At 68.5% G+C, this 56006-nt stretch carries 57 protein-coding genes (1 of these 57 cut by a window edge); 38 read left to right on the top strand and 19 right to left on the bottom strand.

The genetic code is table 11. The annotated features are described in order from the left end of the window. On the top strand, positions 1 to 528 hold the 3' portion of the coding sequence (gene ccsB, locus AC069I_RS03445) for a c-type cytochrome biogenesis protein CcsB (protein WP_478229508.1). The gene continues 444 nt to the left of window position 1, outside the view; 528 of the gene's 972 nt are visible here — the last part of the coding sequence; the start codon falls outside the window, past its left edge; its stop codon occupies positions 526 to 528. Positions 529 to 607: 79 nt separating this feature from the next. Next, entirely contained in the window at positions 608 to 1930 is a 1323-nt protein-coding gene (locus tag AC069I_RS03440) for a MinD/ParA family ATP-binding protein (RefSeq protein ID WP_478229509.1), read from the top strand. A 51-nt stretch (positions 1931 to 1981) separates the two neighbouring features. On the opposite strand, the gene AC069I_RS03435 is transcribed toward AC069I_RS03440, so the two are convergent. Beyond that, complete coding sequence (locus AC069I_RS03435; protein ID WP_016330943.1) at positions 1982 to 2164, bottom strand: hypothetical protein; 183 nt, start codon at positions 2162 to 2164, stop codon at positions 1982 to 1984. Between the two features lie 149 nt (positions 2165 to 2313). Next, positions 2314 to 2526, bottom strand: coding sequence for a BldC family transcriptional regulator (locus tag AC069I_RS03430; protein ID WP_005151795.1), 213 nt, complete (start codon positions 2524 to 2526; stop codon positions 2314 to 2316). Between the two features lie 247 nt (positions 2527 to 2773). Here AC069I_RS03430 and AC069I_RS03425 point away from each other — a divergent pair, with 247 nt between their 5' ends. From AC069I_RS03425 to cds1, 3 genes are read left to right on the top strand one after another with little or no spacing between them, the layout of a single operon-like run. Continuing rightward, positions 2774 to 3247, top strand: coding sequence for an Lrp/AsnC family transcriptional regulator (locus AC069I_RS03425; protein WP_199745570.1), 474 nt, complete (start codon positions 2774 to 2776; stop codon positions 3245 to 3247). 11 nt (positions 3248 to 3258) lie between these two features. Further along, entirely contained in the window at positions 3259 to 3537 is a 279-nt protein-coding gene (locus AC069I_RS03420) for a DUF4229 domain-containing protein (RefSeq protein ID WP_007030895.1), read from the top strand. Continuing rightward, complete coding sequence (cds1, locus tag AC069I_RS03415) at positions 3534 to 4616, top strand: L-cysteine desulfhydrase Cds1 (protein ID WP_478264773.1); 1083 nt, start codon at positions 3534 to 3536, stop codon at positions 4614 to 4616. The genes AC069I_RS03420 and cds1 overlap by 4 nt, the downstream gene beginning before the upstream one ends. Positions 4617 to 4906: 290 nt before the next feature. Here the strand turns inward: cds1 and AC069I_RS03410 are convergent, their stop codons facing one another. The 4 genes from AC069I_RS03410 to AC069I_RS03395 all read right to left on the bottom strand — a co-directional run bounded on the left by AC069I_RS03410 (position 4907) and on the right by AC069I_RS03395 (position 8217). Beyond that, entirely contained in the window at positions 4907 to 5776 is an 870-nt protein-coding gene (locus AC069I_RS03410) for a 1,4-dihydroxy-2-naphthoate polyprenyltransferase (RefSeq protein WP_478229512.1), read from the bottom strand. Between the two features lie 85 nt (positions 5777 to 5861). Further along, complete coding sequence (locus AC069I_RS03405; RefSeq protein WP_340684878.1) at positions 5862 to 6020, bottom strand: hypothetical protein; 159 nt, start codon at positions 6018 to 6020, stop codon at positions 5862 to 5864. Between the two features lie 62 nt (positions 6021 to 6082). Continuing rightward, positions 6083 to 7207, bottom strand: a complete 1125-nt coding sequence (menE, locus tag AC069I_RS03400) for an o-succinylbenzoate--CoA ligase (protein ID WP_478264772.1) — start codon at positions 7205 to 7207, stop codon at positions 6083 to 6085. An 86-nt stretch (positions 7208 to 7293) separates the two neighbouring features. Beyond that, entirely contained in the window at positions 7294 to 8217 is a 924-nt protein-coding gene (locus tag AC069I_RS03395; protein ID WP_038520089.1) for a 1,4-dihydroxy-2-naphthoyl-CoA synthase, read from the bottom strand. Between the two features lie 57 nt (positions 8218 to 8274). Here AC069I_RS03395 and menD point away from each other — a divergent pair, with 57 nt between their 5' ends. The 3 genes from menD (at position 8275) to AC069I_RS03380 (ending at position 12049) form a co-directional block, all read left to right on the top strand. Next, positions 8275 to 9951, top strand: coding sequence for a 2-succinyl-5-enolpyruvyl-6-hydroxy-3-cyclohexene-1-carboxylic-acid synthase (gene menD, locus AC069I_RS03390; RefSeq protein ID WP_478264771.1), 1677 nt, complete (start codon positions 8275 to 8277; stop codon positions 9949 to 9951). A 108-nt stretch (positions 9952 to 10059) separates the two neighbouring features. After that, positions 10060 to 11574, top strand: coding sequence for a M1 family metallopeptidase (locus tag AC069I_RS03385; RefSeq protein ID WP_478264770.1), 1515 nt, complete (start codon positions 10060 to 10062; stop codon positions 11572 to 11574). 22 nt (positions 11575 to 11596) lie between these two features. Further along, a complete protein-coding gene (locus tag AC069I_RS03380; protein ID WP_478231367.1) occupies positions 11597 to 12049 on the top strand; it encodes a DUF3592 domain-containing protein in 453 nt (150 codons plus the stop codon). A gap of 179 nt (positions 12050 to 12228) precedes the next feature. On the opposite strand, the gene AC069I_RS03375 is transcribed toward AC069I_RS03380, so the two are convergent. After that, a complete protein-coding gene (locus AC069I_RS03375; RefSeq protein WP_457958541.1) occupies positions 12229 to 13059 on the bottom strand; it encodes an inositol monophosphatase family protein in 831 nt (276 codons plus the stop codon). A gap of 111 nt (positions 13060 to 13170) precedes the next feature. Between AC069I_RS03375 and AC069I_RS03370 the strand changes: the two genes are divergently transcribed. The 21 genes from AC069I_RS03370 (at position 13171) to AC069I_RS03270 (ending at position 36568) form a co-directional block, all read left to right on the top strand. Then, positions 13171 to 14289, top strand: coding sequence for a glycosyltransferase family 4 protein (locus AC069I_RS03370; RefSeq protein WP_478264769.1), 1119 nt, complete (start codon positions 13171 to 13173; stop codon positions 14287 to 14289). Between the two features lie 85 nt (positions 14290 to 14374). Then, positions 14375 to 15478 carry a glycosyltransferase gene (locus AC069I_RS03365; protein WP_478264768.1) on the top strand — a complete coding sequence of 368 codons (1104 nt, stop codon included), beginning with the start codon at positions 14375 to 14377 and terminating at the stop codon, positions 15476 to 15478. Positions 15479 to 15602: 124 nt separating this feature from the next. Further along, positions 15603 to 16373, top strand: a complete 771-nt coding sequence (locus AC069I_RS03360; protein WP_340684870.1) for an AfsR/SARP family transcriptional regulator — start codon at positions 15603 to 15605, stop codon at positions 16371 to 16373. A 68-nt stretch (positions 16374 to 16441) separates the two neighbouring features. Next, positions 16442 to 17146: a demethylmenaquinone methyltransferase gene (locus AC069I_RS03355; protein WP_478229518.1), complete on the top strand. Its 705-nt coding sequence runs from the start codon at positions 16442 to 16444 to the stop codon at positions 17144 to 17146. Beyond that, positions 17143 to 18429, top strand: a complete 1287-nt coding sequence (locus tag AC069I_RS03350; RefSeq protein ID WP_340684868.1) for a geranylgeranyl reductase family protein — start codon at positions 17143 to 17145, stop codon at positions 18427 to 18429. Before AC069I_RS03355 ends, AC069I_RS03350 begins: the two co-directional genes overlap by 4 nt. Before the next feature lie 583 nt (positions 18430 to 19012). Further along, positions 19013 to 19420: an NADH-quinone oxidoreductase subunit A gene (locus AC069I_RS03345; protein WP_340688815.1), complete on the top strand. Its 408-nt coding sequence runs from the start codon at positions 19013 to 19015 to the stop codon at positions 19418 to 19420. A 6-nt stretch (positions 19421 to 19426) separates the two neighbouring features. Then, a complete protein-coding gene (locus tag AC069I_RS03340; protein WP_005151847.1) occupies positions 19427 to 19975 on the top strand; it encodes a NuoB/complex I 20 kDa subunit family protein in 549 nt (182 codons plus the stop codon). Between the two features lie 5 nt (positions 19976 to 19980). After that, positions 19981 to 20745 carry an NADH-quinone oxidoreductase subunit C gene (locus tag AC069I_RS03335; RefSeq protein ID WP_478229519.1) on the top strand — a complete coding sequence of 255 codons (765 nt, stop codon included), beginning with the start codon at positions 19981 to 19983 and terminating at the stop codon, positions 20743 to 20745. Next, complete coding sequence (locus AC069I_RS03330) at positions 20742 to 22073, top strand: NADH-quinone oxidoreductase subunit D (protein WP_378434359.1); 1332 nt, start codon at positions 20742 to 20744, stop codon at positions 22071 to 22073. The genes AC069I_RS03335 and AC069I_RS03330 overlap by 4 nt, the downstream gene beginning before the upstream one ends. Then, entirely contained in the window at positions 22070 to 22942 is an 873-nt protein-coding gene (gene nuoE / locus AC069I_RS03325; RefSeq protein WP_478229520.1) for an NADH-quinone oxidoreductase subunit NuoE, read from the top strand. The genes AC069I_RS03330 and nuoE overlap by 4 nt, the downstream gene beginning before the upstream one ends. Then, positions 22942 to 24222, top strand: a complete 1281-nt coding sequence (gene nuoF, locus AC069I_RS03320) for an NADH-quinone oxidoreductase subunit NuoF (protein ID WP_478264767.1) — start codon at positions 22942 to 22944, stop codon at positions 24220 to 24222. The genes nuoE and nuoF overlap by 1 nt, the downstream gene beginning before the upstream one ends. Then, on the top strand, positions 24219 to 26705 hold the full coding sequence (locus tag AC069I_RS03315) for an NADH-quinone oxidoreductase subunit G (protein ID WP_478264766.1): 2487 nt from the start codon (positions 24219 to 24221) through the stop codon (positions 26703 to 26705). The genes nuoF and AC069I_RS03315 overlap by 4 nt, the downstream gene beginning before the upstream one ends. Then, positions 26702 to 28039 (top strand): NADH-quinone oxidoreductase subunit NuoH, encoded by a 1338-nt coding sequence (gene nuoH, locus AC069I_RS03310; RefSeq protein WP_478229522.1) that lies wholly within the window; start codon positions 26702 to 26704, stop codon positions 28037 to 28039. The genes AC069I_RS03315 and nuoH overlap by 4 nt, the downstream gene beginning before the upstream one ends. Beyond that, positions 28026 to 28565, top strand: a complete 540-nt coding sequence (nuoI, locus tag AC069I_RS03305; protein WP_125678873.1) for an NADH-quinone oxidoreductase subunit NuoI — start codon at positions 28026 to 28028, stop codon at positions 28563 to 28565. Before nuoH ends, nuoI begins: the two co-directional genes overlap by 14 nt. Then, positions 28562 to 29407: an NADH-quinone oxidoreductase subunit J gene (locus tag AC069I_RS03300; RefSeq protein WP_478229523.1), complete on the top strand. Its 846-nt coding sequence runs from the start codon at positions 28562 to 28564 to the stop codon at positions 29405 to 29407. The genes nuoI and AC069I_RS03300 overlap by 4 nt, the downstream gene beginning before the upstream one ends. After that, the gene (nuoK, locus tag AC069I_RS03295; RefSeq protein ID WP_005151882.1) at positions 29404 to 29703 is read left to right on the top strand and encodes an NADH-quinone oxidoreductase subunit NuoK; all 300 of its coding nucleotides are present in this window, start codon (positions 29404 to 29406) and stop codon (positions 29701 to 29703) included. The genes AC069I_RS03300 and nuoK overlap by 4 nt, the downstream gene beginning before the upstream one ends. Positions 29704 to 29715: 12 nt before the next feature. Then, positions 29716 to 31614, top strand: coding sequence for an NADH-quinone oxidoreductase subunit L (nuoL, locus tag AC069I_RS03290; RefSeq protein WP_478264765.1), 1899 nt, complete (start codon positions 29716 to 29718; stop codon positions 31612 to 31614). Next, positions 31614 to 33185 carry an NADH-quinone oxidoreductase subunit M gene (locus tag AC069I_RS03285; RefSeq protein ID WP_478229525.1) on the top strand — a complete coding sequence of 524 codons (1572 nt, stop codon included), beginning with the start codon at positions 31614 to 31616 and terminating at the stop codon, positions 33183 to 33185. The genes nuoL and AC069I_RS03285 overlap by 1 nt, the downstream gene beginning before the upstream one ends. 119 nt (positions 33186 to 33304) lie before the next feature. Then, a complete protein-coding gene (gene nuoN, locus AC069I_RS03280) occupies positions 33305 to 34870 on the top strand; it encodes an NADH-quinone oxidoreductase subunit NuoN (protein WP_478229526.1) in 1566 nt (521 codons plus the stop codon). A 97-nt stretch (positions 34871 to 34967) separates the two neighbouring features. Then, positions 34968 to 35753 carry an alpha/beta fold hydrolase gene (locus AC069I_RS03275; protein WP_478229527.1) on the top strand — a complete coding sequence of 262 codons (786 nt, stop codon included), beginning with the start codon at positions 34968 to 34970 and terminating at the stop codon, positions 35751 to 35753. Positions 35754 to 35785: 32 nt separating this feature from the next. Then, complete coding sequence (locus AC069I_RS03270) at positions 35786 to 36568, top strand: helix-turn-helix domain-containing protein (protein ID WP_478264764.1); 783 nt, start codon at positions 35786 to 35788, stop codon at positions 36566 to 36568. Here the strand turns inward: AC069I_RS03270 and AC069I_RS03265 are convergent. From AC069I_RS03265 to AC069I_RS03250, 4 genes are read right to left on the bottom strand one after another with little or no spacing between them, the layout of a single operon-like run. Beyond that, positions 36521 to 37273 (bottom strand): ESX secretion-associated protein EspG, encoded by a 753-nt coding sequence (locus AC069I_RS03265; RefSeq protein ID WP_478264763.1) that lies wholly within the window; start codon positions 37271 to 37273, stop codon positions 36521 to 36523. The genes AC069I_RS03270 and AC069I_RS03265 overlap by 48 nt on opposite strands. Before the next feature lie 27 nt (positions 37274 to 37300). Continuing rightward, positions 37301 to 38578, bottom strand: coding sequence for a PPE domain-containing protein (locus AC069I_RS03260; protein WP_478264762.1), 1278 nt, complete (start codon positions 38576 to 38578; stop codon positions 37301 to 37303). Continuing rightward, on the bottom strand, positions 38578 to 39192 hold the full coding sequence (locus AC069I_RS03255; RefSeq protein WP_478264761.1) for a DUF3558 domain-containing protein: 615 nt from the start codon (positions 39190 to 39192) through the stop codon (positions 38578 to 38580). Before AC069I_RS03255 ends, AC069I_RS03260 begins: the two co-directional genes overlap by 1 nt. Beyond that, positions 39192 to 39608, bottom strand: coding sequence for a hypothetical protein (locus AC069I_RS03250; RefSeq protein WP_478264760.1), 417 nt, complete (start codon positions 39606 to 39608; stop codon positions 39192 to 39194). Before AC069I_RS03250 ends, AC069I_RS03255 begins: the two co-directional genes overlap by 1 nt. A gap of 305 nt (positions 39609 to 39913) precedes the next feature. On the opposite strand from AC069I_RS03250, the gene AC069I_RS03245 reads away from it, so the two are divergent. The 3 genes from AC069I_RS03245 to AC069I_RS03235 all read left to right on the top strand — a co-directional run bounded on the left by AC069I_RS03245 (position 39914) and on the right by AC069I_RS03235 (position 43134). After that, positions 39914 to 41059, top strand: coding sequence for a hypothetical protein (locus AC069I_RS03245; protein ID WP_478229533.1), 1146 nt, complete (start codon positions 39914 to 39916; stop codon positions 41057 to 41059). 150 nt (positions 41060 to 41209) lie between these two features. After that, complete coding sequence (locus AC069I_RS03240; RefSeq protein WP_034310707.1) at positions 41210 to 42397, top strand: AAA family ATPase; 1188 nt, start codon at positions 41210 to 41212, stop codon at positions 42395 to 42397. After that, positions 42394 to 43134, top strand: coding sequence for an HNH endonuclease (locus AC069I_RS03235; protein ID WP_478229534.1), 741 nt, complete (start codon positions 42394 to 42396; stop codon positions 43132 to 43134). The genes AC069I_RS03240 and AC069I_RS03235 overlap by 4 nt, the downstream gene beginning before the upstream one ends. On the opposite strand, the gene AC069I_RS03230 is transcribed toward AC069I_RS03235, so the two are convergent. Both AC069I_RS03230 and AC069I_RS03225 read right to left on the bottom strand, forming a co-directional pair. Beyond that, positions 43110 to 43745, bottom strand: coding sequence for an SRPBCC family protein (locus AC069I_RS03230; RefSeq protein ID WP_478229535.1), 636 nt, complete (start codon positions 43743 to 43745; stop codon positions 43110 to 43112). The genes AC069I_RS03235 and AC069I_RS03230 overlap by 25 nt on opposite strands. A 112-nt stretch (positions 43746 to 43857) precedes the next feature. Then, positions 43858 to 44517 (bottom strand): hypothetical protein, encoded by a 660-nt coding sequence (locus AC069I_RS03225; RefSeq protein ID WP_478264759.1) that lies wholly within the window; start codon positions 44515 to 44517, stop codon positions 43858 to 43860. A gap of 179 nt (positions 44518 to 44696) precedes the next feature. On the opposite strand from AC069I_RS03225, the gene AC069I_RS03220 reads away from it, so the two are divergent. After that, positions 44697 to 45002 carry a DUF6204 family protein gene (locus tag AC069I_RS03220; protein WP_478264758.1) on the top strand — a complete coding sequence of 102 codons (306 nt, stop codon included), beginning with the start codon at positions 44697 to 44699 and terminating at the stop codon, positions 45000 to 45002. A 1-nt stretch (position 45003) separates the two neighbouring features. On the opposite strand, the gene AC069I_RS03215 is transcribed toward AC069I_RS03220, so the two are convergent. Continuing rightward, positions 45004 to 45252: a hypothetical protein gene (locus AC069I_RS03215; protein WP_478229537.1), complete on the bottom strand. Its 249-nt coding sequence runs from the start codon at positions 45250 to 45252 to the stop codon at positions 45004 to 45006. Between the two features lie 78 nt (positions 45253 to 45330). On the opposite strand from AC069I_RS03215, the gene AC069I_RS03210 reads away from it, so the two are divergent. Together AC069I_RS03210 and AC069I_RS03205 are read left to right on the top strand one after the other, a co-directional pair. Then, complete coding sequence (locus AC069I_RS03210; RefSeq protein ID WP_478229546.1) at positions 45331 to 46356, top strand: polyprenyl synthetase family protein; 1026 nt, start codon at positions 45331 to 45333, stop codon at positions 46354 to 46356. A gap of 15 nt (positions 46357 to 46371) precedes the next feature. Next, a complete protein-coding gene (locus tag AC069I_RS03205; protein WP_478264757.1) occupies positions 46372 to 47685 on the top strand; it encodes a sunset domain-containing protein in 1314 nt (437 codons plus the stop codon). A 64-nt stretch (positions 47686 to 47749) separates the two neighbouring features. Here AC069I_RS03205 and AC069I_RS03200 read toward each other — a convergent pair whose 3' ends face one another. The 4 genes from AC069I_RS03200 to AC069I_RS03185 form a co-directional block, all read right to left on the bottom strand. Beyond that, a complete protein-coding gene (locus AC069I_RS03200; RefSeq protein ID WP_340684843.1) occupies positions 47750 to 48817 on the bottom strand; it encodes a 2-oxoacid:ferredoxin oxidoreductase subunit beta in 1068 nt (355 codons plus the stop codon). Continuing rightward, positions 48814 to 50721, bottom strand: a complete 1908-nt coding sequence (locus AC069I_RS03195) for a 2-oxoacid:acceptor oxidoreductase subunit alpha (RefSeq protein ID WP_478264756.1) — start codon at positions 50719 to 50721, stop codon at positions 48814 to 48816. The genes AC069I_RS03200 and AC069I_RS03195 overlap by 4 nt, the downstream gene beginning before the upstream one ends. A 287-nt stretch (positions 50722 to 51008) precedes the next feature. Continuing rightward, positions 51009 to 51761: an enoyl-CoA hydratase gene (locus AC069I_RS03190; RefSeq protein WP_478229540.1), complete on the bottom strand. Its 753-nt coding sequence runs from the start codon at positions 51759 to 51761 to the stop codon at positions 51009 to 51011. A gap of 57 nt (positions 51762 to 51818) precedes the next feature. Continuing rightward, positions 51819 to 52265, bottom strand: a complete 447-nt coding sequence (locus AC069I_RS03185; protein WP_005151923.1) for an Lrp/AsnC family transcriptional regulator — start codon at positions 52263 to 52265, stop codon at positions 51819 to 51821. A gap of 73 nt (positions 52266 to 52338) precedes the next feature. Between AC069I_RS03185 and ddaH the strand changes: the two genes are divergently transcribed. The 3 genes from ddaH (at position 52339) to AC069I_RS03170 (ending at position 54697) form a co-directional block, all read left to right on the top strand. After that, positions 52339 to 53184, top strand: a complete 846-nt coding sequence (gene ddaH, locus AC069I_RS03180; RefSeq protein ID WP_478229541.1) for a dimethylargininase — start codon at positions 52339 to 52341, stop codon at positions 53182 to 53184. Positions 53185 to 53275: 91 nt separating this feature from the next. Then, complete coding sequence (locus tag AC069I_RS03175) at positions 53276 to 53932, top strand: polysaccharide deacetylase family protein (protein WP_478231386.1); 657 nt, start codon at positions 53276 to 53278, stop codon at positions 53930 to 53932. Positions 53933 to 54037: 105 nt separating this feature from the next. Next, the gene (locus tag AC069I_RS03170) at positions 54038 to 54697 is read left to right on the top strand and encodes a glycoside hydrolase family 75 protein (protein ID WP_478229543.1); all 660 of its coding nucleotides are present in this window, start codon (positions 54038 to 54040) and stop codon (positions 54695 to 54697) included. Between the two features lie 115 nt (positions 54698 to 54812). On the opposite strand, the gene AC069I_RS03165 is transcribed toward AC069I_RS03170, so the two are convergent. After that, on the bottom strand, positions 54813 to 55811 hold the full coding sequence (locus AC069I_RS03165; RefSeq protein WP_478264755.1) for a hypothetical protein: 999 nt from the start codon (positions 55809 to 55811) through the stop codon (positions 54813 to 54815). Positions 55812 to 56006: the final 195 nt, after the last annotated feature.

The raw sequence follows: 56006 nt of genomic DNA, 5'->3' as shown, positions 1-56006 counted from the left end.
GTGATCCTGATGTTCGTCAACGGCACCATGCTGTACACGACGGCCGCCCCGGTGCAGCCCGCGCTCCAGTCGTACTGGCTGATCATCCACGTTTCCGCGGCGATCATCGGCTCGGGTGTCTTCCTGGTGCCGGGTGTCGCGAGCGTCCTTTACCTTTTCCGCGCCGCACACGACGACAACCCGGCGAAGTTCGCCAAGTTCGGCCCGAAGCTGCCCGCCGCGGACGTGCTCGACCGCATCGCCTACCGCACCACCATCTTCGCCTTCCCGATCTTCACCTTCGGCGTGCTCTGCGGCGCGGTGTGGGCCGAGGCGGCGTGGGGCCGGTTCTGGGGCTGGGACCCCAAGGAGACCGTCGCCTTCGTGGCGTGGGTCGTCTACGCGGCGTACCTCCACTCCCGTGCCACCGCGGGCTGGCGCGGGAAGAGGGCCGCGATCATCAACATCGTCGGGTTCTCCGCGACGATCTTCAACATGTTCTTCGTGAACCTGGTGACGTCGGGCCTGCACTCCTACGCCGGGGGCTGACCGCCGCCCCTGCGCGCGTGCCGACTACCGTCAATACTGAGGTAATCGGGGAAGACGTGCGCGGAGGAGGAATTCAGCGGTGACCGGACCCAGCGAAGAATCGGCTCCTGGCCACCCCGAACCCACCGAGAGCGTCCAGCCCTCGGAGTTGTTCTCCGAGGACCGGACGGATTCGGCGCCGCACCCGACGGCGAGCGGCTTCGAGGCCGAGCCGACCCAGGTCGTCCAGCCGCAGTACCCGCCGCAGCAGGCCCAGTACCCGCAGCAGCAGCCGCCGCTGCCGCAGCCGTCGCAAGGGCAGTATCAGCAGCCCTACGACCAGAACCTGCCCCCGCTGCACCCTCAGCAGCCCCAGCAGGCCCCGCCGCAGCCTGCCGCCCAGTACCCGCCGCAGCAGCAGTACGCGCAGCCGCCGCAGCAACAGGCGGTGCCGGGGCTTCCGCAGCCGCAGGGCAGGCACGCGCTCCCGGACGAGCTCGCCACCGCGAGCCTGGTGAAGCCGCAGAAGCGCAAGCCGCAGTCGGGCTGGCGCAAGGCCCTCTACGTGGGCACCGGCAAGCTCGTCAACCCGGGCGAGAGCCCCAAGGACACGCGCAAGCGCGAGCTGATCGCGCAGATCAACCAGCCGCTGCGCGGGTGTTACAAGATCGCGATGCTGAGCCTCAAGGGCGGCGTCGGCAAGACCACCACGACGACCACGCTGGGCTCGACGTTCGCTTCGCTGCGCGGTGACCGGGTCGTCGCCGTCGACGCGAACCCGGACCGCGGGACGCTGTCGCAGAAGATCCCGATCGAGACCACCGCGACCGTGCGGCACCTGCTGCGGGACGCGGACAAGATCACCAGGTACAGCGACGTCCGTTCGTACACCTCGCAGGGTGGGAGCAGGCTGGAGATCCTCGCCAGCGAGCAGGACCCGGCGGTTTCGGAGGCTTTCTCCGAGGACGACTACCGGCGCACGGTCAACCTGCTGGAGCACTTCTACAACATCGTGCTCACCGACTGCGGGACCGGTTTGATGCACTCGGCGATGAAGGGCGTTTTGGACGTCGCGGACGCGCTGGTGGTGGTCTCTTCAGGCTCCGTCGACGGGGCGCGCAGTGCGTCGGCCACGCTCGACTGGCTGGAAGCGCACGGCTACGGTGACCTGGTCAAACGCTCTGTCGCGGTGATCAACTCGGTGCGGCCGAAGGGTGGCTCCGTCGATCTCGACAAGCTCGCCGCGCACTTCGGCGCGCGCGTCCGTTCGGTGTGCCGGATCCCGTTCGACCCGCATCTGGAAGAGGGCGCCGAGATCGAGCTGGACCGGCTCGACGCGGACACCCGGCTGGCGTTGCTGGAACTGGCCGCCACCGTCGCCGACGGTTTCGGCGGCCAGCAGTACCAGCCGATCCAGCCTTAGTCCATCCCATGCCCCGCCGCCACCCTCAACGGAGGAGCGGGGCTCCCAGGCCTAGTCTTTGTCCTCGTCTTTACCTTTGCGCTGCTGCTCACCTAGCTTGCGCAGGAAGTCGGGGTCGTCGTCCGGGGCCAGCGTCGGTCGCGACGAGGGCACCCCGACGCGCTCGATCCCGAACGCGCGCCACAACACCACGGCGACGGTGAGCGCTCCGATGGCCGCGAGCAGATAGATCATGCTCGGTCCCTTTCCGCGTGGAGGACGTTGCTCAGTCCCACGAGGCTAGCCCCTTTGCCGCGCGCGGGGGGACTCATGGATACCCCAATGTGACGAAGGGCGGTTACGAGCCCTTCGTCACTGGAGTCCTTCTTGCGGGAAATGCCTGCTCAGACCTTGCGAGCGGGCTCGCTGGCGTCGGTGGTGAGCTCGGCGAGGAGTTCGTTCACCTCGGCCTCGCGGAACCGGCGGTGCCCGCCGGGGGTGCGGATCGAGCCGATGCGGCCCGCGGTCGCCCAGCGGGTCACGGTCTTGGGGTCGACCCGGAACAGAGCCGCCACTTCGCCGGGGGTGAGCAACCTGCCGCCCATGGTCGCGGTCATTTTCCGCCTCCTTCACGGTTCCAGTGCTAAACCGGAGGCGGGCCCTGTGCCCGTCGTGCCGGGTAGCCAACACGGCAATCGTTGCATCTCACCCGTCAGGTACTCGAACGGTTGTCCAACAGTAAAGAGCCCTTAAAGGTCAAAACCGACAACCGCGACATGCGCCTTCCGACCCGCGGTCTTGTCACGGATGTACGAAAACGCGCCCTGATCACGCGAATCGGGCCGTGGCACCTAAGGTGTAGCGGTGGACCAGGTGGATCGGAAGATCATCGCGGCATTACGGGAGAACGGGCGGGCTACCTACGCCGACCTCGGCCGGTCTGTCGGGCTCTCGGCTTCATCAGTGCACGAACGGGTCGGCAAACTCGAGGCCGCCGGCGTGATCACCGGTTACCACGCCATGGTCGACCCGAACACGGTCGGACTCGGGGTGACGGCGCTGGTCGGCATCCACCCCACCGACACCGCGACCGAGGACGACGTCGCGGAGGCGCTCGGGGCACTGGACGAGGTCGAAAGCTGCTACGCCGTCGCGGGCGACGAAGCCTTCGTCGTCAAAGTGCGGGTGGCGACCGTCGACGATCTGGAGCGGACCCTCGGCAGGCTGCGGCGGATCCCCGGTGTCGGCCGCACGAACACCACCGTCGTGCTCTCCACCCGCTTCGAAGGACGGCCCAACAACGCGGGCCTGGACGACGGCCGCAACGGCAACGCGTAGCCTGCGTTGGTGTGAGCGATAATCACCTGCCCCGTGACCTGACGCTGTACGTGCTGGCCAGGTTCCTCCTGGTCGGGGTCATCGCAGGCGGCTTGCTGCTGGTCAACGTCCCGCTGCTCGTCGCGTTGCTGATCGGCCTGGTCGTGGGGCTGCCGCTGGGCCTGCTGCTGTTCCGCCCGCTGAACGCGCGCGTGACCGCCGGGCTCGCCCGCCGCAACGAAAAGCGCGCTCGCGCCCGTGCCGAACTGCGCTCGCAGCTCCGCGGCGACCGGGTGGACGGCGCAGCGTGAGCCTCCTGCACAGCCGCAGCTGGGTCCGCGAAGCCGTCCGCATCATCGAGGCCGACGCGAACCGCAGTGCCGACACGCACCTCCACGTCTTCCCGCTGCCCCCGGAGTGGGGCGTGGACCTGTACCTGAAGGACGAGTCCGTCCACCCGACCGGCTCGCTCAAACACCGGCTCGCGCGTTCGCTGTTCCTGTACGGCCTGGTGAACGGTCAGATCGGGCCGGACACCGTGCTCGTCGAGGCGTCCAGCGGCTCGACGGCGGTTTCGGAGGCGTATTTCGCGCGGATGCTCGGGCTGCGGTTCATCACCGTGGTGCCGCGCAGCACCTCGCCGGAGAAGATCGCGCTCATCGAGTTCTACGGCGGCGAATGCCACTACGTCGACCGCGCGCCGGACATGTACCCGGAGGCCGAACGGCTCGCTTCGGAGTGCAACGGCCACTACCTCGACCAGTTCACCTACGCGGAGCGCGCGACGGACTGGCGCGGGAACAACAACATCGCCGAGTCGGTGTACGCGCAGATGCAGTCCGAGCGGCACCCTGTGCCGACGTGGATCGTCGTCGGCGCCGGGACCGGTGGCACGAGCGCGACCTTTGGCCGCTACGTGCGCTATAAGCGGCACACCACGAAGATCGCCGTCGTCGACCCGGAGAACTCGTCGTTCTTCGGCGCCTGGCAGACCGGGGCGCTCGACTACAGCACCGGCATGCCTTCGCGGATCGAGGGAATCGGGCGGCCGCGCGTCGAGCCGTCGTTCGTGCCCGGCGTGATCGACGAGATGTTCCAGGTGCCGGACGCCGCTTCGCTGGCGGCCATCCGCGTGCTGCGCGAGCGGACCGGGCACTGGGCGGGCGGCTCGACCGGGACGAACCTCTTCGGCGCCTTCACGCTGATCTCGCGGATGGTCTCGGAAGGCCAGGCGGGCAGTATCGTCACGCTGCTGTGCGACGGCGGGGAGCGGTACGCCAACACGTACTACGACGACGTGTGGCTAGCGCAGAAGAACATCGACATCGCGCCTTACCTGGAGAAGTACCGGGAGTTCCTGGGGAGCGGGAAGCTCGCCCCAGAGGACTGAGGCACTGGGGTCTTTCGCAACGTCGGCTGGGCGGCCTACCTCAGGGGCGCCGGATCACCAAAAGAGCAAGGGACCTTTGCTATCGCGTGGGCCGCATTTAGTGGTCGCCCAGGCGTCGGAGCACTACAGGTAGTGGCCCTAAGGCAAAAGCTCAAGGGATGAACGGTGCGTTCATCCCGCAGGGGCCGACGTGAGCCCGACTGGTCGTGACCGGCCCTCTCGCGCCGCACTGTGTGGATTCCGGGTCACCCAACGCCCCGAAATCCACACAGTCCCGCATCAAGGGGGACTCACAAGGCGAGAGCGACGGCCGTCAGCACCGCCCACCCCAGCATCGCGAACCCGGTGTCCCGCAGCGCCGGGATCAGCGCCCGTCCCCGCGCCCCGCCGCCGACGGCCTTGACCGACTTCAGCAGCAGCGGCGCGGTCAACAGGCCCAGCAGCGCCCACGGCGTCACGAAGGCGAGCAGCACACTCACGACGTACGGGATGGCGACCAGCGTCAGATAAAGGCGCCGGGTGCCGTCGTCGCCGAGCCGGGTGGCGAGCGTGCGCTTGCCGGACTCGATGTCGGTCGGGATGTCGCGGAGGTTGTTGGCGGTCAGCACGCCGGTCGAGAACGAGCCGACGGCGACCGCGCAGCCGAGGGCGGTCCAGCTGAGCTGTCCGGCTTGGACGTACACGGTGCCCAGAACCCCGGCCAGCCCGAAGAAGACGAAGACCGCGATCTCGCCGAAACCGTAGTAGCCGTAAGGCTTCTTACCGCCGGTGTAGAACCAGGCGCCGAGGATGCAGACCGCGCCCATCGCCAGCAGCCACCACAGCCCGCTGATCGCGACCAGCACGAGTCCGAGGACTCCGGCGAGCCCGAGGGCCACGAGAGCGGCCGCCAGGACGGCCTTCGGCTTCGCGACTCCGGAGCCGACCAGCCGCAGCGGGCCGACGCGGTTCTCGTCGGTGCCGCGGATGCCGTCGGAGTAGTCGTTGGCGTAGTTGACGCCGACGATCAGCGCCAGCGAGACGAGCAGCGCGAGAATCGAGCGGACCCAGGAGAAGCCGTCGAGGGCGATCGCCGCGCCGACTCCGGCGACCACCGGCGCCACCGCGTTGGGCAGCGTCCGCGGGCGCGCCCCTTCGATCCATTCACCAGCAGTCGCCATGCCGCCATTCTGGCCCTGGCCACTACCGGCCGGTATGCGGGGCTCGTCACCTGCTCGACGCATCGCGAGCAGGTGACGAGTCGCGCTACTTGAGGTCGTCGATCACGTCTTCCAGCGTCCAGGTGAGGGTGCCGCTGTTCGGAACGGCGGTCTCCGGTTCGTCCGCCAGCGCGGGCCCGGCCAAAGCGACCAGTCCCATCGTGACGGCGGTGCAGGCCAATACTGTGCGTGTCCAGCGCGTCATACGTAGACGTAAACCCGCGGGTAATGATCGTGTCAACAACGTCCCAGTAATCGGTGGGGAATTCACGACCTTCGTAGGAGATTCCTGACGGCCGTCCTGTCGACCTTGCCGGGGCCTCGCAACGGCAGCTCTTCGGCGAATTCGACCCGCTTCGGAGCAGCGGCCGCGCCGGCCTCTTCGCGGCACGCGGCACGCAGCGAATCGACGTCGCGACCAGCGCCGACGACGAGCGCGACGACGGCTTCGCCCCACTCCGGGTCAGGTACCCCGACCACGCACGCGTCCCGGATCCCGGGCTGCGCGGTCAGGATCCGCTCGACGGTCGCGGCGGCCACCTTCACCCCGCCGGTGTTGATCATGTCGTCGATCCGGCCGAGGATCTCCAACCGCCCGTCGGCCGACCACCGGCCGCGGTCGGAAGTGTGGAACCGGCCGTCCTCGAACGCCTCCGCGGTCAGGTCGGGTCGCAGCCGGTAGCCGTGCGCGAGAACGTCACCCGTGATATAGACCCGCTCGTCCTCGAGTGCGACGCGTACTCCGTCCAGCGGTACGCCGTCGTAGACGCAGCCGCTCGCGGTCTCGCTCATGCCGTACGCGGGCACGATCTTCACGCCCGCTTCGGCGGCGCGCTCGCGCAGATCCGCTGTCGTCGCCGCGGCGCCGACGATGATCGCGTCGAAGGCGCGGGCCGCCGCCAGACCGGGGCCGCCCGCGTCGAGCAGCCGCCCGAGCTGGGTCGGCACGAGTGCGGTGTAGCGCGGGCCGTCCAGGGACAGCAACGGCGCGGCGGCTTCCGCGAAGTCGTCCGGCCGGAAACCGGACGCGTGCAGCACGGACGGCGTCGTCCCGGCCAGCAGCGAGCGCACCAGCACCTGGAGCCCGCCGATGTAGTGCGCCGGGGTCGCGAGCAACCAGTGGCCCGGTCCGCCGAGCCGCGCATGGGTGGCGTGCGCCGACGCGGTGAGCGCCGACGCCGACAGCAGCACACCCTTCGGCTCGCCGGTGGAGCCGGAGGTGGCGATGATCACCGCCGTTCCGGGTTCGGCCGGGCGCTTCGGCTCCATCGCGTCCCGCGGGACCTCGGACGTGTAGGGGAGGACGGCCTGGCCGCCGTCGAGCGCCTCGGCCAGTGCCGAGGTCAGCTCGTCGACCGACCCTGGACTCCCGTCCACCTCCACCGCACGCATCCCACCACCCTACGTCCCGCATTTCGTCCTCTGAATGCGATCGTTGCGCACGCAACTACCGCATTCAGAGGACGAAACGCGAGGGGTCAGTAGTAGTACGGGAAGGCCGACCAGTCGGGGGAACGCTTCTCCAGGAAGGAGTCGCGCCCTTCGACGGCCTCGTCCTGCATGTACGCCAGTCGAGTGGTTTCGCCGGCGAAGAGCTGCTGGCCGACCAGACCGTCGTCGGTGAGGTTGAACGCGTACTTCAGCATCCGCTGCGCCGTCGGCGACTTGCCGTTGATCGCCCACGCCCAGTCCAGCGCCTCGGCCTCGAGCTCCGCGTGCGGGACGGCGGAGTTGACCGCGCCCATCGCCTGCATCTGCTCGGCGGTGTACTCGCGGCCGAGGAAGAAGATCTCCCGCGCGAACTTCTGCCCGACCTGCTTGGCCAGGTACGCCGAGCCGTAGCCGCCGTCGAAGGAGCCGACGTCGGCGTCGGTCTGCTTGAACCGCGCGTGCTCGGCCGAGGCGAGCGTGAGGTCGCACACGACGTGCAGCGAGTGCCCGCCGCCGGCGGCCCAGCCCGGGACGACCGCGATGACCACCTTCGGCATGAACCTGATCAGCCGCTGGACCTCGAGAATGTGCAGCCTTCCGGCCCTGGCCGGATCGATCGTGTCGGAGGTCTCCCCATCCGCGTACTGATACCCGGAGCGTCCGCGAATACGCTGGTCACCACCGGAACAAAACGCCCAGCCGCCGTCCTTCGGCGAGGGGCCGTTGCCGGTGAGCAGGACGCAGCCGACGTCCGAGCTCATCCGCGCGTGGTCGAGCGCGCGGTACAGCTCGTCGACGGTGTGCGGGCGGAAGGCGTTGCGGACCTCGGGACGGTCGAACGCGACACGTACGACACGTTTGCCTGAGCGGCTCTCAGAGGAGCGGTGATAGGTGATGTCGGTGAAGTCGAAACCTTCGACCTCGGTCCACAAGGCGGGGTCGAACAGCTCGGAAACCTGGGCGTCATCCACGTTTGGGAGAATAGGACGTGTGGCCGTGAGTCGTAGTGTGAAACCCGAGGTCTGCCGGTGAATCCATCCACCGCGCAGGCCAGGGTCATCGTCGACGAACTCGTCCGCAACACCGTCTCGCACGTCGTCCTCTGCCCGGGCTCACGCAACGCCCCGCTGTCGATCGCGCTGTACGACGCGGCGGCCGCCGGACGGCTCCAGCTGCACGTCCGCATCGACGAACGTGGCGCCGCCTTCCTCGCCCTCGGCATCGCCGCGCGCACCGGCCGCCCCGTGGCCGTGCTGTGCACGTCGGGCACCGCGGCCGCGAACTTCCACCCCGCCGTGCTGGAGGCCGACCGCGCCGGTGTCCCGCTGATCGTGCTGACCGCCGACCGGCCGCCCGAGATGCGGGCCGCCGGCGCGAGCCAGGTCATCGACCAGCACCAGCTCTACGGCAACGCCGTCCGCTACTTCGACGAGCTCGCCGTCGCCGAACGCCGCGCCGGGCAGAACTCGTACTGGCGCGGCCAGATCTGCCGCGCCTGGAACGCCGCTTACGGCGAATGGCGCTGCGGGCCGGTGCACCTGAACATCCCGTTCCGGGAGCCGCTCGTGCCCGATATCGATGATGACGGCGAGTGGTACGAGTCACTCGAAGGGCGTCCCGACGGCGCTCGCTGGACGGAGCTTCCCGACTTCGGCGCGCTTCCCTCGTTCGTGGTGCCCTCGGCCCGCCACGGCCTGGTCATCGCGTGCGACACCGGCGTGCAGGCGGCCAGCGAATGGGCCGAACTGCACGGCTGGCCGGTCGTCTCCGAGACCGGCGGCATCGGGATGGCGGGCGCGACGGCGATCTCGTCGGGCGCTTGGTTGCTCGGCGTCGAGGAGTTCATCTCGCGGCACAAGCCCGAACAGGTCCTGTGCATCGGGCGCCCGACGGTGTTCCGGCAGGTCCAGCGGGTGCTGTCCGATCCGGACGTCGAGGTGCTGCTGGTCCGGCCCGATTCGGACTGGCCAGCGCCCGCGCACAACGTCCGCCAGGTCGGCCAGTGGTTCGACGAGCCGACCAAACCGGCCGATCCGGAGTGGCTCGCCAGCTGGCAGCGCGCGGACAAGGCGGCGTCGGCGGCGGTGACCGAAGCACTGGCCGACGAACCGTGGCCGAGCGGGCTGCGCCTGGCGACCGAGCTGGTCGACGCGGTCCCGGAGGGGTCGCTGCTGGTCGTGGGCTCGTCCAACCCGACCCGTGACGTCGCCCTCGCCGGACGGCTGCGGCCCGACGTCCTCGTGCACCGCAACCGCGGCGTCGCCGGGATCGACGGCATGGTGTCGACCGCGATCGGCGCCGCGACCGTCCACAGGGGACATTCGTACGCCCTGCTCGGCGACCTGACGTTCCTGCACGACGCGAGCGGCCTGCTGACCGGGCCCGCCGAACAGCGCCCCGACCTGACGATCGTGGTGCTCAACGACGACGGCGGCGGCATCTTCTCCCTGCTGGAGCAGGGCGCGCCCGAGCACAACGCCAGCTTCGAGCGGGTCTTCGGCACACCGCACGGCGCCGACCTCGGTGCCCTGTGCGCCGGTTACCGCGTGCCGCACGTCGTCGCCGAGACGCTCACCGAGTTCCGTGCGGCGCTCAAGCCCGCGCCGGGGCTGCGGGTGGTGGAGGTCCGCGTGGACCGAACGCGACACCGTGACCTGCACGCGCGCCTCCGTACGGCGGTTTCGTCGGCCGTACGCGCTGTCTAGCCGTTTTTGATCTCAGTCCAGGGGCTAGGAACCCCTCCTTCGGACGTGTCTCCGCGTTGATCGTCTGGCTACGTTCGAGCGCGCTGACAAATCCTGGGAGGATTCGCAATGCGCTTGAAGACTCGCGCCGGCTTCGCCGGATTGACCGCGGGCGTCGTCTCGGTGCTACTCGCCGGCAGCGCGGCCGCCGCACCCGCGCCCGGCTCGATCGGCATCGGCGACCCGTACTACCCGCACGCCGGGAACGGCGGCTACGACGTCGCTCACTACGACCTCCGGCTGACCTACCAGCCGTCCACCGACCTGCTGTCCGGCGCCACGACGATCCTGCTCACCGCGACGCAGGACCTCTCGGCGTTCAACCTCGACTTCGGGCTGAAGGTGTCGAGCGTCCAGGTCGGCAACCGGCCCGCGAAGTTCGCGACATCGACCGACGGCACCGGTGAGCTGACCGTCACGCCGGCCTCGCCGTTGAAGAAAGGCCAGACGGCGACGGTCGTCGTCGCCTACGCGGACACGCCGTCGAAGGTGAAGATCGACGGCTTCACCGCCTGGAAGAAGACCCCGGACGGCGCGCTGGCCGTCGACGAACCGCAGAGCGCGGCCTGGTGGTTCCCGTCCAACGACCACCCGACCGACCTGGCCACCTACGACGTCTCGGTCGAGGTCCCGAACGACGTCGCCGCGCTGTCGAACGGCACGCTCGTGCGCAAGACGGTGCAGCGGCCGGGCTGGACGCGCTGGAACTGGCGCAGCACCAAACCGCAGGCGACGTACCTCACGTCGCTGGAGGTCGGCAAGTTCGAGGTGAACGAGCAGACCACGCCGGACGGCAAGCCGTTCATCACCGCCTACGGCGCCGACCTCGGCGAATCGCTCGGCGCGGCCAAGGCCAGCATCGAGCGGACGCCGGAGATCACCGAATTCCTCGCTTCGAAGTTCGGGCCCTACCCGTTCGAGGCGCAGGGCGGCGTCGTCACCACCGGCATCACCTTCGCGCTGGAGAACCAGACGCGGCCGGTGTACGGCGCCAGGGCCTTCCGGTCCGGCTCCAACACGTCGATCGTCGCGCACGAGCAGGCGCACCAGTGGTTCGGCGACAGCGTCACGCTCGGCAAGTGGAGCGAAATCTGGCTGAACGAGGGCTTCGCCTCCTACGGCGAGTTCCTGTGGTCGGAGGAGAGCGGCGAGGGCACGGCAGACGAACTCGCCCAGTACATCTACGACTCGGTGCCAGCCGAGGACCCGTTCTGGCAGGTCCTGCCCGCCGACCCGGGCGCGGACAACCAGTTCGACGCGGCCGTCTACGACCGCGGCGCGCTCGCCGTGCACGCGTTGCGCAAGGCTGTGGGTGACGACACGTTCTTCCGGATCCTGCAGACCTGGCAGCAGGTGAAGAAGGCCAAGTCGGCGGTGATCGGAGAGTTCATCGCGCTGGCGGAGAAGATCTCGGGCAAGCCGCTGTACGACCTGTTCCAGACGTGGCTGTACACCAAGGGCAAGCCCGCGGCGAGCCCCAACGGCACGCAGGCTCTCCGGGCCGCTGTGGCGCCTGTCGCACCGAAGTCCTACCCGCAGATCAAGGCGACCCATGAATTCCTCGCCGAGCGACACGCCCACTGACGGGTAGCGCTACGCTCGCGGCGTGACGGCCAAAGCGGAGCGGGTGAGGCGCATCGGGTGGTATGCCACCCTCGTTGTCGCCTCACTCGTCACCGTGCTCGGCGTCTCGCTGCTGTTCGCCGCCATCCGCAACGACAGCGCGATCGAAGCGCAGCTCGGGCAGGCGACGGCGCAGGTCGAGTCGGTGGCCTTCGACCGAACGATCATCAACTACGCGACCCCCGACGGCATCATGCACAGCCCGGCCAACGGTGTGCTCTACCCGGCCGGGCTCGCCGCCGGGCAGCTCGTGAACATCGAGTACGACGTCGGCGACCCGGAACTCGCGCGGGTGGCGGGCCGCTCGGCGTCGAACACGCTGCTGCCGCTGGGCAGCATGATCTTCTTCACCTGGCTGATCGCCGGCCCGCTGCTGTGGTGGATCCGGCGGCAACGGCTGGCTTACCGGCACTCGCTCGCCGAGTCGTCCGCCTGATCACGCGAGTTACGCCTCCAAGCACGTGAGTCCCGCCGCCAAGCACGCGAGTTCCGTGCCCAGCCCCGCGAGCCTGCTGTGCGGAATCGGCGAACTCGCGTGATCAGGAGGCGAACTCGCGTGCTTGGAGGCGTAACTCGCGTGATGGGGGACGGAACTCGCGTGATCGGAAGGCGAACTCAGCCGACCGACTCCTGCCACCAGCCCAAGACCTCGTCGGCCACCCCCGGCGCCGCGACCAGGAGCGCGTCGACGGGCAGGGCCGCGCCTTCCCCGTGCCGGTCCAGGACCACGGCACCCGCCTCGATGGCCAGCGCGACCGATCCGGCGACGTCCCATTCGCGGTAGCTGTGCAGCACCGCCGCGGCCGCGTGCCCCAGCGCGACCTGCGCGATCGCCAGCGCCGCCGAGCCGAGCACCCGGACCCCGGCGTGCGCGGCGGCGGCCCGTTCGATGAACTGGCCCATCCCCGGCCAGACACCCTTCCGCGTGAGCTCCGTGCAGACGATCGCCCCCGCGGTCCCGCACCGGTCGGTGAGCGTGATCGGCTTGCCGTTCGCCCGCGCGCCGCGGCCGCGCGCGGCGGCGTAGATCTGGGCGCGGTACGGGTCCGCGACCACGCCGACCACCGGACCCGAAGCGTCGATCAGGGCGAGGCTGTACGCGCACCAGGGGACACCGGCGACGTAGTTCGCGGTGCCGTCGACCGGGTCGACCACCCAGCGGTACTCCGCGACGTCGGCCCCGTGGTCGGCACCGAATTCACCGCCGACGACGGGGATGCCGGGGAATTCCGCGGTCAGCACGCGCCGGGTGTGGCGTTCGAGAATCCGGTCGGTGTCGGTGACCCAGTCGAAGGGTGAGTCCTTCGGATCGGGCTGGGCGCCCCGGCCCGCGGTCGCGGTGATCACGTCGGTCGCGTCGTTGGCCAGCCGCCCGGCCACTTCGAGGGCCCTCGACACCAGCCCTGGCTCGACGGGCTGAGGCGGCCTTGACGACAGGAGGGTCATGCCTGATTAGTGTGGCCGAGCCTGGTTTACGGAACACGACCTTGAGATGACATGTCGTCTGTTCCGTTTTTGTTGGCGTGGGCGTCACAACCGGATGCGACAGTGATCCGCGTGCGAGTCGCGATAGTCACCGAAAGTTTCCTGCCCCAGGTGAACGGCGTGACCAACTCCGTGCTCCGCGTCGTGGAACACCTCCGCGACCGCGCGCACGACGTGCTGATCATCGCTCCGGGGCCGGGTCCCGTGGAGTACCTCGGCGCCCCGGTCGTGCGCATCCCCGCCCTCGACTTCCCCGGCGTGAACTCCCTCCCGGTCGGCGTGCCGACCAGGACGGTGCTCACCGCGCTGGCCGATTTCGGCCCGGACGTGGTGCATCTGGCGTCACCGTTCGTGGTCGGCGCCCGCGGGCTCGCCGCGGCCAGACGGCTGCGGGTGCCGTGTGTCGCGGTGTACCAGACCGACATCGCCGGGTTCGCCGCCGCGTACGGCTTCGGCATCGCCGCCCGCGCGGCCTGGCGCTGGGTGCGCCGCCTGCACTCGCGGGCCGACCGCACGCTCGCGCCGTCGACGGACTCGGTGGAGCAGCTGAAACTGCACGGGATCCCGCGGGTGCACCGCTGGGCGCGTGGCGTCGACATCGAGCGGTTCTCGCCGGTCCACGCAGACCTCGCGTTGCGGGCCGAGTTGGCGCCGAACGGCGAACTGCTGGTCGGTTTCGTCGGCAGGCTCGCGCCGGAGAAGGAGGTCGAGCGGCTGACCGCGCTCGCCGGGGTCGACGGCATCCGCGTGGTCGTCGTCGGTGACGGGCCGGAGTTGCCGATGCTGCGCGAGCGGATCCCGGGTGCGGCGTTCCTCGGCGCCCGGTACGGCGAAGAGCTTTCCGCCGCGTACGCGAGCCTCGACGTGTTCGTCCACACAGGACCGCACGAGACGTTCTGCCAGGCCATCCAGGAAGCGATGGCGTCCGGGCTGCCGGTGCTGGCGCCGAACGCGGGCGGGCCGAAGGATCTGGTCCTGCCCGGCCGCACGGGGTACCTGCTGCCCGCCGACCGGGCCGGGTTCGCGACGGCGCTGGTGGACAAGGTGAACGACCTGCGCGACGAAGCGTTGCGAGCCAGGCTGGGGGAGAAGGCGCGCAAGGTCGTGCTGGGCCGGACCTGGCCCGCCGTCTGCCATGAACTGGTCGGCCACTACGAGGAAGTCCAGGGCAAGATCGCGCGCGCGGCCTGACGATGTACCGGCTGGGAAGGAACCGGGCACGAGGCGGACTGGAATGCATCGGCCGGAAAGGAACCGGGCACAAGGCGGACTCGAAATGCACATAGTCCAGCTGGCCAACTTCTACGGGCCACGCTCGGGCGGGCTGCGGACGGCGCTGCATCACCTCGGTGCCGGTTACGTGGCGAGCGGTCATCAAGTGACTCTCGTGGTGCCGGGGCGGCGCTACGCGGACGAGACACTGCCCTCGGGAGTCCGCCGGTTTTCCCTTCCCGCACCGCAGATCCCGGGCACCGGCGGCTATCGCGCGGTCGATCCGCACCGGGTGCGCGCGGTGCTGAAACACCTGGAACCGGACAGGCTGGAAGTGTCCGACAGGCTCACCCTGCGCGGCATGGGCGTGTGGGCGCGGCGCAACGGCGTGCCCAGCATGGTGATCTCGCACGAGCGGCTGGACAGGCTGCTGGAGCAGTTCCTGATGCCGGAACCCGTCGCGCGGCGCGTCGCGGACGTCGCGAACCGGAGGATGGCGCGGCGCTACGACACGGTCGTCTGCACGACGGCGTTCGCCCGCGCGGAGTTCGACCGGATCGCCGCGCCGAACGTGCGCCGGGTTCCGCTCGGCGTCGACCTCACGACGTTCACCCCGGCCCGGCGCGACGACGACTGGCGGCACACGCTGACCGGGAACGCCGACGCCCTGCTCGTCCACTGTGGACGCCTGTCGCCGGAGAAGCACGTCGAGCGCAGCGTGGACACCGTCGCCGAGCTGACCGAGGCGGGGCACCGCGTTCGGCTGGTGATCGCCGGTGACGGCCCTCGGCGGCGTGCGCTGGAGCGGCGGGCGCGCGGGCTGCCGGTGACCTTCCTCGGTTTCCTGATCGGACGCGGCGACGTCGCGCGGCTGCTCGCCAGCGCCGACGTTTCCCTCGCGCCCGGTCCACACGAGACGTTCGGGCTGGCCGCGCTGGAGGCGCTCGCTTCGGGGACGCCGGTGGTGGTCTCGGCGTCGTCGGCGCTGCGGGAGATCGTGCGGCCCGGCTGCGGCGAGGCGGTCGACGATCGCGCCCCCGCTTTCGCCGGTGCGGTCACCGGTCTGCTGGAGCGTCCCGAGGACGCGAGGCGCGCGGCGGCCCGGGCTCGCGCGGAGGAATTCGCCTGGCCGAGATCGGTGCGGGGAATGCTCTCCGCACTCAAGTGATCTCCATCCGTGCCCCCGCCACCACCCTCAACTGAGGAGCTTCGCTCCCAGACTTGGTCTTTGTATCTCTTTTGTACAACCGGCATTCATCGTCCCCTCACGCCATCGAGCGAGAGGACGGCACGTGAGGTTCGAAGTACTGGGCACGTTCAGCATCTCTTCCGGATCGCGGTCGGTCCCGCTGCACGGCCGGATGAGGAGAACGCTCCTCGGCGTGCTGCTGGTCCGCGCGAACACCTTCGTGCCGGTGAACGTGCTCACCGAGGCCCTGTGGGAGAGCAAGTGGGAGCCGCGGGCGGTGCCGAAGCTGCACTGGCACGTCCACAAGCTGCGGCAGGCCCTGCCCGAAGGCGACCGGCTCGGCTTCGACAACGGCGGCTACCGGCTGGAGGTCCACCCCGGCGAACTCGACGTCGAGACCTTCGAGACGCTGGCGGGTCAAGCGCTCAAGTCCGCCGACCCCGCGCAGCGCGCCTCGCTGATCCGGCAGGCCCTCACGCACTGGCATGGCGCGCCTTACGAAGGCCTCGACGTCCCGCTGCTTTCGGACGAGACGATGCGGCTTTCGGAGCACCGCTTGGTCCTGCTCGAAGAGCTCTACCAGGCCGAACTGGACCTCGGGCGGCACGCGAGCGCGGCCGTCGAGCTGGCGGATCTGGTGCGGCGGAACCCGTTGCGGCAGCGTGCCCAGTACCTCCTGATGGACGCTCTTTGGCGAGCCGGGCGCACGTCCGACGCGCTGGCGGCGTACCGGCGTGCGCGCCGGGTCTCGGTCGATCAGCTCGGCCTCGAACCCGGGCCGGAACTGCGGTTGCTGGAGCGGAGGATCCTCGCCGGCGAGGTCGCGGGGGCCGGTGCGCACCGTGCCCCGGCGTTGCTTCACCGGGCCAGGTGAACCTACGGGGCGCCGCTTTGCTCCCGCTTGGGTGACCTGTCTCAGGGGCTCGGGGTTACTGTTCGGGTATGTCCCGAGCGAGTCTTGACAAGGATCCGCACGAAGTCGCCGCCATGTTCGACGACGTCGCGGACGGCTACGACCGCGCGAATTCGTTCATGACCTTCGGCTTCGACCGCCGCTGGCGCACCATCACCGGCCGGGTGCTGGACGCCAAACGCGGCGAGAAGGTGCTGGACCTCGCGGCGGGCACCGGCGTGTCCACCGTCGAGTACGCGCGCAACGGCGCCTGGTGTCTCGCGGCGGACTTCTCGGTCGGCATGCTCAGGGCCGGCAAGCACCGCGGCGTCCCCATGGTGGCCGCCGACGCGATGAAGCTGCCGTTCGCCGACGACAGCTTCGACGCGGTGACCATCTCGCTCGCGCTGCGGAACTTCGTCGACACCAAGGCCGCGCTCACCGAGATCGCGCGGGTGGTCAAACCGGGCGGCCGTCTGGTGATCTGCGAGGTGTCGACGCCCACATTCCCGCCGATCCGGTTCCTGCACCGGAAGTTCATCGCGAAGCTGCTGACGTGGGTCGGCGCCAGGACCTCGTCGAACCCCGAGGCCTACTCCTACCTGGCCGAATCCATGCTGGCGTGGCCGGATCAGCGGACGCTCGGGGAGATCATCGCGAGCGCCGGGTGGACCGAGGTGGAGTGGCTGAACCTCACGTTCGGCGTCGTCGCCATCCACCGCGCCAAAAAGCCCTCCGTAAACTCGCGGCCATGACACGTCGCAACCCTGACCACGACGCCGAGGTCATCGTCGTCGGTGCCGGACCGGCCGGCTCCACCGCCGCCACGTACCTCGCCCGCGCGGGCGTCGACGTGCTGCTGCTGGAGAAGACCGAGTTCCCGCGCGAGAAGGTGTGCGGCGACGGCCTGACCCCGCGCGGCGTCAAGCAGCTCATCGACCTGGGGATCGACACGAGCGAGGACGCCGGCTGGGTGCACAGCCGCGGCCTGCGGATCCTCACCGGCGAGCTCACGCTGGAGCTCGACTGGCCGGACCTGACCAGCTACCCGCCGTACGGCGTTTCGCGGACCCGTCAGGACTTCGACGACCTGCTCGCGAAGACCGCGGTCAAGGCGGGCGCGCGGCTCTACGAGCGCACCACCGTCACCGGTGCCATCACCAGCCCGACCGGCCGCGTGATCGGCGTCGAGGCGAAGGTCGGCCCGGAGAAGACACCGGTGAGCTACCGCGCTCCGCTGGTACTGGCCTGCGACGGTGTCTCGGCGCGGCTCGCGCTGAGCGTCGGCATCCAGAAGAACGAGAAGCGCCCGATGGGCGTGGCGGTGCGGCAGTACTACAAGAGCCCGCGCCACGATGACCCGTTCATCGAAGGCCACCTGGAGCTGTGGGACCGCTCGGACCCGCGCGACCCCAAGCTGCTGCCCGGCTACGGCTGGGCGTTCCCGCTGGGCGACGGCACGGTCAACGTCGGCCTCGGCATGCTGTCGACGTCGGCCGCGTTCCGCAGTACCGACTACCGCGCGCTGCTGCGCCAGTGGCTCGACGGGACGCCCGAGGAATGGGGCTACCGCGAGGAGAACGCCATCGGCAAGGTCGGCGGCGCCGGTCTCCCGATGGGCTTCAACCGCACCCCGCACTACCGCGACGGCCTGCTGCTGCTCGGCGACGCCGGCGGCATGGTCAGCCCGTTCAACGGCGAGGGCATCTCGGCGGCGATGGAGTCCGCGCAGCTGGCGTCGGAGTTCGTCGTGCAGGCGCTGGCGCGCCGCGAGGGTCCGTCCCGCGAGCGGGCGCTGGAGGGCTACCCGCGCGCCGTCGCGGAGCTGATGGGCGGCTACTACCGGCTCGGCAACGTGTTCGCGAAGCTGATCGGGAAGCCGAAGATCATGCACGCCGCGACGAAGTACGGGCTGCGGATCAACTCGATCCTTCCGTTGGTGTACAAGGGACTTTCGGGCTGCTACGACGCCAAGGGCGGGGACGGCGTCGACCGTCTCATCGCTGCTCTGGCGAGGGCGACGCCCTCTCCGCGCTGACGGATCCGGAGTACCTGAAGGCGGGCGTCGGCTGGGTTGCTGCGGGTGCTGGGTCGGGTTGGTCGTGAGTGGCGATTCGGGTTAGAACCCGAATCGCCACTCACGACCAACCGGACCCATGCGCTTCGGGAGAGGCCGCAAGTAGGTGACCAATTGCGTTGGTCCCACACGTCTGGACCAGTCACGGGTACTCCGGGCAGTGGTATCGGTCACAGGACAAATGTGGTCAAACGGACCCCTGAAGCCGATCTTGGGAACGACGTCGCAGGTCATCGGTACCGCACGCCGGAAGTAACCGTACTGGCCGTGCGGTCAAGTTAGGGCAGCCTTATAGCACGGGGCCTAGGGACAAGAATGTGAGTCACGTCCTACACTCGCCTCATGCTTTGTGAATCGCTTCACATCCTCGACGGGAGGCTTGTGAACTATTTCACAAGCAAGGGGGCCGTCATGCACGGCCCGTAAGGGTTGCCTAACCCTCGGCGGTGTGACCCAAGTGACTTAGGGTGCCGACCGAGGGAAGCGGTGAACCCCGACTCGAAAACCGCAGCGGCGCGGAAAGGATGGCGAAAACCCCGTGCTGATGTTGCCCGTGCTGACCCAGGCGACCACCCCCTCGGTGCCGAACCTGGACATGTACCTCCCCCTGGTCCTCTTGTTCGTCCTCGCTCTCGCGTTCGCGGTGCTTTCGGTGCTGCTCGGCCCGCTCGTCGGCCCGAGCCGGGCCAACAAGGCGAAGCTCGCGGCCTACGAATGCGGTATCGAACCGTCGCCGCAGCCGGTCGTCGGCGGCGGCCGGATGCCGGTCGCGTACTACATCACCGCGATGCTGTTCATCCTGTTCGACATCGAGATGGTCTTCCTCTACCCGTTCGCGGTCTCCGCGGACGCGCTGGGCATGTTCGGCCTGGTGGAGATCGTGCTGTTCATCGCGACGGTCGGTTTCGCGTACGCCTACGTGTGGCGTCGCGGCGGCCTGGATTGGAACTAGAGAAGCATGGGCCTCGAAGAAAAACTCCCCAACGGCATCCTGCTCGCCAGCCTCGAAGGCCTGGTCAACTGGGCGCGCAAGAACTCGATGTGGCCCGCCACCTTCGGTCTCGCCTGCTGCGCGATCGAGATGATGACCGTCGGCGGTTCCCGCTACGACATCGCCCGCTTCGGCATGGAGCGCTTCAGCGCGACGCCGCGCCAGGCGGATCTGATGATCGTCGCCGGCCGCGTCACGCAGAAGATGGCGCCGGTGCTCCGCCAGATCTACGACCAGATGGCCGAGCCCAAGTGGGTGCTGGCGATGGGCGTCTGCGCCTCGTCCGGCGGGATGTTCAACAACTACGCCGTGGTGCAGGGCGTCGATCACATCGTCCCGGTCGACATGTACCTCCCCGGCTGCCCGCCGCGCCCCGAGATGCTGCTCGACGCGATTTTGAAGCTGCACGCCAAGATCCAGGACGAGCCGATCAACGCCCGCCGGGCCGCGATCCGCGCCGCCAGCGGTGAGCGCACCGAGCTGATCGCCTCCTCGATCAAGTACGCGAAGAAGTGAGCGACGTGCCCGAAGACAACACCCCCGAAGTCCCCGAGACGGGCGGCGAGCAGTCCAGCGCCGAACGGCCCGAAGGCGGCCTCGAGCCGCAGGGCGTCCGCCCGGCCGAGCCGGTCGTCACCGGTAAAGAGCGCCAGGGCATGTTCGGCGTGCGCGGCACCGGCGACACCTCCGGTTACGGCGGCGTCCGCCTCCCCGCGTACAGCCCTCCCCCGGCGGAGCGTCCGTACGGCGGCTGGTTCGACGAATTCGCCGACGAGTTCTACGCGGCCTTGGCGGACAACAAGATCCCGGCGAACGCGATCCAGCAGACCACGGTCGACCGCGGCGAGATCACCTTCTACGTCTCCCGCGAGCACCTCGTCGAGATCGCCAAGGTCCTGCGCGACGACGCCGGTCTCCGCTTCGAACTGCTCAGCTCGGTGTCCGGCGTCGACTACGGCGTCGACGTCCCGCAGCGGCTGCACTCGGTCTACCACTTCACGTCGATGACCTACCGCCGCCGCATCCGGCTCGAAGTCACCCTCGACATCGAAGACCCGCACGTCCCGTCGCTGGTCGGGGTCTACCCGACGGCCGACTGGCAGGAGCGGGAGGCCTGGGACATGTTCGGCATCGTCTACGACGGCCACCCGGCGCTGACCCGCATCCTCATGCCGGACGACTGGGACGGCCACCCCCAGCGCAAGGACTACCCGCTCGGCGGGATCCCGGTCGAATACAAGGGCGCGGAGATCCCGCCGCCGGACCAGCGGAGGTCGTACTCGTGAGCATTCACGACGAAGCAACCGAAGTTCCCGAAGCCGACTCCCGCGACACGACCGAAGGCCGCGTCTACACCGTTTCCGGCGGTGACTGGGAAGACCTCATCGAGGACTCCCGCCACGACGAGCGCATGGTCATCAACATGGGCCCGCAGCACCCGTCGACGCACGGCGTGCTCCGGCTCGTGCTGGAGATGGAGGGCGAGACCGTCACGCAGCTCCGCTCGGTCATCGGCTACCTGCACACCGGGATCGAGAAGAACTGCGAATACCGCACGTGGACCCAGGGCGTCACCTTCGTGACGCGCATGGACTACCTCGCCCCGCTCTCGACCGAGATGGCGTACTGCCTCGGTGTCGAGAAGCTGCTCGGCATCCAGGCCCCGCGCCGCGCCGAGCTGCTGCGCGTGATGCTGCTGGAGATCAACCGCATCGGTTCGCACCTGGTCTACATCGCCACCGGCGGGATGGAACTCGGTGCCACCACGGCGATGACGCTCGGCTTCCGTGAGCGCGAAGAGGTCTTGCACCTGCTGGAGCACCTCACCGGTCTCCGGATGAACCACGCGTTCATCCGCCCCGGCGGTCTCGCGCAGGACATGCCGGACGACTACCAAGAGGTCGTCAGCGCGTTCGTCAAGACGATGGACGAGCGGCTTCCCTTGTACGACAAGCTCTTCACCGGTCAGCCGATCTGGCGCAACCGGCTCAAGGGTGTCGGGTACCTGCCGGTCGACGCGTGCCTCGCGCTCGGTGTCACCGGCCCGGTGCTGCGCAGCGCCGGTCTCCCGTGGGACATGCGCAAGACCGAGCCGTACTCCCGCTACGACGAGTTCGAGTTCGACATCCCGACCTCGACCGAGGCGGACTGCTGGGCGCGCTACCTGCTGCGCGTCGAGGAGATGCACCAGAGCCTGCGGATCATCAAGCAGTGCCTGAAGAAGCTCGAACCGGGCCCGGTCATGGTCGAGGACAAGAAGGTCGCCTGGCCGGCGCAGCTCTCGATCGGCAGCGACGGCATGGGCAACTCGCTCGAGCACGTCCGCAAGATCATGGGCCAGTCGATGGAATCGCTCATCCATCACTTCAAGCTGGTCACCGAGGGCTTCAAGGTCCCGCCGGGTCAGACCTACACCTCGGTGGAGTCGCCGCGCGGCGAACTCGGCGTGCACCTGGTCTCCGACGGCGGCACCAGGCCGCTGCGGGTCCACGTGCGCGAACCGAGTTTCGTGAACCTGCAGTCGATGCCCGCGATGGCCGAAGGCGGCCTGGTGGCGGACGTGATCGCTGCCATCGCCTCGATCGACCCCGTCATGGGGGGAGTGGACCGTTGAGCACCCAGCCCGGAACGACACCGACGCCCGAGCCCGGCACCAGCCTGGCCGAGCAGACCCATATCGCCGCCGGTGGTGACGTCGACGTGATCGCGATCGCGCCGGATCCCGCCGAGGCGGAGGGGATCCTGGAGAACGCGAAGCTCGAAGACATCTTCGACGCCGACACCTACGCCAAGGCCCAGAACCTGATCTCGCGGTATCCGCAGTCGAGGTCGGCGCTGCTGCCGATGCTGCACCTGGTGCAGTCGGTGCAGGGTTACGTGAGCCAGGAGGGCATCGCCTTCTGCGCGCGGAACCTGGACCTGTCCGACGCCGAGGTCAGCGCGGTCGCGACGTTCTACACCATGTACAAGCGCCGCCCGTGCGGCGAGCACCTGGTGAGCGTCTGCACCAACACCCTCTGCGCGGCCATGGGCGGCGACGCGATCTACAAGAAGCTCCAGACGCATCTCGGTTCCGAAGAGAAGCCGTTGGGGCACAACGAGACCGCGGGTACGCCGAACGAGCCCGGCTCGATCACGCTGGAGCACGCCGAATGTCTCGCGGCCTGTGACCTCGCCCCGGTCATCCAGGTCAACTACGAGTACTTCGACAACCAGACCGAGGAAAAGGCCGTCGCGCTGGTCGACGCGTTGCAGGCGGGCAAGAAGCCGGCCCCGACGCGCGGCGCGCCGCTGACGAACTTCAAGGGCGCCGAACTGCAGCTCGCCGGGTTCTTCCCGGAGGACGCGCAGCAGTACCGCACGGACGTCGACGGTCCTTCGCAGGCCGTCGAAACCCTGCGGGGAGCGCAGGTCGCGCAGGACCGCGGCTGGACCGCTCCCGCCATGAAGGACGTTCCGCTCCCCGAAGTGGAGAAGAAGTAATGGCCGATCCCATCACCCCGGTCCTCACGAAGCGCTGGCTTTCGCCCAACTCCTGGACGATCCAGTCCTACGAAGCCCTCGAGGGCTACACCGCGATCCGCAAGACGCTCAAGGCCACTCCCGAGCAGATCGTCCAGCTGGTCAAGGACTCCGGCCTCCGCGGCCGTGGCGGCGCGGGCTTCCCGGCCGGCATCAAGTGGTCCTTCATGCCGCCGAACGAGGACAAGCCGCACTACCTCGTCATCAACGCCGACGAGGGCGAGCCGGGCACCTGCAAGGACATCCCGCTGATGATGGCGGACCCGCACTCGCTGATCGAGGGCTGCATCATCGCCTCGTACGCGATGCGCTCGCACCACTGCTTCATCTACGTCCGCGGCGAGGCGCTGCACTGCATCCGCCGTCTCAACGCGGCCGTGCGCGAGGCGTACGAAGCGGGCTACCTCGGCAAGAACATCCTCGACTCCGGATTCGACCTCGACATCACCGTGCACGCGGGGGCCGGGGCGTACATCTGCGGCGAGGAGACGGCGCTGCTGGACTCGCTGGAAGGCCGTCGCGGCCAGCCGCGGCTCAAGCCGCCGTTCCCGGCCGCCGCGGGTCTCTACGCCGCGCCGACGACGGTCAACAACGTCGAGACCATCGCCAGCGCGCCGTACATCGTCAACGGTGGCTCGAGCTGGTTCCGCGAGATGGGTCGCGAGAAGTCGCCCGGTCCGAAGATCTATTCGATCTCCGGCCACGTCGAGAAGCCCGGCCAGTACGAATGCCCGCTCGGCACCACGCTGCGCGAGCTGCTCGACATGGCGGGCGGCATGAAGGACGGCATCCCGCTGAAGTTCTGGACGCCGGGTGGTTCGTCCACGCCGATGTTCACCGCCGAGCACCTCGATGTTCCCCTGGACTTCGAAGGCGCGGCGGAAGCCGGGTCGATGCTGGGCACGACGGCCGTGCAGGTCTTCAACGAGACCGTTTCCGTGCCGTGGGCCGTGATGAAGTGGACGCAGTTCTACGAACACGAGTCCTGCGGCAAGTGCACGCCGTGCCGCGAGGGCACGTACTGGCTGGCGCAGATCCTGGAGCGCATGGTCGAGGGCAAGGGCACCGAGGAGGACATCGACACTCTGCTCGACGTCTGCGACAACATCCTCGGCCGCTCGTTCTGCGCCCTCGGCGACGGCGCGGTCTCGCCGATCCAGAGCGGCATCAAGTACTTCCGCGAGGAGTTCCTCGCGTTGTGTCAGGCAAACAAGCGCGAATTGGTGGGGGCGCAGGCATGACGATCGCACCCGACAAGCCCGGGACGTCCACAGAGGACACCCCGGTCCCCGAAGGCCACGTCAAGCTGGTCATCGACGGTGAAGAGGTCATCGCGCCCAAGGGTGAGCTGCTGATCCGCACCGCCGAACGGCTCGGCACGGTCATCCCGCGCTTCTGCGACCACCCGCTGCTCGACCCGGCGGGTGCCTGCCGCCAGTGCCTGGTCGAGGTCGAAATGGGCGGCCGTCCGATGCCGAAGCCGCAGGCCTCGTGCACCATGACGGTCGCCGACGGCATGGTCGTGAAGACCCAGCTGACCTCGGCCGTCGCGGACAAGGCCCAGCAGGGTGTGATGGAGCTGCTGCTCATCAACCACCCGCTGGACTGCCCGATCTGCGACAAGGGCGGCGAGTGCCCGCTGCAGAACCAGGCGCTCGCGCACGGCCGCGCGGACTCCCGTTTCGTCGACACGAAGCGGACGTTCCCGAAGCCGCTGCCGATCTCCTCGCAGGTCCTGCTGGACCGCGAGCGGTGCGTGCTCTGCCAGCGCTGCACCCGGTTCTCCCGCGAGATCGCCGGCGACCCGTTCATCGAGCTGCTCGAACGCGGTGCCCACCAGCAGATCGGCACCGCCGAGACCGCGGACGTGCTGGACCTGGCTTCCCGGACCACGTCGGGGCAGCCGTTCCAGTCGTACTTCTCCGGCAACGTCATCCAGATCTGCCCGGTCGGCGCGCTGACCTCGGCCGCGTACCGGTTCCGTTCGCGGCCGTTCGACCTGGTGTCCTCGCCGAGCGTGTGCGAGCACTGCTCGTCCGGCTGCGCCGAGCGGACCGACTTCCGCCGCGGCAAGGTCATGCGGAAGCTCGCGGGCGACGACCCCGAGGTCAATGAAGAGTGGCTCTGCGACAAGGGCCGGTTCGCGTTCCGTTACTCGACCGCGGACGACCGCATCCGCCGCCCGCTCATCCGCAACGCCGACGGCGTGCTGGAAGAGGCTTCCTGGACCGACGCGCTGCGCGCGGCCGCCGAAGGGCTGGCCAAGGCACGCGACGGCAAGGGCGCCGCGGTGCTGACCGGTGGCCGCCTGACCGTCGAGGACGCGTACGCGTACTCGAAGTTCGCGCGGATCGCCTTGGGCACCAACGACATCGACTTCCGCGCCCGCCCGCACTCGGCCGAGGAGCTGGGCTTCCTCGCGTCGCACGTGGTCGGGACGACACCGGAAAGCGGCGTCACCTTCCGCGAGATCGAGCGGGCGCGCACGGTGCTGTGCGTCGCGTTCGAGCCGGAGGACGAGGCGCCGATCGTGTTCCTGCGGCTGCGCAAGGCGGCCCGCAAGAACCGCACCCGCGTCGTCCACTTGGGACAGTGGACCACCTCGTCGGTCCGCAAGACCTTCGGCGAACTGCTGGCCTGCGCGCCGGGTTCCGAAGCCGCCGCGATCGACGGCATCGCGCAGCACGCGCAGGACGTCGACCAGGCACTGGCCTCGGAAGGGGCCGTGATCCTCGTCGGCGAGCGTGCCGCCGAGGTCCCTGGCCTGTTCTCGGCCCTGCACCGGCTGGTGGAGCGCACCGGCGCCCGGCTCGCGTGGATCCCGCGTCGCGCGGGTGAACGCGGTGCCCTGGCGGCGGGCGCGGCGCCGACGTTGCTGCCCGGTGGTCGCTCGGTCACCGACGCCGAGGCTCGCGCCGAGGTCGAAAAGGCTTGGGGCGTCACACTTCCCGCCACGGAGGGCCGCGACACCACCGCCATCCTCAAGGCCGCTTCGGGTCAGGACATCGACGGCCTGCTGGTCGGCGGCGTCGACCCGGACGACCTGCCGGACCCGGATCTGGCCCGCCGCGCGCTCGAGAACGCGAAGTTCGTGGTGAGCCTGGAACTGCGGCACAGCGGGGTCACCGAGCACGCGGACGTCGTCCTCCCGATCGCCCCGGCGGTCGAGAAGGCGGGCAGCTACCTGAACTGGGAAGGCCGCCGCCGCGAGTTCGCCGTCACCCTCGAAGGCACCGGCGCCCTGCCGGACTGCCGGGTGCTCGACACCCTCGCCGTCGAGATGGACGCGGACATCTTCACACAGACCCCGGCCGCTTCGGCCGCCGATCTGGCGAAGCTGCCCGCCCGTGAGATGAAGGACGCTTTCATTGCAGATTTCGCAATGAAGGACGCTTTCATCGCACGTCCGGAGACAGGGAACGGTCAGGCTCTCCTCGCCACCTGGAGGCAGCTGATCGACAACGGTTCGCTGCAGGACGGCGAGCCGCATCTCAAGGGCACGCAGCGCGAGGTCGTCGCCAAGCTCTCGGCGAAGACCGCCGAAGGCTTGGGCAAGACCGTGAAGGTCTCCACCGAACGCGGTTCCATCACGTTGCCGATCGAGGTCGCGGACCTGCCGGACGGCGTCGTGTGGCTCCCGGGCAACTCCGACGGCTCGGCCGTCCGCGCCTCTCTCGGCGCGGGGCACGGTTCGGCCGTCAACCTCACCGGAGGTGAGAAGTGACTCCGTTGCTCAGCCAGATGCCGGACGCCGCCGAGCGGGCGGCGCTGCTGGCCGACGACCCGTTGTGGCTGATCCTGATCAAGACGGTCGTCATCCTGCTGATCGGCCCGATCCTGACGATCTTCCTGATCGTCTGGGAGCGGAAAGCGGTCGGCCGGATGCAGAACCGTCCCGGCCCCAACCGGGTCGGCCCCGGCGGCTACCTGCAGTCCCTCGCGGACGCGATCAAGCTGCCGTTCAAGGAACAGATCATCCCGGACACCGCCGACCGCAAGGTGTACTTCCTCGCGCCGGTGATCTCCGCGGTGCCGGCGTTGATCGCGCTGGCCGCGATCCCGTTCGGCCCGGTGGTCTCGATCTTCGGTGAGCGGACCACGCTCCAGCTGGTCGATCTGCCGGTCGGCGTGCTGGTGATCCTCGCCTGCTCCTCGATCGGCGTGTACGGCCTGGTGCTGGCCGGTTGGTCGTCCGGCTCGCCGTATCCGCTGCTCGGTGGACTGCGAAGCGCGGCTCAGGTGATCTCCTACGAGATCGCGATGGGTCTGTCCATCGTGGGCGTCATCCTCTACGCGGGTTCGATGTCGACGTCGGCGATCGTCGAGTCGCAGCAGACCGGCTGGTACTTCTACCTGCTGCTGCCGAGCTTCGTGATCTACCTGATCTCCATGGTCGGCGAGACCAACCGCGCGCCGTTCGACCTCCCCGAGGCCGAATCCGAGCTGGTCGGCGGTTTCCACACCGAGTACAGCTCGATGAAGTTCGCGATGTTCTTCCTCGCCGAGTACGTCAACATGGTGATCGTTTCGGCGTTCGCGACCACGTTGTTCCTCGGTGGCTGGAAGTTCCCGTTCGTCGGCGCGGACCACGCGCTGAACCAGGGCTGGCTCCCGCTGATCTGGTTCACCGCCAAGCTGTTCATCCTGCTGTTCGGCTTCATCTGGCTGCGCGGCACGCTGCCGCGGCTGCGGTACGACCAGTTCATGCGCCTGGGCTGGAAGGTCCTGGTGCCGGTCAACCTGGTCTGGATCGTCGTGATCGTCACGGTCCGCGCGATCAAGAACTCGGGTGGCCTGTCCACCCCGCAGATCCTCTTCGGTGGCGGCGCGCTCATCCTCTTCGTCGTCATCCTGAGCTTCCTGATCCCGGACAAGAAGGTCCCGGACGACGACTACGTCCCGGTGACCGGCGGCGGATTCCCCGTGCCGCCGCTGGACCTGCAGGTCCCGGAGAAGACCCCGCGTCAGAAGGCCCTCGCGAAGGCCGAAGCCCGGGCTGCCAAGCGCAAGCCCGCGGCGGTTTCCAGTGGAAGGGAGGCCGGCGATGGGGATGTTTGATCCCATCAAGGGTTTCGGTGTCACCTTCGGCATGATGTTCAAGAAGGTCGCCACCGAGGAGTACCCGGAGGCGGGCGCCCCCGCGGCTCCGCGTTACCACGGCAGGCACCAGCTCAACCGGCATCCGGACGGGCTGGAGAAATGCGTCGGCTGCGAGCTGTGCGCGTGGGCCTGCCCGGCGGACGCGATCTTCGTCGAAGGCGGCGACAACACCGAAGAGGCGCGGTACTCGCCCGGTGAGCGGTACGGCGCCGACTACCAGATCAACTACCTGCGCTGCATCGGCTGCGGGTTGTGCGTCGAGGCCTGCCCGACCCGGTCCCTGACGATGATCAACTTCTATGAGCTGGCCGACGACGACCGGCAGCGGTTGATCTACACCAAGGAAGACCTCCTCGCGCCGCTCCTGCCCGGCATGGAGCAGCCGCCGCACCCGATGCGGCTGGGCGACAACGAGCAGGACTACTACGTCAACGGCCCGGAACTCGCACGGAAGCCCGCTGAGCCGAAGGAGCCGGTCCAGTGATCACGGCTTTCCTCGCGCAGACGGACGTTTCGGCCGGGATCACCACCGGCGAGACCATCGCGTTCTGGGTGCTCGGCCCGCTCGCGCTGCTCGGCGGGCTCGGCATGATCTTCTCCCGCAACGCCGTGCACTCGGCGCTGTGGCTGGTGCTCACGATGCTGTGCCTCGGCGCGCTGTACATGATCCAGCAGGCGCCGTTCCTCGGCTTCACGCAGATCATCGTCTACACCGGCGCGATCATGATGCTGTTCCTGTTCGTGCTGATGCTGGTCGGCCGGGAGAGTTCCGACTCGGTCGTCGAAGTACTGCGCGGACAGCGGGTCATGGCGACCCTGCTCGGCATCGGTGTCGGCGGGCTGCTCGCCGCGGGTCTCGCCCGCGCGATGGCCAACGTGACCCCGGCCCTGCCGGTCGACCCGGCGAACGTCGACGGCGGCGGGCCCGGCGGGCTGGGACGGCTGATCTTCACCAAGTACCTGTTCCCGTTCGAGCTCACCTCGGCGCTGCTGATCACCGCCGCGCTCGGCGCGATGGTGCTCGCGTTCACCGACCGGCACGCCAAGGGCGGCAAGAAGAACCAGAAGGAACTCGTCGTCGACCGGTTCACCGGCAAGCACGACCGGCCTTCGCCGCTGCCCGGACCGGGTGTCTTCGCCACGGCCAACTCGGTCGCCACCCCGGCGCTGCTGCCCGACGGCTCGATCGCCAGGGAGTCGCTCTCGGAGATCATCGAGTCGACTTCGGCCGCACAGCTGGAAAACGAGCGTAAGCAGGTCGCCGGGACGGAAGACGGCCCCGACGCCCACGCTCTGGTCGGCAAGCCTGAAGGGGAGAAGGAATGACCCCGACGTACTACCTGCTCCTGTCCGCGCTGCTGTTCGCCATCGGCGCGGTCGGGGTGCTGGTGCGCCGCAACGCGATCGTCGTGTTCATGTGCATCGAGCTGATGCTGAACGCGGCGAACCTGTCCCTGGTCACGTTCGCCCGGATCAACGGGTCGCTGGACGGCCAGGTGATGGCGTTCTTCGTGATGGTCGTGGCCGCCGCGGAGGTCGTGGTGGGGCTCGCGATCATCATGGCGATCTTCCGCACCCGGCGTTCGGCCTCGGTCGACGACACCAACCTGCTGAAGTACTAGGGAGCACCGAGAGTGACCGCATCATCGTGGCTGCTGGTGGCCTTCCCGGCTCTCGGCGCCCTTATTCTTTTGCTGGCGGGTAAGCGGGCCAGGGGCTGGGGACACCTCCTCGGCAGCGCGACCGTCTCACTGTCCTTTGTGTACGGCCTGATCCTGTTCTTCACGGCCGACACGAAGGCCACCGCGGACGTCAAACTGTTCTCGTGGATCCCGGTTTCGGCGCTGCAGGTCGACTTCGGGCTCCGGATCGACGCGCTTTCGCTGACGTTCGTGCTGCTGATCACCGGCGTCGGCATGCTGATCCACTTCTACTCGATCGGCTACATGGCCGAGGACCGTGACCGGTCGAGGTTCTTCGCGTACCTCAACCTGTTCGTCGCCTCGATGCTGATCCTGGTGCTGGGCAACAGCTTCGTGACGCTGTACCTCGGCTGGGAAGGCGTGGGTCTCGCTTCGTACCTCCTCATCGGCTGGTACCAGGACCGTCCGTCCGCTGCCACCGCGGCGAAGAAGGCGTTCCTGATGAACCGCGTCGGTGACGTCGGGCTCGCGCTGGCGATCTTCCTGATGTTCAAGTACGTCGGGAGCACCGGTTACGCCGAGGTCTTCGGCGCCGTCGGCCAGATCCCGACCGGCGCGGTCACCGCGATCGCGATCCTGCTGCTGCTGGGCGCCTGCGGTAAATCCGGTCAGTTCCCGCTGCAGGCCTGGCTTCCGGACGCGATGGAGGGCCCGACCCCGGTCTCGGCCCTCATCCACGCGGCGACGATGGTCACCGCCGGCGTCTACCTGGTCGCCCGCGCGCACGAGATCTTCAACGCCACCCCGGACGGCCGCCTGATCGTCACGCTCGTCGGTACGGTCACGCTCCTGATCGGGTGCATCATCGGTTGCGCCTACGACGACATCAAGAAGGTCCTGGCGTACTCCACGGTCAGCCAGATCGGGTACATGATGCTCGCCGTCGGCCTCGGGCCGATCGCCTACGCGCTCGGCATCATGCACCTGGTCGCGCACGGTTTCTTCAAGGCCGGGCTGTTCCTCGGGGCCGGTTCGGTCATGCACGCCATGAACGACGAGGTCGACATGCGGAAGTTCGGCGGGCTGCGCAAGCACCTGCCGGTCACCTTCTGGACCTTCGCCCTCGGCTACCTGGCGCTGATCGGCATCCCGCCGCTCTCGGGCTTCTTCACCAAGGACGCGATCATCGAAGCGGCGCTGAGCCAGGGCGGCTGGCGCGGCTGGGTGATGGGTGGCGCGGCACTGCTCGGCGCCGGGCTCACCGCGTTCTACATGACGCGCCTGATGGTGATGACCTTCTTCGGCAAGGAACGCTGGAAGGAGATCAAGTCCAGCGACGGGCGCGACTTCCACCCGCACGAGTCTCCCGCGATCATGAAGTGGCCGATGATCATCCTGGCGATCGGCTCGATCGGCGCCGGTGCGTTCTTCGCGCTCGGCGACCGGTTCGCCGAATGGCTTTCGCCGGTGGTCGGCCCGCTCGAAGAGGGTGGCCACAGTGTCATCCCGCACGCGCTGGTCCCGATCCTCACCGTGGCGCTGTCCGTGCTGGGCGCGGCGGCGGCGTGGTTCTTCGTCGGCCGCAAGGACGTTCCGGTGGAACGCCCCGAGCGGGTCTCGGCCGTGGTCAAGGCCGCGCGCAACGACCTGTACGGCAACACCCTGAACGAGACGCTGGTCGCCCGCCCGGGCACCTGGCTCGCCCGCGCGCTGGTCTACGTGGACAACCGCGGGGTCGACGGCGCGGTCAACGGCCTCGCCGCCGCGCTCGGTGGCGGATCCGGGCGCCTGCGCCGCCTTCAGACCGGCTTCGTCCGCTCGTACGCACTGTCCATGCTGGGCGGCACATTCCTGCTTCTGGCGGCACTCCTGCTGGTGAGGTTCTCCTGATGACCTGGGTTCTCGCATCCATCCTGCTGCCGCTGCTCGGTGCGGCGGTCGTCGCCGGGATGAAGAAAAACGACAGGCTGGCGACGCTCACCGCGCTCGTGGTGTCGCTCCTGACGTTCCTGCTGGTGATCCCGATGTGGGCGAGCTATTCGCCGGCCGGGGACCGGATCCAGCAGAAGTCCTCGATGGACTGGATCCCGAACTTCGGCATCCACATCTCGTTCGGCATCGACGGCATCGCGCTGGTGATGATCGCGGTCATCGGCCTGCTGGTGCCGATCGTGGTCGGCGCGCTGGGCCTCACCGACAAGCTCCCGGCCGGGCGCTCGGCGGGCGGGTTCCTGTCACTGATCCTGGTGCAGGAGGCGCTGACCATCGCGGTGTTCGCCGCGACCGACGTCTTCCTGTTCTACGTGCTGTTCGAGATCATGCTGATCCCGATGTACTTCCTGATCGGCGGCTACGGTGGCGCGAACCGGCAGTACGCGGCGGTCAAGTTCTTCCTGTACTCGTTCCTCGGCGGCCTGATCATGCTGGCCTCGGCGATCGGGGCGTACTCGCTGGCGTCGGACGAGCTCGGCAAGGGCACCTTCGACTGGGAAACTCTCGTCACGGTCGTCCGTGACGCCCCGCTGGGTACCCAGATCTGGCTGTTCATCGGGTTCTTCCTCGCGTTCGCGATCAAGGCCCCTTTGGTGCCGTTCCACACCTGGCTGCCGGACGCCGCGGGCCAGGCGCCCATCGGCGTCGCGGTCCTGCTGGTCGGTGTGCTGGACAAGGTCGGCACGTTCGGGTTCCTGCGCTACTGCCTCCCGATGTTCCCGGAGGCCAGCAAGGAACTCGCGCCATGGGTGCTGGTTCTCGCCGTCGCGGGTGTCCTTTACGGATCGATCCTCGCGGCCGGGCAGCGCGACATGAAGCGCTTCATCGCCTACGTGTCGATCGCCCACTTCGGGTTCATCGCGCTGGGCATCTTCACCTTCAACGAGCAGGCGATGGTCGGCTCGGTGTCGTACATGCTGAACCACAGCCTCGCCACCGGCATGCTGATCGTGGTCGTCGGCCTGATCGTGATGCGCGGCGGGTCCACGCGGATCTCCGACTACGGCGGCATGGCGAAGGTGACCCCGCTACTCGGCGGGATGCTGCTCATCGCCGGTCTGTCCACCTTGTCCCTGCCCGGCACGAACTCCTTCATCAGTGAGTTCCTGGTGCTGCTGGGGTCCTTTGTGGACTACCCGGTGTACACGATCATCGCGACGGTCGGCATGGTGCTGGCCGCGGCGTACGTGCTCTGGCTCTACCAGCGCGTCATGCAGGGCCCCGTCCGCGGTGACGCCCTGATGGCGGCGGGCGGTGGACCGGGTACGGCGATCGCCCCCGAACTCGGGGCGACCAAAGCCATCAAGGACCTCGGCGGCAAGGAGATCGCGATCCTGGCGCCGATGGTCGTGCTGATCATCGCGCTCGGGTTCTACCCCAAGCCGGTGCTCGACACGATCACCCCGTCGGTGCAGCAGACCATGTCGTCGCTGGATGCGCAGAGCGTGAATGTTGGAGGCGCGAAATGACCAAGTCCGAGGGCGCTTTCGCCCGAAGGGCCCGCGTTCATGGAGGCAGGCCGAAGGTCTGTCTACGTGAACGCGGATGCGCCCTCCTGGAAGACACCGTGCAGGGAGGCAGGTAAACCGTGCACTTCTTGACCCAGGCGCCACCGCTGACGGTGCCGTCGATCGACTACTTCGCCGTCACGCCGATCCTGATCATCCTCGGGGCCGCGTGTGTCAGCGTGCTGTTCGAAGCCTTCCTGCCCAAGCACATGCGGTGGCCGTCGCAGGTCTTCCTGTCCCTGGTCGGGATCGGGGCGGCGGGCGTCTTCCTCGCCTGGTACGCCAGCACTTCCGCGCCGAAGGGCGGCATCACGACCTTCAGCGGCGCCATCGCCGTCGATCGGCCGTCGCTATTCCTGTGGGGCACGCTGCTGGCGCTCGCGCTGGGCGCGCTGCTGCTGATCGCGGACCGCTCGGTCGAGCCGGGCGGCGCCTTCGTCGCGCAGGCCGGTATCCGCCCCGGCACGGTCCAGGACCGCGCGCAGGTCGGCACCACCGGGATGCAGACCGAGGTCTTCCCGCTGACGCTGTTCGCGCTCGGCGGCATGATGGCGTTCGTCGCGGCCAACGACCTGCTCACCATGTTCATCGCGCTCGAGGTGCTGAGCCTGCCGCTGTACCTGATGTGCGGTCTCGCCCGCCGTCGTCGCCTGCTCTCGCAGGAGTCCGCGGTCAAGTACTTCCTGCTCGGCGCCTTCTCGTCGGCGTTCTTCCTCTACGGTCTCGCGCTGCTCTACGGCTACGCGAACTCCGTGAAGCTGTCGGACATCGCCAACGCCGCCGCCGGTTCGGACCGCTCGGACACGCTGCTGTTCGCCGGGCTCGGGTTGCTCGCGGTCGGCCTGCTGTTCAAGGGTTCGGTCGGTCCGTTCCACACCTGGACCCCGGACGTCTACCAGGGCGCGCCGACCCCGGTCACCGCGTTCATGGGCGCCTGCACCAAGGTCGCCGCGTTCGGCGGGATCCTGCGGGTGTTCCAGGTGGCGTTCGAGTCGACGAGCTGGGAATGGCGCGGCGTGCTCTGGGGCGTCGCGATCATCTCGATGCTGATCGGCGCGGTGCTGGGCCTGACGCAGACCGACGTGAAGCGCATGATCGCCTACTCGTCCATCGCGCACGCCGGGTTCCTGCTCGTGGGTGCGATCGCGATGACCGAGGAAGGCTTGTCGAGCACGCTGTTCTACCTGCTGGCCTACGGCTTCACCACGCTCGCCGCGTTCGGTGTCGTCTCGCTGGTGCGGGACTCGAACGGCGAGGCGACGCACCTGTCCGCCTGGGCCGGGCTGGCGAAACGGTCTCCGGTACTGGCCGGCGTGTTCACCTTCCTGCTGCTCGCACTGGCCGGTATCCCGCTGACCAGTGGTTTCGTCGGCAAGTTCGTGGTGTTCTCGGCGGCCCTGTCCGACGGTATGGCGCCGCTGGTCGTCGTCGCTCTGATCTTCAGCGCCGTTGCCGCGTTCTTCTACCTGCGCGTGATCGTGCTGATGTACTTCTCCGAGCCCGCCCCCGACGGCCCGACCGTCACCGTGCCCGGCGCGTTCACCACCACGGCGATCACGCTCGGCGTCATCGTCACGCTGGTGCTGGGCCTGCTCCCGGCGTTCGCCCTCGACTGGGCGGGCTCCGGCGGTTTCGCCCTCAAGTAGTCCGGTTTCGCGGAAGGCCCCCTCGCTGACGTGAGGGGGCTTTTTCGTGTCAGGGCGACGTCAGAGCGGTGTCAGGCCGCACCTTGATAGTTCCCTCATGACTTCCTCTACCTGGACCGGGATGCTCCCCGTCGAAGACACCGCGCTGGCCGTCACCGACTCCGGTGGCCCCGGCATCCCGATCGTCTACCTCAACGGCCAGTTCGCGACCCAGGGCTACTGGCGGCGGATCCTCGCCGACCTGGGCTCGGACCTCCGCCACATCACCTACGACGAACGTGCCCGCGGCAAGTCGAAGCGATCGTCCGACTACTCCTTCGAGGCGGCCGTTCGCGATGTCGACGCGGTCCTCGAAGCCCGGGAAGTGAAGCGGGCCGTCGTGGTGGGCTGGTCCTACGGCGCGGTCGTCGCGGCGCACTGGGCGGCCAGGAACCCGGAACGGACCATCGGCGCGGTCCTGGTCGACGGCGCGTTCCCGTACGACTGGATGGACGACGCCATGGAACAGCGGATCCGGAAGCTGTTCAAGCGCCTCAATTTGGTCATGCCGCTGCTGCGCCCGACCGGGCTGACCCCGCGGATGTCCGCCGCCGAGCAGGCGGAGAGCAACATCGAACTAGGCAAGCTCTCGCGGGAGGCCGAGCTGGGCCCGGTGCTCGATGGCATCACCGTCCCGACGCGATACGTGGTCGCGTCGGGAACCTCGTTCGGCAGCAAGGAAGACGAGCAGGAAAAGATCCGGACGAGTCTCGACGGTGTGACCGCGCGCAATCCGAACATCAAGGTGAGCGCGAAGGTCGAGAGCAACCATGGAGCCTTGCTGCGCAAGGACTTCCGTGCCATTTCCGCGGCCGTGCACGAGGTCGCCCGGCTCGGGGAATGACTTGCCCGAGCGCATCGGGCAGGGTGGTCGCGATGCCGAAGCCGAGACCCACACCCCAGGCGAGGGCCCTCGCCGACGGACTGCGAGCCGCGCGGAAGGCCGCCAGACTGGCCGCGACCGAAGTGGCCGACAAACTGGCGTGGTCCCAGTCGACGATCAGCCGGATCGAAACCGGCCTCCGCGCGGCGTCCGCCGAGGAGGTGTCGGCGCTGCTCGCGGTCTATCAGGTCACCGGGGAGCGGCGAGAGGCCCTGCTCTCGTTGTCTCGCGACAGCGGGCAGTGGTGGTTCGCCGACACGTCCTTCCAGAGTGAAACGCTCGCGCAGTACGAAAAGGAGGCCACCAAGATCGTCGCTTTCGGGGCAACGCTCCTGCCCGATCTGCTGTGGACTCCCTCCTACGCGAGGGCGGCGGCCCCGGGAGTGCGGCAGAAACTGTCAGGGCAGAAGAGGTTTGTTGCGTATATCGACGAAGCGGCGCTGCACCGTCAGGTCGGTGGGCCGCGGGTGATGGCGAATCAGCTTCGGCATCTCATCACGATGGCGGAGCGGCCCACCGTCGAACTCCGGGTCATCCCGTTCGCCGCCGGGGCACATGCGGGTGATGCCTACGTTTTGCTGGAATTCGGCGACGCCCCACCGGTGGTGTACCTGGAACATCGGCGATGCGGGCTGTTCCTGCACCGGCCCTGCGATGTCGAGCCCTACCTCCGGTCCACTGTGGACGCCGTCGCGCTGGATCCGGCGCGGTCGGTGCGCCTGATCGAGTCAGTGGTCGAGACTTGCCCGCAGCGCGGCGACTTTCTGGGCCAGTAACGTGGGTTCGCCGGGCAGGACGGTGATGTACCGGTTCCGGGGAGAACCGCTCACGTGCATGGCCACCCGTCCGGAGTCGAGGTCCAGATAGGACAGGCCGTCCGTGGCCTCTGTGCGTTTTCCCCCGTCAGGGCGCATGGCCGCGGCGAAGAAACCGACACCGAAATAGGGCTGCTCGAAGACCTCGTCCAGCTGCCGTGCTTCGCGGCTTCGGGACTCGGGCTCGTCGTAGAGACCGTCCCCACTGTCGCCGTTGAAGTCGTCCTGGGGCAAGGAGAACGGGGCGAACCGCGCCGGCGGGTACTCGGGCAGGTTCATCACGAGCGCCGCCGCGCGGTCGGCGGTCCGCACGCCTTTCAGCCACACGCGATTCCCCTCGCAGATCGCGGTCACCGCGGCCCGTCCGCGTACGGCGACGAGCACGTTGTACTGCTCCGTCTCGGTTCGCAACGTCGCGTAGTACTCGGTGTTCGGCCGGTCGAGTATGTGCAGGACGTCCTCGAAGTCGCTGGTGAGCCGCTTGCCCTCGGTGAACCCGAGCCCGCCGAGCTCCTCGAACGCCGTCCTTTCCTCCCCGTTCCGCGACGACGGCGGGATATAGCGCAGCCCGCCCGCGAAGATCAGATGCGGATCTCCGCAGCCGGCGTGACGGAACGCGGTCAACAAGGTGTCGAGCGTGATCTCGACCGGGCGCGCGAGCACCACGTGCCTCCCTCCCCTGGGACTGTGGTGCTACTTCTTCTTCTCGCCGATCACCGGCGGCATCGGCTTCTCGGTGTAACCGCCGAAGGTCTCGTCGGGATCCGGGTTCTGGAGGTACGCCGGAGCCTTCTTCTCCTTGTCATCCTCGCCCTTCCCGCGAGCGGCGCCGGGCGCCATCGGCATCCCGTTCGCCCCGCCCCGACCGGTCGAGCCCGCTGCTCCCGCCGCACCGCGACCGGCCACGCCCTCACCGGGCATCCCGGCGCCGCTTCGGCCACCCATGCCGGGCTGCTGTCCGGGCCCGCCTACTCCACCCGTCCCACCTGGTCCGCGGAAACCGCCGCCGCTCGGTACTCCGGGTGACCTGCCGCCCGTGCCCGGACCGTACGGCGTGGGCCCGGTCGTTCCCGGGCCGTACCCGGGCGGGAAAGCGCCGGGCGTGTTGTACGTGGGGTTCGGCTTGCCGGTCGGCCCGAAGTCGAGGTTCGCCGCCGGCGGCACGACCGGAGTGGTCTGGGGCGGCGTGTGCGAATTCGCGCGGGTCCCGTCGTCCGGCCGCTGTTGCCCGCCGGTCTGTTGGTGACCCGGCTGGGGCCCTTGCCCAGGCTGCGGGCCGCTGTCAGCTGCGCCCGGTGCGCTCGGCCCGTTGGGGCCACTCGGCCCGCCGGGACCGCTGGGACCGCTCGGACCTCGGTAGGGCTCGCCGACACCGTATTCGCGTCCGTCGGAGCCGTCGCCGAACCCCCTCACCGCAGGCTTCCCGGCGCCGCCTTCGTCCAGGGTCACGCTGCCGCCGGGGTCGGTGAGTTGCGCGTACTGGGCGGGCAGCTCGTCACCGTTGGCGGTGCTGGCCGAATGGTAGCTCGCGAAGGTGTCGATGTTGTGCTGGCTGTCGGCCTGATACCCCTGGACCTTGCTCCAGTAGCCGACCAGACCGCCACTCATGACAGCCTTGACGTCCTCGGCCGTCGGGGCGGGCTGCTCGGGCGGCACCGGCTTGACCGAGTTCTTGGCGGTGCCGAACGCGTCCATCTGCGCGCTGATCGCCGACTGCGCCACGGCCAGATGCATCGCGTCGTCGTACGCGGCTTCCACAACAGGCTTCGTCGCGTCGGCGGCCGCGTCGCTGGCGCCACCCTGCCAGCCGGCCATGGTCTTCTGGGTGAGCGCGGAGAGCTTCTGCGCGCGCTCGTGGTGCTTGGCGGTCAGGTCGAAGGCACGGACCTGTGCTTCGGAGAGTGAGCCAGTGCCCTCACCTCCGGTGACTTGCTCATAGATCTGAGCTGCGGTGAGCGGTCCTGCAGGCATCAGTTGCCCCCTCGGATGGTGGCCAGCACCCTGATCGCGCCTTCACGGGCGGCGTCGCAGGGGTCCTTCTTGCCGATGTTCGCCTCGGACTGGAGCAACGCGATGCCGATGGTTTGCGTGTCGCTGATACCTAGCGAGACTGAGCAGTCGCCTTCGGCGCGGCGGTCCGTGACGCCGTATGCAGTTACTGGGTAACCATCAATGGGTTCAAGCGGTTCGACCAGTTTGTAGGCCTTCCCCTTGGCGGCATACACGCTAGCTGTGCCTCCATCTGGACCGTTGCCAAAGACCACGTCGATCCGTGGATTGAGAGATGAAGGCACGGTCCACCTGCAGGCAGGACCCGCCGCGCCGTCTCGCTGCTTGGATTCGGTAGTAGGTCCGAGGAGGTCTTTGGCCTGTGCATCCGTGAGGACAGTGCAGGGGGCCTGCTTGAACCGTGTCACGTCGATCGATTGCTCGACCTTCGGTACACCAGGCGGCAGGCTAGCCGAGCCCGATTGACTCGGGCTTGCCCCGCCGGTGCTGGGTGTGGGGGTGCCATTGGTGGTTGGCGTCGAGCACGCGGAGAGACCCAGGGCGGTCGCGCTAAGGATGAGAATGGTGCGTCGCATCAGGCGATGCCCTCCGACTGCTGGTTGATGACCGTTCTGGCGTGTTCGTCCGCAGTGGCGTACTTGCCTAGCGCCGCTACGTACTTGGCGGCCATATTTTTGCAGTAGGCGACGCGCTGATTGAGGGCATCCACGAGCGCCTGACCGGACTGGCGGGTGATTGTGGCGTTGTCTTCGCTCGCGTATTCCCGCCCAGGGGGCTCAACCTTGGCGATGAACTCTGCGTCTACGAGGTCGTCCCGGTACTCCTGGGCGAGGTCGGTCCACTCTTTCACCAGCTCGTGGAGGGTCGCCTCGTCGTACTTGAACCCCGCCCCTTGGGCAACAGGCGTCCCGTAGGAACCCCCGCTGGGCCGGAAGCGATCGACCTCGCTCCAACGCAGGCCCGGTTCATAGGTCGGCGAACCCTCAGGCATGGCCATGCACCCCTGGCGCCGTGAAACGTTCCTCGCTGAATGGCCGAAGCCGCCCCGAAGTCACCGTCGTCATCTGCCCCTCCCGTGGCTACAAGGCGCGTCTCCCCGATGCACCCTGCGTAATCCGACGCCGGGAAGATTACCAGGGTTCCCGGGGCGGTGAACCCGGCTGCATAAAGTCCCGCTCCCCGCTGAATAGCGTCGGCGAACCTGGTGACTATCCGTGAAAATCAATCGTGTGAACATGCCTCAGGAAACCGGGTTCTTCCTGGTGGAGCAGGTGTCGAATTTGCACACTCTGCGTAATGAAGTTTCAAAGAGTGATTCTCGGCGCAGTACTCGTCGGGTTACTGGCGGCTTGTACGGATTCCGTGGAGACGCCCCCGCCGCCACCGCAGTTTCCGAAATGGCAGCCCAAGCAACCGCGTCCCGCGGATCGTGACGAACAAGCCGTCGACGCCGCTCTCGCCGCGACCGACTTCTGCGAGCTGATCGATCGTGTCACCTACGCGCTTCGGCAGCCGCTGGATGCCGCACTGGCGACCACGCGTCCGGAGGTGAAGTACGGCAGGAAACGGTGCGCGCTCGTCCGAGGAGACATGGCCCTGCTCTACGTCCAGGACGTGGACCCTGCCCACGCGGCTCTCCGGAACGACGGAGCCGTCGTCGATCTCGGTGGCGTGAAGGCCTACCAGGTCGAGTCCCGCCGCGAGGGCTCGGTCGACGGCTGTGCGATCACCGTGCCGGTCAGCTTCCAACGCGCGGTCCAGTTCGAGCTGGGGATCCAGAGCCGGAGCAAGGACTGCGGGCTCCTCCGAGACTTCGCCACCGCCGGAGCCGCGAAGCTGCCCCGCGACCTCGTCTACCCGCCGGACGCTCAGGACAGCGCCCGCGTCGGTGCCTGCGCCAACTGGGTCTCCACCAGCAAGGGTGAGACCTGCGATCCGGCGGTCGAGGCCCAGGTGCCCGCGGGAGCCGAGGTGATCCTGGCCGCCGGCGCCGCCGACCCGAACGTCGAGTGCGCGGTGTTCCGGGATGCGGTCAAGAAGACCTTCGGGCCGGAGTTCGAGCCGATCGCCACGCCGGGTTCCTGCTACTTCGTCGAACCGCGCCATCGGGTGCAGATCGAAGCCGGGGTCACCGCGAACGGCGGCGCGCCCGGCGAGTGGCACGCGGATCCGAAGGGCACCTTCAAAGACCATCGTCAGCACTCGTTCAGCGGGAATCCGGGAGTCACCCTTCGCACCAAGGACGAGAGCGAATTCCTCATGTACGTCTCGCCGTTCGGGAATCTCGCCTCGCGCGGGCACGTCCGGCTGCTGATTTCGTCGCAGCAGGAGAGGGGCGTCGACGAATGGCCGCGGTCCAGGGCGCTCCCGGCCGTGGACGTCGCCAAGGCGCACGCCGTGATGGAGCTCGTGATGGCGACCCACTTCCGGGTGGCCAGGTGACGTCCGCGCCGTCGTAAGTGTCTGTGAACCCGCGACCGCGATCGACAGAGGCGGACAGGGCGCCCCCGGGGCCTTCGGCCGGGCGGGTTCACGCGTATGGTCCCGTTCCGGCCACATCTCAGCTCCGCCGACAGGCACTAAGCTTTCTCCATGTACATCGAGCGGGTCCGGCTGGAGAACATCCGCGGCTTCAGCGGCGCCCGCGCCGTCGACCTCCGGCTGCCCGGCCCTGGCTGGGTGGTGCTCGCGGGGCGCAACGGTTCCGGCAAGACCTCGCTGCTGCGCGCGATCGCGGTCGCGGCGGCGCCGGACGTCGCCTGGGGGCTGCTGTCGGACGCCGGCAGCTGGATCTCGAACGATCAGACGTCCGGGTCGATCGAGCTGTCGGTGATGCGCGAGGAGGGCCCGGCGCCGGTCGAGGTCCGCTGGCTCGACTCCGGCCTGCTGCCGATCTCCGGGCTTCCGCCGGGCCAGCCGTTCTGCGCGGCGTACGGGCCGTTCCGGCGGCTCGCGGGCGGGAGCGGCGAGGCCGAGTCGTGGATGCGCGGCGCGGGATCGCTGGCGCGGATGGCCAGCCTGTTCCACGAAGACGCTTCGCTCGCCGAGGGCGTCACCTGGCTGATCAATCAGCATCTCCGTGCCCTGGAAGGAAAAGCGGGTGCCCGTGAACTGAAGGACGCGGCGCTGGAGATCCTCGGTGACGGTCTCCTGCCCGGCGGCTACCGGATCCGGGACGTCGATTCGGACGGGCTCTGGGTCGAGTACCGGGGCGATCGGTTCCCGCTGCGCGAGATGAGCGACGGCTATCGCACGGTGACCGCGCTCGTGGTCGACCTGCTCAAACAGCTCGACGGCGCCGGCCTCGACCACGAGAGTCCCGGTGTCGTGATCATCGACGAGGTGGACGCGCATCTCCACGTGTCGTGGCAGAAACGCATGGGGTCGTGGTTCAAGGCGCATTTCCCGCGGATCCAGTTCATCGTCACCACGCACAGCCCCTACGTCTGCCAGGCCGCCGATCCGGGCGGCCTCATCCGGCTTTCGGGTCCCGATGAGGACGTCCCGCCGCGGGTGGTCTCCGAGGAGCTGTACGAGCGGGTCGTGTTCGGCTCCGGCGACGACGCCGTGCTGTCCGATCTTTTCGGCTTGGACACGCCGTATTCGCCGCAGGCGGTCGAATTGCGGGAGCATCTGGCCGAGCTGGAGTTCCAGGTGGCGTCCGGCCGCGCGGACGCGAACGGCGTCCGGGAATGGGAACGCCTCCGGGGCATGCTGAGCAGTTCGCCGCCGAGCCGGGTCGACGAGGTGGCCAGGCGGTTCGAGGCCGACGATCGGTGATCGGGATCCGCCGGATCGCGCTGCCGGGGCGGGTGGTGGCCGATCTCGAAGAGCTGACGGCGCGGATCCCTCCCGGTGACACGAAAGAAGCCCGGCGGCTCTGGCGGGTTTCGCGTGCCGTGCGGCGTTCTCTACGGGCCGGTCTGGACGTGATGGCCGCCGGCCGCGGCTACTGCATGTACTGCGGCGACGGCCTCGGGTCCACTGTGGACCATTTCGAGCCGATCGCGCGGAATCCGGGGCGCGCGTTCGACTGGCTCAACCACGTGCTCGCCTGCGAGTACTGCAACAGCCACCACAAACGCGACCTTTTCCCGGTGGACGAAGACGGCGACAGCCTGCTCATCGATCCGACCGCCGAAGACCCGCTGGAGCACCTGTTCCTGGTGCTGTCGATCGGGACCTACCGCGCGCTGACCGAAAAGGGCGAGCAGACCATCAAGGTGTGCGGGCTGAATCGCGCGCAACTGGCGCGGGGGCGGGAAACGGCGGTCAACCAGGTGAGCGCGCTCGTCATGGGCTGGTGGGCCGCGCGCGAACTGGGGGACGACGGGAAACGGCGCGCGATGGTCTGGACCCTGCTCGACCAGCCGCACGCCGACGTCCTCCACGCGATGCTCCGGCAGGCGGGGATGCCGGGAGCCCGCGCCGTGTTCCGGGCGGACGACGAGCTCATCGACCTGCTTCGCGCCCCGGAGCTCGCCGAGGACCTTCAGCTCTCCGGCGGCGCGGTGTAGGCGGCCAAGGTGGCGTCGGCGCGGGTACGGGCGGTGGCCGCGTCCGTCCCGTTGGCGACGTCGGCCTCGTACCAGGCGTCGTTGCTCAGTGTCATGAACCGCACGCCTTCTTCGCTGGTCATCCAGGCCATGGCGGCCTCGGGGTCGGCGGCCTCGCCGGATTCGAGGTGGAGCGCGAGCCCGTTCAGCATCATGTCCCAGCCGATGCCCACGGCGCCGGGCCCGAACCGGTTCCAGTGCTCGTTGGGGACGGCGGTGTGGTCGAGTTCGAACCGGGTGCGCCCGTCGGCTTCGGGGCTCAGCCGGAGTTCGATCCAGCTGACGTCGCCGCCGTACTCCCAGGTCGCCGCGAAGCTCTTGGGCGGGTCGCAGCGCTCGACCGTTCCGCCCGCGTTGCCTTCGAGCTGGTACTTGCCGCCGACGCGCAGATCGCCGCTGATCGGCAGGAACCAGCGCGGGATGCGCTCGGGATTGGTGCAGGCGTCCCAGAGGTCGTCGAGGCCGGTGTCGTAGACCTGGCTGACGGTGGCCGTCACCGCCTCGCCCGCTTCGACCACGCGCTTGCCCAGCCTGCGCTGGACGGAGTTGATCTGGCTGGTCACGTCGACCATCGGTGCCCTCCTCGGCTCGGTTGCCGACAAGATATCAGCCGAGACTTATATAAGCCAGAATGGAAAAGGGGCGCCCGGTGAGTCCCGGACGCCCCTTTCCCGGCGGGATGGCTTACGGAGTGGGGGAGCAGGCCGTACGCCCGAGGACCACTTCGCCGGTGATGTTCGAGCCGGGGGCGAACTTGATCCGCAGCATGGTCAGCCCGATGCTGCCGTCGCCCGGCAACGTCTGCTCGTTGAAGATCGCCTCGGCGAGCAGGGTGCCGTTGGACTTGGTGATCGGCTTGACGTAGCCGACCGGCACCGGCGACGGCAGGGTGCCGAGCCCGGTCGCGCCGCCGTAGGTCCAGCTCGCGTTGGTGCTGGTCTGGGTCGCCGTGCAGCTGACCGAGTAGGACCTGATCTTGATCCGCGGCCCGCTCGACGAGACCAGCGCCGACAGCTCGAAGTTCTGCCCCTTGGCCTCCGACTTCGTCGTGGTGACGTCGTTTTCGGGGTCGACGACGGTGGTCGTGCACGTCGACGTGCCGCCACCGAACGTGATCCCGGTCCTGGTCACGACTCCGGACGAGTTGCTCGTCGGTCCCTCGACCGCGCAGTCGGCGAGCGAGGCGATCGAGATCGGCGCCGAGGTGCCCTTGGTGAAGGCGGCGGAGCCGAGCGAGGCCACGCCCGCGGGGTTCGACGCGGCGGCCGGGGTCACCCCGGCACCGAGACCCGCCAGCAGCAGCGCGCCGACCAGGCCTGCCCGGCTTGCGATGGTGATGCGCATTCCACGTCCTCCTCACGTGACGGAGAGCGAGCCGGTTGGCCGTTCTTCCTTTGTCATCACTATCTGCGTGTCGGATTCGCCCGTTGCGCGCGTGACGGTCGTTTCACTCGACCGTGGATCATGGAGACCCGTTGGATATTCTGATTCGTATCCGGATACAGGTCTGTATATTCGAGCGCATGCCGACCTACCGCGTCCTCGTCAACGGCAAGTTCGACCACCCCGACGCCGACACCCGCGCCGGGCTGCTCGCCGAGCTTGATCAGCATCAGGTGATGGGGTTCACCGAGGACGGCCTGCTCAGCTACAGCGCGCACCTCGGCGCGTTCACCTTCCGCATCACGCTGCGGGGCGAAGAGGAGCGGGACGTGCTCGACGAAGCCGAACTGAAGGTCATGGAACTGCTGGACGCCAAGGGCTATCCGTACCGCGACGTCGCGGGCAAGGCGACCTGCATGGACGACATCAAGATCCGCCGCCGCTGACTCAGGCCGCCTTCACGCCGCCCACCACGAGCACGGCCACGACCAGCATCACCGCCATGAACACGGCGAAGAGGACGACGGTGATCCACACCGTCGAACGCTGCTCGCGGTGGTCTTCGGCGGGAGGCTTCCACGCCGGTCTGTCGCCGGAATCATCCGGACTTCCCATGTTGTTCCCCCAGTTCGCGCCGAAGCGGGCGGGATACTCGGCGGGGGTGTCATCTTCGTCACCGTTTCCCCTGGACAGCACGTCAACGGGCCTCAGCGGGTAGCCACTACGCTGGGAGCAACCCCGAACGGTGTCAAAGAGAGCGGAGCCGACGTGTCTGTGTCTTCACCTGCCCCAGGTGGTGCCATCGAGGACCTGCGCGCGTCCGTGGGGCTCCAGATCGCCGACGAGCAGCTCCTGCGCACGCTCGCGACCGGTCTCGCCGACGTCGAGACGCTGCTCCGCGAGGTCGTCCGCAGTGACGTCAAGGCCGTCGAGGACGCCGCTTCGCACCTGGTCGAGGCGGGCGGCAAACGTTTCCGTCCACTGTTCACGCTGCTGGCCTCGCAGTTCGGGCCGAAGCAGGGCGACCAGGTGGTCACCGCCGCGGCGGCGGTCGAGCTGGTGCACCTCGCGACGCTGTACCACGACGACGTGATGGACGAGGCGACGATGCGCCGCGGCGCGGAGAGCGTCAACGCCCGCTGGGACAACACCATCGCCATCCTGACCGGCGACTTCCTGTTCGCGCACGCCTCGCGGCTGGTCGCGGACCTCGGCACCGACGCGGCCCGGATCATCGCCGAGACCTTCGGCGAGCTGGTCACCGGGCAGATGCGCGAGACGGTCGGCCCGGCAGACGGCGACGACGCGGTCGAGCACTACCTCACGGTCATCGCGCAGAAGACCGGCTCGCTGATCGCCACCTCCGGCCGGTTCGGCGGGATGATGTCCGGCGCGCCCGACCACTACATCGACGCGCTCCGCCGCTTCGGCGACATCGTCGGGACGGCGTTCCAGATCTCCGACGACGTCATCGACATCGCGTCCGCCTCGGACGAGCTCGGCAAGGCGCAGGGAACAGACCTGCGCGAAGGCGTCCGCACCCTTCCGATGCTGTACGCGCTGGCCGACCCGGCCACCGATCCGCGCCTGGTCGAGCTGCTGTCGGGCCCGATCTCGGACGACAAGCTGGTCGCCGAGGCCCTGGACCTGCTGCGTGCCTCGTCCGGACTCGAACGCGCACGCGAAACTCTTTCCGACTACGCTCGTCGGGCGCGTGCCGAACTCGCGGCGCTGCCCGCGTCGCCCGCCCGGGACGCCTGCGAATCGGTCGCCGACTACCTGGTCGCACGAACGCATTGACAAAGGGCAGGTTAGATGTCCATTTTCGGACAGGTTTGGCTGTGGAGTCTGCTGGCGTTCGTCGTCGGCGCGCTGCTCACCTGGTTGGTGCTGGTGCTCCCGGCGCGCAAACGCATCCGTGAGCTGGAAAGCTCGCTGGCCACCGCGCACGCCGAGACGTCGAGGCTGCCGGCCGGGGTGAGCCTCGGCGCGGGTGCCGCGGCCGTCGCCGGCGGGACCGCGTACCTCGCGAAGCCGTCGCACGACGAGCTGGACGAGGAGTTCGCGGCCGTCGAGGAGCCGAAACCCGCGTACCCCGAGACGCTCACCGAGCAGGAGCCCGCCCAGCAGTGGACCGAGCCTGCCGAGGAGCCCGCCAAGGACGTGCACGAGGACACCGCCGAGGAGCCGGAGCACTCCGCGACGCAGATCTTCGAGCCTGAAGAAGAGTACGAGGCCGAGTACCGCACCGCGCCCCAGCCGGACCCGGAGCCTGAGCCGGACCCGGAGCCCTCGGCCGAGCGGACGCAGTACATCCCGGCGGCCTTGCCGGAGCCGGAACCCGAGCCGGAGCCCGAGAACCCGTACGTCGCCGCGGCGACCGATTACCTCCAGCCCGCGTCGAAGCTGGACGTCGAGCCGGAGCCGGAGCCGGAACCCGAGCCGCAGCCGTCGTCGCCGGGCGAGGGGCCGTACCGGTCCCGCCTGGAGATGCAGCTGGACCCCGAAGGCGCCGAGACGCAGCCGGAGCCGGTTTCGCTGTTCAGCCCCGCGTCGCGCGTGGAGACCGAGCAGCCCCCCGTCGAGACCAACTGGTTCGAGCGGGAAGAGGAGCTGCACGACCCGCCCGCGTACGCCTTCGGTTCCGACGAAGAAGCGAAGGCCGGTCCCCTCGACTCGGAGCAGCCCGAGTCGCCCGCCGAAGCCACCCAGGTGCTGCCCAAGCGCACGCCGCGGGGTGCGGTGCTCGGCGGTTTCGAGCCGCCACAGCCGATCCAGCCGTCGATGCGGGCGATCGAACGTCGTGAGCCGGAACTGTCCGGTGGGCAGAGCGGTTCGCTGTTCGAGCCCGCCGTCCAGCCCGGCGACGCGATGCCGGCCCCGGAGCCCCCGCCCGCGCGGCAGGTCGCTCCGGTGACGGAGTCCGTCCCGCCAGGTCCGTTCGGTCCCGGTTCGGCGATGCCGCGGCCGGGCGGTGGCCGTCCCGCCGACGACTTCGCGGTCAAGGCCAGCGTGACCGCGCTGCGGTACTGCACGGAGGACTCGCCGCAGTTCCCGAAGATGGTCGCGGAGGTCTGGTTCCGCTCGGCCGCCGACGCGGAGCGCGTGGGCTTCCGTCCCCTCACCTGACTGCAATGAAGGGGCCTTTCATCGCAAAATTTGCGATGAAAGGCCCCTTCATTGCAGTTCTGGGCTAGCTGACGACGGTCCAGGTGTCCTTGCCGCGCAGCAGCCCCTGCAGGTCGGGCTCGCGGGCGGCCCGGGCCTCCGCGACCTGGGCACGCGCCTGGTCGTCGTAGGTGGGCCGCTCGACCTGCCGCAGGATGCCGGTCGGCACGTGGTTCAGGTTCTGGTCGCCGATCCGCGAAAGCGCGAACGCGTACGAGGTGTCCTCGATCGCCGGGTCGTGCACGACGAGGTTCTCCTCGCCGATGTTCGCGACCTTCCCGACCTCCAGGCCTGCCCAGCCGCTCCGCGTGACCCCGTATTCACCCTGCGGCCCGAACTTGATCGGCTCGCCCGCCTTCAGCGGGATGAGCCGGGTCGCGGCCTCGTCCTTGTCCTTGAGGACGTCGAAGGCGCCGTCGTTGAAGATCGGGCAGTTCTGGTAGATCTCCACCAGCGCCGACCCGCGGTGTTTCGCGGCGGCCTCCAGCACCTCGGTCAGTCCCTTGCGGTCCGAGTCGAGCGCGCGGCCCACGAACGACGCCTCGGCGCCGATCGCCAGCGAAAGCGGGTTGAACGGGGTGTCGACCGAGCCCATCGGGGTGGACTTCGTGACCATGCCCGGCCCGGACGTCGGCGAGTACTGGCCCTTCGTGAGGCCGTAGATCCGGTTGTTGAACAGCAGGATCTTGATGTTCACGTTGCGGCGCAACGCGTGGATCAGGTGGTTGCCGCCGATGGACAGCGCGTCGCCGTCACCGGTGACGACCCACACCGACAGGTCCGGCCGCGCGGTCGCGAGCCCGGTGGCGATCGACGGCGCCCGGCCGTGGATCGAGTGCATACCGTAGGTGTTCAGGTAGTACGGGAACCGGGACGAGCACCCGATACCCGAGATGAACACGATGTTCTCGCGCTTGAGGCCGAGTGTCGGCAGGAACGACTGCACGGCGTTGAGCACGACGTAGTCCCCGCAGCCGGGACACCAGCGGACCTCCTGATCCGACTTGTAGTCCTTCGCCTTCTGCGGTTCGGTCTCGGTCGGCACAAGGTCCAAGCCGCCGAGAGTGGGGATCCCCAGGTCGATCGCGGTCACTTCGCCCCCTCCGTACTGGTGATGATCTCCGTGAAGACGCCTTGCAGCTCTTCGGCCTTGAAGGGCAGCCCGGCGACCTTCGTGTACGACTTCACGTCGACGAGGTACTTGGCCCTCAGGAGCATCGAAAGCTGGCCGAGGTTCATTTCCGGGACGACGACGGTGTCGTACGAACGGAGTACGTCGCCGAGGTTGCCCGGGAACGGGTTGAGATGGCGCAGATGCGCCTGCGCGATCGGCATGCCGTCCTTGCGGACGCGGCGGCACGCGGCGCCGATGGGCCCGTAGGAGGAGCCCCAGCCGAGCGCCAGCACCCGTGCCTTGCCGCCGCTCGGATCGTCGACGACGAGGTCCGGGACGTCGACGCCGTCGATCTTGGCCTGGCGCAGGCGGACCATCTTGTCGTGGTTGTCGGGGTCGTAGGAGATGTGGCCGGTCTTGTCGGCCTTCTCCAGCCCGCCGATGCGGTGCTGGAGGCCGGCGGCGCCCGGCACCGCCCACGCTCGGGCGAGGGTCTCGGGGTCACGCACATACGGCCAGAATTCCCCGGAACCGTCCTCGGCATTCGGCTCGGTGGCGAATTCCACGCGCAGATCCGGCAGATCCTCGACATCCGGGATCAGCCACGGCTCGGAGCCGTTCGCGATCGCGCCGTCCGACAGCAGGAACACCGGTGTGCGGTACTTCAGCGCGATCCGGGTGGCCTCCATCGCCGCGTCGAAGCAGTCGGCGGGGGACAGCGGCGCGATGATCGGCACCGGGGATTCGCCGTTGCGGCCGAACATCGCCTGCAGCAGGTCGGCCTGTTCGGTCTTGGTCGGCAGGCCGGTCGACGGGCCGCCGCGCTGGACGTCGACGACGACCAGCGGCAGTTCGGTCATCACCGCGAGACCGATGGCCTCGGACTTCAGCGCGACACCGGGCCCGGACGTCGAGGTGACGCCCAGCGCGCCGCCGTAGGAGGCGCCGAGCGCGGCGCCGATGCCGGCGATCTCGTCCTCGGCCTGGAAGGTGAGGATGCCGTAATTCTTGTGCTTGGACAGCTCGTGGAGGATGTCCGACGCGGGGGTGATCGGGTACGTGCCCAGCAGGATCTGCAGGCCGGACTGCTGCCCGGCGGCGACCAGGCCGTACGCCAGCGCGGTGTTCCCGGTGATCTGGCGGTACGTGCCCTGGTTCAGCTTCGCGGGCGCGACCTCGTACGTCGTCGCGAACGACTCCGTCGTCTCGCCGTAGTTCCAGCCCGCGCGGAAGGCCAGGATGTTGGCCTCGGCGATGTCGGCCTTCTTCGCGAACTTCTCGCGGAGGAAGCGTTCCGTGCCCTCGGTCGGCCGGTGGTACATCCACGAGAGCAGCCCGAGCGCGAACATGTTCTTCGCGCGTTCGGCGTCCTTTTTGGACAGGCCGGTCTCTTCGAGCGCGCCCCTGGTCAACGTCGACATGGCCACCCGGTGGACTTGATAGGCCGAAAGGGTGTCGTCGTCGAGGGGATCGTTCTCGAAGCCGACCTTGACCAGGTTCCGCTTCGTGAACTCGTCGGTGTTGAGGATGATCGTCCCGCCGGCCGGGACGTCGGCGAGGTTCGCCTTCAGCGCGGCGGGGTTCATGGCGACCAGGACGTCCGGCCGGTCGCCCGGCGTCAGGATGTCGTAGTCGGCGAAGTGCACCTGAAAGCTCGAGACGCCGGGGATGGTGCCCTGCGGCGCGCGGATCTCCGCGGGGAAGTTCGGCATGGTCGACAGGTCGTTGCCGAAGGCGGCCGCTTCGGAGGTGAACCGGTCGCCCGTCAGCTGCATGCCGTCACCGGAGTCACCGGCGAACCGGATGACCACCCGGTCCAGCTTGGCGACCTCGGTGGGCCTGACGGCCGACAAGGAGCCGTTGCCGTTCGCACTCGTGCTCATAGGTCAGGGATTCCCTCTCTCCCGACGTGCGTCGTCCCCGGCCGTGCCGGGGATCGGCGTGCCTCGCCCGGCTGTCGGCCAGGTCACAGGTGCCATGTCCCGAGGTTAGTCCTCGGCACACTCTCCAGGTTGCCGTAAAACGGTCTGGTCCTACTCCTGGAGTGTCCTGAGCTCGCCGCTGAGCGGGGATTAACCGGTTTATCTGTTACCGATGGTAACGGTCGGCGATGCGGCTCGATTGTGAGCCGTATCTCCTTCCAGCGTAGTGAAGTCCGGTCGAGGAACGGTCATCGGCCGGTCATCGAGGCCCTGAGCCTGGCCAGCCGTTCGGTGAACGCGGGTGCGGTGAGTGACGCCAGCTGCGGCGCGATCTCGGCGTCGACGGCGGCCGAATGGTCGGTCAGCGACGAGGTGTGCCGGAGCGTGCGCTTCGTCGCGAGAAGGACGTCGCGCGGGGCGCAGACGGCGGGTTTCGCCAGTTCACGGGCGGTCTTGATCAGGTCGCCGTCGACGAGCCGGAGCGCGAGCCCGCATTCGACGGCGGCTTCGGCGCCGACGACTTCACCGAAGAGTGTCATCGCCGCGGCCTTCTGCGGTCCGACGAGCCGCTGGATCATCCACGTCATCCCGCCGCCGGGATGGATGCCCAGATCGAGAAATCTGGCCACGAATTTGGCCTTCGGTCCCACGATGCGGACGTCCGCGGCGAGCGCGAGGTTCAGCCCGGCGCCCACGGCGGCACCGTTGACCGCGGCGATCGTGGGCAGGGGACACCGCGCAACCGAGAGGAATCCGTCGTAGATGGCGCGGAGTCCGTCCTCGCTGGCGCCGGCGAGCGTGTCCAGGTCCGCGCCCGCGCAGAAGGCCGGCGGTGCGCCGGTGATGACCAAAGCGTGGACACTTTCGTCGGCTTCGGCGCGCGAAACGGCCTCGGCGAGCTGCGCGGAGAGGTCGAGGGTCAGTGCGTTGCGGGTCGCGGGCGCGTCGATGGTGAGCACGGCGACGCCGCCGTCGTGGCTGGAGTGGATCTGATCGGTCACGGGGACGAGGGTGTCACGCTTCGGGCGTCGGCGGGCGTTCCAGTAGCCGGGAAAGGTTCATGCCTCGGGGGTCGGCGGGCGTTCCAACAGCCGGGAAAGGACGACGGTGGACACCGTGCGGTCGACGATCTCCAGCCCGCGTAGCCGTTCCAGCGCGGTCTCCAGATGGTGGATGTCCGAGGCGCGCAGATGGACGATCGCGTCGGCCGCGCCCGAGACCGTGTACGCCGCGACGACCTCCGGCAACGGCTCCAGCCGGGCGCGGATCCTGGCCGGGGTGATGTTGCCGTTGCAGGTCATCTCGACGAACGCCTCGGTGCCCCAGCCCAGCGCTTCGGGGTCGACGACCGCGGTGAACCCGCGCAGGACCCCGGTTTCGAGCAGTCTGTCGACCCGTCGCTTCACCGCGGGCGCGGACAGGCCGACCACCTTGCCGATGTCGGCGTAGCTGGACCTCGCGTTGGCCATCAGGCATGAAACGATTCGCTGGTCGATGGTGTTCACACGCAATGTTTAGCAGGTATGTGCGCAGCGAACAGCGATTGATTGCGGAATTAGTGAGCCATACCCTTCGGGTATGCCGGAACTGGAGCAGCAGCCCCGTGTACCCACGACGCGCCGCTACCTCATGTGCCCGCCGCGGTACTTCGCGGTGGATTACGTCATCAACCCGTGGATGGACCCGTCCGTCCCGGTCAGCATCGACACCGCGATGGCGCAATGGACCGAACTCCGCGACACCTATCGGCGCCTCGGCCACACCGTCGAGGAGATCGAGGCCCAGCCCGGCCTGCCCGACATGGTGTTCGCCGCGAACTCGGGCACCGTCGTCGACGGACGCGTGCTCGGCTCGCGGTTCCGCGCCCCGCAGCGCACCGCCGAGGCCGAGCACTTCCGCCGCTGGTTCGTCGAGCACGGCTACCGCGACATCACCATGCCCGAGAAGATCAACGAGGCCGAAGGCGACTTCGCCTGGACCGGCAAGGTCCTGCTCGCCGGCACCGGCTTCCGCACCGACCCGGCCGCGCACGCCGAAGCGCAGGAGGTCCTTGGCGTCCCGGTCGTGTCGCTGCGGCTGATCGACCCGAGCTACTACCACCTCGACACCGCGCTGTTCGTGCTCGCCGAGGCCACCGACACCACGTCCGCCCAGATCGCCTACTACCCGGAAGCCTTCTCGGCCGGGTCGCGGAAGGTGCTGGAGCGGATGTTCCCGGACGCGGTAATCGCGGACCGGGCCGACGCGGAGTGCTTCGGCCTGAACGGGGTGTCCGACGGCCGCAACGTCGTCCTGCCGGTCGAGGCGACCGGATTGGCGGCGCGGCTGACCGAACGCGGTTACGAGGTCGTCTTCCTGGATATTTCCGAGCTCAGGAAGGCGGGCGGCGGCCCGAAGTGCTGCACCCTGGAGATCCGCAAGTAATCCGTTCGGGGACATCTTGCGGGATCGTGTAACTACTCCATTCGCCAATTCGATTAATCGGGAAATTCACTCGGTCCCGAATGAGGCGCGGATGGTGATCCTGGCGATCGGCGGCGTGGGCAAACCCGTGCGCGCGCTGGATCCTGGCGAGAACGAAACCTGGGTGACGGTCGAACAGTTCGAGCGGGTGCTCGACACGGTGGCCGGACGCGAAGACGTCAGCCTCACCTTCGACGACGGCAACTCCTCGGACGTCGAGATCGCGCTCCCCAGACTGGTGGAGCGCGATCTCACGGCTGAGTTCTTCCCGCTGGCGGGCCGGATCGGGCAGCGGGGTTTCCTCGACGCCGACGGCCTTCGCGAGCTGGTCGAGGCGGGGATGTCGATCGGTTCGCACGGCTGGGAGCATCGGGACTGGCGGCGGCTGGACGACCGGAACGCCCGGCGTGAACTGGAAACCGCGCCGAAACTGCTCGCGGACTTGAGCGGGAAACCCGTGCGCGCGTACGCGCCGCCGTTCGGCGCCTACGACCGGCGGGTGCTCAGCAGGCTCCGGCGTTTCGGCGCGACGAGGGTCTACACGACCGAAGGCGGCGCGGCTTCGGTCGACGGCTGGCTACGGCCTCGGATCGAGGTCCTGCACGACGTCGACCAGGAGTGGATCGACAGTGTGCTCGGTGAGCGGGAGGGCCTGTACCGTCGAGCCGGACGGCTTATGGCGCGGGTCGCCAGGCTTGCCCGCTTTTGACCGTTTTCTTTGCGTGGTGGGAAAATAACCCTTGAGCTGAAACGGCGGCGAAGGCATTCTGAGCACCCTCGGTAAAGAAGTTTTATTAACAAAGGGGTGCTCGGTATGCGGAAACTGCTCCTGTTCTCGGCGATGGTCGTGTCCGCCGGGTTGGCTCCCGCGGCGACGGCCGCCGCATCCCCGGAGGCGGCCCCGACCGCGCAGCAGTTGCTGGCGAAGACCACCAGCTGCAAGCAGGTGTCGAACGGCAAGTACAAGACCGATGAGGAAACCGGCCGGACCATCGCGGTCTGCGACGCGGGCGGCGCCGTGTTCTGGAAGGCCGACATGGACGTCGACTGCGACGGGCAGCCGACCGCGCGGTGCAACAAGAACACGGACCCGTGGTTCCAGGACGGCACCGCGTATCCGCGCTCCGACGGCAAGGCGCTGATCGCCGACCAGACGCCCTACGTCGTCGTGCCGAGCATCAGCGGCACGTGGAACTTCGAGAAGGCCGGCCTCAAAGGCGCCGGTTCGTGCGCGGTGATCTACAACGACAAGGTGCTCTACACCGTCATCGGTGACACCGGTCCGAAGGACATCATCGGCGAAGCGTCCTATGCGGCCGCGAAGGCGCTGGGGATCAACCCGGACCCGAAGAACGGCGGCGTCGGCTCGGGCGTGACCTACATCTGCTTCAAGAACTCGAAGGTTTCGCCGATCGAGGACCACGGGAAGTCGACCTCGGTCGGACAGGCCCTGGCGGCGAAGTTCGTCGGGTGAACGAGTGAGGGGTAGGTAGGCGATGGGTCGGGTCGGTCGTGAGTGGCGATTCGTGTTCTAACCCGAATCGCCACTCACGACCACCGGTACCCATCGGTCACCGTGGCCTTGTCGCTCACTTGCCGCACCGCAGGCGCGTCGGGGCGCGGCCGCCGGTCGGATCCCAGCCCTCTCGGACAAGGACGATGCGGACCTCCGCGGCGACTTCGCACGATGACTTCCGCACGTCATGCCAGCCGTAGACGAGACGCGCTCGATCGGCCAGTTCCGCCGCGTTGTCCCGTTCCCGGTCACGGAAGGCGATGTCCGCCATCGCGTGAGTGGCCCGGCCGTCGAGCCTGACCGTCACCGGGGCACCGTGCGAGTCATAGGTGACGTCTTCCCAGAGGATCTTTCCCTTCACTTCGAAGGGCGTTTGGCGACTGCCCGGCGGAAGGCCGTGGGCGTCCTCGACCGTTTCCTTGTATTCCACCTCCAATGCTGACATCAATCCCCCGCCGAGAAGTGCGAGGCCGTGCCGGATGGCGGGCCGGTAGCGGAACGGAGGTCTGAGAAATACGCATTCCTCCATTGCGCGCAAGGAGACTTTGCTGCGACTGGTCAGATCGACCACCGTGGTGGTGGCGAGTTTCGGGGTTCTCTGCGCGGTGGCCAGATCGACGATCGTGTCCGTCAGGCGAGTCCGGGGTGGCACTGTGCCGGTCGCGATATGCGGCAAGGCGCGCGAGCGGTGCACGATGACCAGCGGTGGGCACGAGACAGCTGAAAACGTGTACGGAACCGTGATCTCGACCGGGCCTTCGACGATCGGTACGAGTCCCCATTCTTCGGCGGCGGTGCGATGACTCAAGATGGCGTGGCCGCCCCCGTACTTCAGGGCAGCGTGAATCTTGGCGGACCTGGAGAGGGCGCCGGTGAACATCGCATAGACGCGCGGTAGCACTCGTTGCCAGCGTCCGGCCTCGAGGTTGGCTTCGATATCGGCCACCGTGTGGCCATAGGCACGAAGTTGCCGGGTGCTGACGATTCCATGCTGTTCCGCCAGGAGGACCGGCCAGCTCGGGCGTTGTTCGGCCGGGATCGAAGCCTCGGACCAGCGGCTGTGGGTGGGCACCTTCCCACGATCGCCGTCCGGCGACGGTCACGGCGGGCATGAAGCGAATCTGTGGATAAACAGGTGAAGAGAAGCGCTGGCTGTGGATAACTGGGTCGGGTTGGTCGTGAGTGGCGTTTCGGGTTAGAACCCGAAACGCCCCCCCCCACCACCCCCACCCCCGCGCCCCCACCACCCTCACACTCCCGAGACCGT

The sequence above is a fragment of the Amycolatopsis sp. NPDC043885 genome, from assembly GCF_056435685.1.
This window is presented reverse-complemented; position numbering and strand designations above follow the sequence as displayed.

Excerpts from the sequence above, each read along its gene's own strand:
- AC069I_RS03430 (WP_005151795.1), bottom strand. The coding sequence starts at position 2,526 with ATGACCGCGACCATGGGCGGCAGGTTGCTCACCCCCGGCGAAGTGGCG.
- AC069I_RS03345 (WP_340688815.1), top strand. The coding sequence starts at position 19,013 with ATGTTGCCCGTGCTGACCCAGGCGACCACCCCCTCGGTGCCGAACCTG.
- AC069I_RS03205 (WP_478264757.1), top strand. The coding sequence starts at position 46,372 with ATGTCCATTTTCGGACAGGTTTGGCTGTGGAGTCTGCTGGCGTTCGTC.
- AC069I_RS03285 (WP_478229525.1), top strand. The coding sequence starts at position 31,614 with ATGACCTGGGTTCTCGCATCCATCCTGCTGCCGCTGCTCGGTGCGGCG.
- AC069I_RS03255 (WP_478264761.1), bottom strand. The coding sequence starts at position 39,192 with ATGCGACGCACCATTCTCATCCTTAGCGCGACCGCCCTGGGTCTCTCC.
- AC069I_RS03315 (WP_478264766.1), top strand. The coding sequence starts at position 24,219 with ATGACGATCGCACCCGACAAGCCCGGGACGTCCACAGAGGACACCCCG.
- AC069I_RS03270 (WP_478264764.1), top strand. The coding sequence starts at position 35,786 with ATGCCGAAGCCGAGACCCACACCCCAGGCGAGGGCCCTCGCCGACGGA.
- AC069I_RS03350 (WP_340684868.1), top strand. The coding sequence starts at position 17,143 with ATGACACGTCGCAACCCTGACCACGACGCCGAGGTCATCGTCGTCGGT.
- menE (WP_478264772.1), bottom strand. The coding sequence starts at position 7,207 with ATGCGTGCGGTGGAGGTGGACGGGAGTCCAGGGTCGGTCGACGAGCTG.
- AC069I_RS03220 (WP_478264758.1), top strand. The coding sequence starts at position 44,697 with ATGCCGACCTACCGCGTCCTCGTCAACGGCAAGTTCGACCACCCCGAC.
- AC069I_RS03385 (WP_478264770.1), top strand. The coding sequence starts at position 10,060 with ATGCGCTTGAAGACTCGCGCCGGCTTCGCCGGATTGACCGCGGGCGTC.
- nuoK (WP_005151882.1), top strand. The coding sequence starts at position 29,404 with ATGACCCCGACGTACTACCTGCTCCTGTCCGCGCTGCTGTTCGCCATC.
- AC069I_RS03375 (WP_457958541.1), bottom strand. The coding sequence starts at position 13,059 with ATGACCCTCCTGTCGTCAAGGCCGCCTCAGCCCGTCGAGCCAGGGCTG.
- AC069I_RS03275 (WP_478229527.1), top strand. The coding sequence starts at position 34,968 with ATGACTTCCTCTACCTGGACCGGGATGCTCCCCGTCGAAGACACCGCG.
- ddaH (WP_478229541.1), top strand. The coding sequence starts at position 52,339 with ATGCCGGAACTGGAGCAGCAGCCCCGTGTACCCACGACGCGCCGCTAC.
- AC069I_RS03230 (WP_478229535.1), bottom strand. The coding sequence starts at position 43,745 with ATGGTCGACGTGACCAGCCAGATCAACTCCGTCCAGCGCAGGCTGGGC.
- AC069I_RS03250 (WP_478264760.1), bottom strand. The coding sequence starts at position 39,608 with ATGCCTGAGGGTTCGCCGACCTATGAACCGGGCCTGCGTTGGAGCGAG.
- AC069I_RS03245 (WP_478229533.1), top strand. The coding sequence starts at position 39,914 with ATGAAGTTTCAAAGAGTGATTCTCGGCGCAGTACTCGTCGGGTTACTG.
- AC069I_RS03170 (WP_478229543.1), top strand. The coding sequence starts at position 54,038 with ATGCGGAAACTGCTCCTGTTCTCGGCGATGGTCGTGTCCGCCGGGTTG.
- AC069I_RS03195 (WP_478264756.1), bottom strand. The coding sequence starts at position 50,721 with ATGAGCACGAGTGCGAACGGCAACGGCTCCTTGTCGGCCGTCAGGCCC.
- AC069I_RS03225 (WP_478264759.1), bottom strand. The coding sequence starts at position 44,517 with ATGCGCATCACCATCGCAAGCCGGGCAGGCCTGGTCGGCGCGCTGCTG.
- AC069I_RS03340 (WP_005151847.1), top strand. The coding sequence starts at position 19,427 with ATGGGCCTCGAAGAAAAACTCCCCAACGGCATCCTGCTCGCCAGCCTC.
- nuoF (WP_478264767.1), top strand. The coding sequence starts at position 22,942 with ATGGCCGATCCCATCACCCCGGTCCTCACGAAGCGCTGGCTTTCGCCC.
- AC069I_RS03355 (WP_478229518.1), top strand. The coding sequence starts at position 16,442 with ATGTCCCGAGCGAGTCTTGACAAGGATCCGCACGAAGTCGCCGCCATG.
- AC069I_RS03175 (WP_478231386.1), top strand. The coding sequence starts at position 53,276 with ATGGTGATCCTGGCGATCGGCGGCGTGGGCAAACCCGTGCGCGCGCTG.
- AC069I_RS03240 (WP_034310707.1), top strand. The coding sequence starts at position 41,210 with ATGTACATCGAGCGGGTCCGGCTGGAGAACATCCGCGGCTTCAGCGGC.
- AC069I_RS03410 (WP_478229512.1), bottom strand. The coding sequence starts at position 5,776 with ATGGCGACTGCTGGTGAATGGATCGAAGGGGCGCGCCCGCGGACGCTG.
- AC069I_RS03435 (WP_016330943.1), bottom strand. The coding sequence starts at position 2,164 with ATGATCTATCTGCTCGCGGCCATCGGAGCGCTCACCGTCGCCGTGGTG.
- AC069I_RS03405 (WP_340684878.1), bottom strand. The coding sequence starts at position 6,020 with ATGACGCGCTGGACACGCACAGTATTGGCCTGCACCGCCGTCACGATG.
- AC069I_RS03365 (WP_478264768.1), top strand. The coding sequence starts at position 14,375 with ATGCACATAGTCCAGCTGGCCAACTTCTACGGGCCACGCTCGGGCGGG.
- nuoI (WP_125678873.1), top strand. The coding sequence starts at position 28,026 with ATGGGGATGTTTGATCCCATCAAGGGTTTCGGTGTCACCTTCGGCATG.
- AC069I_RS03260 (WP_478264762.1), bottom strand. The coding sequence starts at position 38,578 with ATGCCTGCAGGACCGCTCACCGCAGCTCAGATCTATGAGCAAGTCACC.